The sequence below is a fragment of the Streptomyces sp. NPDC055189 genome (genome assembly GCF_053606765.1).
The window spans coordinates 283,959-336,914 of record NZ_JBSGSG010000002.1 but is presented as its reverse complement, the minus strand read 5'-3'; the positions used below and the strand labels follow the sequence as shown (position 1 = coordinate 336,914).

Annotated in this window: 47 protein-coding genes and 2 tRNA genes (1 of these 49 cut by a window edge); 14 read left to right on the top strand and 35 right to left on the bottom strand. The window is 70.6% G+C overall.

Going from position 1 to position 52,956, the window contains the following annotated elements; genetic code table 11:
• Positions 1-25 precede the first annotated feature (25 nt).
• The 4 genes from ACWFR3_RS03260 to ACWFR3_RS03245 all read right to left on the bottom strand — a co-directional run bounded on the left by ACWFR3_RS03260 (position 26) and on the right by ACWFR3_RS03245 (position 6,627).
• Positions 26-1,414, bottom strand: a complete 1,389-nt coding sequence (locus ACWFR3_RS03260) for an OFA family MFS transporter (RefSeq protein ID WP_453732788.1) — start codon at positions 1,412-1,414, stop codon at positions 26-28.
• Positions 1,415-1,539: 125 nt separating this feature from the next.
• On the bottom strand, positions 1,540-3,684 hold the full coding sequence (locus ACWFR3_RS03255) for an acetate--CoA ligase family protein (protein ID WP_453732787.1): 2,145 nt from the start codon (positions 3,682-3,684) through the stop codon (positions 1,540-1,542).
• 3 nt (positions 3,685-3,687) lie between these two features.
• On the bottom strand, positions 3,688-4,920 hold the full coding sequence (gene frc / locus ACWFR3_RS03250; RefSeq protein WP_453732786.1) for a formyl-CoA transferase: 1,233 nt from the start codon (positions 4,918-4,920) through the stop codon (positions 3,688-3,690).
• Positions 4,921-4,932: 12 nt separating this feature from the next.
• Complete coding sequence (locus ACWFR3_RS03245; RefSeq protein ID WP_453732785.1) at positions 4,933-6,627, bottom strand: thiamine pyrophosphate-binding protein; 1,695 nt, start codon at positions 6,625-6,627, stop codon at positions 4,933-4,935.
• Positions 6,628-6,793: 166 nt separating this feature from the next.
• Here ACWFR3_RS03245 and sucC point away from each other — a divergent pair, with 166 nt between their 5' ends.
• The 7 genes from sucC to ACWFR3_RS03210 all read left to right on the top strand — a co-directional run bounded on the left by sucC (position 6,794) and on the right by ACWFR3_RS03210 (position 13,276).
• Positions 6,794-7,933, top strand: coding sequence for an ADP-forming succinate--CoA ligase subunit beta (gene sucC / locus ACWFR3_RS03240; RefSeq protein WP_453732784.1), 1,140 nt, complete (start codon positions 6,794-6,796; stop codon positions 7,931-7,933).
• A gap of 11 nt (positions 7,934-7,944) precedes the next feature.
• A complete protein-coding gene (sucD, locus tag ACWFR3_RS03235) occupies positions 7,945-8,823 on the top strand; it encodes a succinate--CoA ligase subunit alpha (RefSeq protein WP_453732783.1) in 879 nt (292 codons plus the stop codon).
• 134 nt (positions 8,824-8,957) lie between these two features.
• Complete coding sequence (locus tag ACWFR3_RS03230) at positions 8,958-10,526, top strand: aldehyde dehydrogenase family protein (RefSeq protein ID WP_453732782.1); 1,569 nt, start codon at positions 8,958-8,960, stop codon at positions 10,524-10,526.
• A 206-nt stretch (positions 10,527-10,732) separates the two neighbouring features.
• A tRNA-Leu gene (locus ACWFR3_RS03225) sits at positions 10,733-10,820 on the top strand.
• A gap of 195 nt (positions 10,821-11,015) precedes the next feature.
• Positions 11,016-11,106: transfer RNA gene (locus ACWFR3_RS03220), tRNA-Gly, on the top strand.
• A gap of 42 nt (positions 11,107-11,148) precedes the next feature.
• A complete protein-coding gene (locus ACWFR3_RS03215) occupies positions 11,149-12,096 on the top strand; it encodes a diacylglycerol/lipid kinase family protein (protein WP_453732781.1) in 948 nt (315 codons plus the stop codon).
• A gap of 43 nt (positions 12,097-12,139) precedes the next feature.
• Complete coding sequence (locus ACWFR3_RS03210) at positions 12,140-13,276, top strand: ferritin-like domain-containing protein (RefSeq protein WP_453732780.1); 1,137 nt, start codon at positions 12,140-12,142, stop codon at positions 13,274-13,276.
• Positions 13,277-13,363: 87 nt separating this feature from the next.
• On the opposite strand, the gene ACWFR3_RS03205 is transcribed toward ACWFR3_RS03210, so the two are convergent.
• The 11 genes from ACWFR3_RS03205 to ACWFR3_RS03155 all read right to left on the bottom strand — a co-directional run bounded on the left by ACWFR3_RS03205 (position 13,364) and on the right by ACWFR3_RS03155 (position 23,695).
• Positions 13,364-14,602, bottom strand: a complete 1,239-nt coding sequence (locus ACWFR3_RS03205; RefSeq protein ID WP_453732779.1) for a beta-ketoacyl-[acyl-carrier-protein] synthase family protein — start codon at positions 14,600-14,602, stop codon at positions 13,364-13,366.
• A complete protein-coding gene (locus ACWFR3_RS03200; RefSeq protein WP_453732778.1) occupies positions 14,599-14,838 on the bottom strand; it encodes a phosphopantetheine-binding protein in 240 nt (79 codons plus the stop codon). Before ACWFR3_RS03200 ends, ACWFR3_RS03205 begins: the two co-directional genes overlap by 4 nt.
• 64 nt (positions 14,839-14,902) lie before the next feature.
• Positions 14,903-15,904 (bottom strand): beta-ketoacyl-ACP synthase III, encoded by a 1,002-nt coding sequence (locus tag ACWFR3_RS03195; RefSeq protein WP_453732777.1) that lies wholly within the window; start codon positions 15,902-15,904, stop codon positions 14,903-14,905.
• Positions 15,901-16,932: a fatty acid desaturase family protein gene (locus ACWFR3_RS03190; RefSeq protein ID WP_453732776.1), complete on the bottom strand. Its 1,032-nt coding sequence runs from the start codon at positions 16,930-16,932 to the stop codon at positions 15,901-15,903. The genes ACWFR3_RS03195 and ACWFR3_RS03190 overlap by 4 nt, the downstream gene beginning before the upstream one ends.
• Positions 16,929-17,906 carry a VlmB-like protein gene (locus tag ACWFR3_RS03185; protein ID WP_453732775.1) on the bottom strand — a complete coding sequence of 326 codons (978 nt, stop codon included), beginning with the start codon at positions 17,904-17,906 and terminating at the stop codon, positions 16,929-16,931. The genes ACWFR3_RS03190 and ACWFR3_RS03185 overlap by 4 nt, the downstream gene beginning before the upstream one ends.
• Positions 17,903-18,535 carry a flavin reductase family protein gene (locus tag ACWFR3_RS03180; protein WP_453732774.1) on the bottom strand — a complete coding sequence of 211 codons (633 nt, stop codon included), beginning with the start codon at positions 18,533-18,535 and terminating at the stop codon, positions 17,903-17,905. Before ACWFR3_RS03180 ends, ACWFR3_RS03185 begins: the two co-directional genes overlap by 4 nt.
• Positions 18,526-19,020, bottom strand: a complete 495-nt coding sequence (locus ACWFR3_RS03175; RefSeq protein WP_453732773.1) for a hypothetical protein — start codon at positions 19,018-19,020, stop codon at positions 18,526-18,528. The genes ACWFR3_RS03180 and ACWFR3_RS03175 overlap by 10 nt, the downstream gene beginning before the upstream one ends.
• Positions 19,020-19,538: a type II toxin-antitoxin system RatA family toxin gene (locus ACWFR3_RS03170; RefSeq protein WP_453732772.1), complete on the bottom strand. Its 519-nt coding sequence runs from the start codon at positions 19,536-19,538 to the stop codon at positions 19,020-19,022. Before ACWFR3_RS03170 ends, ACWFR3_RS03175 begins: the two co-directional genes overlap by 1 nt.
• Positions 19,525-20,838: an aspartate aminotransferase family protein gene (locus tag ACWFR3_RS03165; RefSeq protein ID WP_453732771.1), complete on the bottom strand. Its 1,314-nt coding sequence runs from the start codon at positions 20,836-20,838 to the stop codon at positions 19,525-19,527. Before ACWFR3_RS03165 ends, ACWFR3_RS03170 begins: the two co-directional genes overlap by 14 nt.
• A gap of 8 nt (positions 20,839-20,846) precedes the next feature.
• Positions 20,847-21,983: an acyl-CoA dehydrogenase gene (locus ACWFR3_RS03160; protein WP_453732770.1), complete on the bottom strand. Its 1,137-nt coding sequence runs from the start codon at positions 21,981-21,983 to the stop codon at positions 20,847-20,849.
• A complete protein-coding gene (locus ACWFR3_RS03155; protein WP_453732769.1) occupies positions 21,971-23,695 on the bottom strand; it encodes an aldehyde dehydrogenase family protein in 1,725 nt (574 codons plus the stop codon). The genes ACWFR3_RS03160 and ACWFR3_RS03155 overlap by 13 nt, the downstream gene beginning before the upstream one ends.
• Positions 23,696-23,877: 182 nt before the next feature.
• Here ACWFR3_RS03155 and ACWFR3_RS03150 point away from each other — a divergent pair, with 182 nt between their 5' ends.
• On the top strand, positions 23,878-24,924 hold the full coding sequence (locus ACWFR3_RS03150; protein WP_453732768.1) for a bifunctional lysylphosphatidylglycerol flippase/synthetase MprF: 1,047 nt from the start codon (positions 23,878-23,880) through the stop codon (positions 24,922-24,924).
• Here ACWFR3_RS03150 and ACWFR3_RS03145 read toward each other — a convergent pair.
• The 9 genes from ACWFR3_RS03145 to ACWFR3_RS03105 all read right to left on the bottom strand — a co-directional run bounded on the left by ACWFR3_RS03145 (position 24,880) and on the right by ACWFR3_RS03105 (position 35,509).
• Positions 24,880-25,734 carry an AfsR/SARP family transcriptional regulator gene (locus ACWFR3_RS03145; protein ID WP_453732767.1) on the bottom strand — a complete coding sequence of 285 codons (855 nt, stop codon included), beginning with the start codon at positions 25,732-25,734 and terminating at the stop codon, positions 24,880-24,882. The two genes, ACWFR3_RS03150 and ACWFR3_RS03145, sit on opposite strands and share 45 nt — an antisense overlap.
• A gap of 111 nt (positions 25,735-25,845) precedes the next feature.
• The gene (locus ACWFR3_RS03140) at positions 25,846-27,429 is read right to left on the bottom strand and encodes an acyl-CoA carboxylase subunit beta (protein ID WP_453732766.1); all 1,584 of its coding nucleotides are present in this window, start codon (positions 27,427-27,429) and stop codon (positions 25,846-25,848) included.
• A gap of 117 nt (positions 27,430-27,546) precedes the next feature.
• Positions 27,547-28,191: a GDSL-type esterase/lipase family protein gene (locus ACWFR3_RS03135; RefSeq protein WP_453732765.1), complete on the bottom strand. Its 645-nt coding sequence runs from the start codon at positions 28,189-28,191 to the stop codon at positions 27,547-27,549.
• A complete protein-coding gene (locus ACWFR3_RS03130; RefSeq protein WP_453732764.1) occupies positions 28,188-29,696 on the bottom strand; it encodes an MFS transporter in 1,509 nt (502 codons plus the stop codon). Before ACWFR3_RS03130 ends, ACWFR3_RS03135 begins: the two co-directional genes overlap by 4 nt.
• 88 nt (positions 29,697-29,784) lie before the next feature.
• Positions 29,785-30,576: an HAD family hydrolase gene (locus ACWFR3_RS03125; RefSeq protein ID WP_453732811.1), complete on the bottom strand. Its 792-nt coding sequence runs from the start codon at positions 30,574-30,576 to the stop codon at positions 29,785-29,787.
• Between the two features lie 9 nt (positions 30,577-30,585).
• Positions 30,586-31,785 (bottom strand): cytochrome P450, encoded by a 1,200-nt coding sequence (locus ACWFR3_RS03120; protein ID WP_453732763.1) that lies wholly within the window; start codon positions 31,783-31,785, stop codon positions 30,586-30,588.
• Positions 31,786-31,854: 69 nt separating this feature from the next.
• A complete protein-coding gene (locus ACWFR3_RS03115; protein ID WP_453732762.1) occupies positions 31,855-33,417 on the bottom strand; it encodes an MmgE/PrpD family protein in 1,563 nt (520 codons plus the stop codon).
• Positions 33,414-33,716 (bottom strand): hypothetical protein, encoded by a 303-nt coding sequence (locus ACWFR3_RS03110; protein ID WP_453732761.1) that lies wholly within the window; start codon positions 33,714-33,716, stop codon positions 33,414-33,416. Before ACWFR3_RS03110 ends, ACWFR3_RS03115 begins: the two co-directional genes overlap by 4 nt.
• An 11-nt stretch (positions 33,717-33,727) precedes the next feature.
• Positions 33,728-35,509: a carbamoyltransferase family protein gene (locus tag ACWFR3_RS03105; RefSeq protein WP_453732760.1), complete on the bottom strand. Its 1,782-nt coding sequence runs from the start codon at positions 35,507-35,509 to the stop codon at positions 33,728-33,730.
• 214 nt (positions 35,510-35,723) lie between these two features.
• Between ACWFR3_RS03105 and ACWFR3_RS03100 the strand changes: the two genes are divergently transcribed.
• Both ACWFR3_RS03100 and ACWFR3_RS03095 read left to right on the top strand, forming a co-directional pair.
• On the top strand, positions 35,724-36,452 hold the full coding sequence (locus tag ACWFR3_RS03100; protein ID WP_453732759.1) for an SGNH/GDSL hydrolase family protein: 729 nt from the start codon (positions 35,724-35,726) through the stop codon (positions 36,450-36,452).
• Positions 36,453-36,536: 84 nt separating this feature from the next.
• Positions 36,537-37,034, top strand: coding sequence for a MarR family winged helix-turn-helix transcriptional regulator (locus ACWFR3_RS03095; protein WP_453732758.1), 498 nt, complete (start codon positions 36,537-36,539; stop codon positions 37,032-37,034).
• Positions 37,035-37,061: 27 nt separating this feature from the next.
• Here the strand turns inward: ACWFR3_RS03095 and ACWFR3_RS03090 are convergent, their stop codons facing one another.
• Positions 37,062-37,928 carry a hypothetical protein gene (locus ACWFR3_RS03090; protein ID WP_453732757.1) on the bottom strand — a complete coding sequence of 289 codons (867 nt, stop codon included), beginning with the start codon at positions 37,926-37,928 and terminating at the stop codon, positions 37,062-37,064.
• Between the two features lie 127 nt (positions 37,929-38,055).
• Here ACWFR3_RS03090 and fes point away from each other — a divergent pair, with 127 nt between their 5' ends.
• Positions 38,056-39,345: an enterochelin esterase gene (gene fes / locus ACWFR3_RS03085; protein ID WP_453732756.1), complete on the top strand. Its 1,290-nt coding sequence runs from the start codon at positions 38,056-38,058 to the stop codon at positions 39,343-39,345.
• On the opposite strand, the gene ACWFR3_RS03080 is transcribed toward fes, so the two are convergent.
• The 9 genes from ACWFR3_RS03080 to ACWFR3_RS03040 all read right to left on the bottom strand — a co-directional run bounded on the left by ACWFR3_RS03080 (position 39,252) and on the right by ACWFR3_RS03040 (position 49,660).
• Positions 39,252-39,947: a 4'-phosphopantetheinyl transferase family protein gene (locus ACWFR3_RS03080; RefSeq protein WP_453732755.1), complete on the bottom strand. Its 696-nt coding sequence runs from the start codon at positions 39,945-39,947 to the stop codon at positions 39,252-39,254. The two genes, fes and ACWFR3_RS03080, sit on opposite strands and share 94 nt — an antisense overlap.
• Complete coding sequence (locus ACWFR3_RS03075; protein WP_453732754.1) at positions 39,944-40,141, bottom strand: MbtH family NRPS accessory protein; 198 nt, start codon at positions 40,139-40,141, stop codon at positions 39,944-39,946. Before ACWFR3_RS03075 ends, ACWFR3_RS03080 begins: the two co-directional genes overlap by 4 nt.
• Complete coding sequence (locus ACWFR3_RS03070) at positions 40,138-44,025, bottom strand: amino acid adenylation domain-containing protein (protein WP_453732753.1); 3,888 nt, start codon at positions 44,023-44,025, stop codon at positions 40,138-40,140. The genes ACWFR3_RS03075 and ACWFR3_RS03070 overlap by 4 nt, the downstream gene beginning before the upstream one ends.
• Complete coding sequence (locus ACWFR3_RS03065; protein ID WP_453732752.1) at positions 44,022-44,252, bottom strand: phosphopantetheine-binding protein; 231 nt, start codon at positions 44,250-44,252, stop codon at positions 44,022-44,024. The genes ACWFR3_RS03070 and ACWFR3_RS03065 overlap by 4 nt, the downstream gene beginning before the upstream one ends.
• Before the next feature lies 1 nt (position 44,253).
• Positions 44,254-44,886, bottom strand: coding sequence for an isochorismatase family protein (locus ACWFR3_RS03060; RefSeq protein ID WP_453732751.1), 633 nt, complete (start codon positions 44,884-44,886; stop codon positions 44,254-44,256).
• A gap of 96 nt (positions 44,887-44,982) precedes the next feature.
• The gene (locus ACWFR3_RS03055) at positions 44,983-46,641 is read right to left on the bottom strand and encodes a (2,3-dihydroxybenzoyl)adenylate synthase (RefSeq protein ID WP_453732750.1); all 1,659 of its coding nucleotides are present in this window, start codon (positions 46,639-46,641) and stop codon (positions 44,983-44,985) included.
• Entirely contained in the window at positions 46,638-47,858 is a 1,221-nt protein-coding gene (dhbC, locus tag ACWFR3_RS03050) for an isochorismate synthase DhbC (RefSeq protein WP_453732749.1), read from the bottom strand. Before dhbC ends, ACWFR3_RS03055 begins: the two co-directional genes overlap by 4 nt.
• Positions 47,859-47,897: 39 nt before the next feature.
• A complete protein-coding gene (locus tag ACWFR3_RS03045) occupies positions 47,898-48,683 on the bottom strand; it encodes a 2,3-dihydro-2,3-dihydroxybenzoate dehydrogenase (RefSeq protein ID WP_453732748.1) in 786 nt (261 codons plus the stop codon).
• The gene (locus ACWFR3_RS03040) at positions 48,680-49,660 is read right to left on the bottom strand and encodes an ABC transporter substrate-binding protein (RefSeq protein ID WP_453732747.1); all 981 of its coding nucleotides are present in this window, start codon (positions 49,658-49,660) and stop codon (positions 48,680-48,682) included. The genes ACWFR3_RS03045 and ACWFR3_RS03040 overlap by 4 nt, the downstream gene beginning before the upstream one ends.
• Before the next feature lie 157 nt (positions 49,661-49,817).
• On the opposite strand from ACWFR3_RS03040, the gene ACWFR3_RS03035 reads away from it, so the two are divergent.
• From ACWFR3_RS03035 to ACWFR3_RS03025, 3 genes are read left to right on the top strand one after another with little or no spacing between them, the layout of a single operon-like run.
• Positions 49,818-50,906, top strand: a complete 1,089-nt coding sequence (locus tag ACWFR3_RS03035) for a FecCD family ABC transporter permease (protein WP_453732746.1) — start codon at positions 49,818-49,820, stop codon at positions 50,904-50,906.
• Positions 50,903-52,039, top strand: coding sequence for a FecCD family ABC transporter permease (locus ACWFR3_RS03030; RefSeq protein WP_453732745.1), 1,137 nt, complete (start codon positions 50,903-50,905; stop codon positions 52,037-52,039). The genes ACWFR3_RS03035 and ACWFR3_RS03030 overlap by 4 nt, the downstream gene beginning before the upstream one ends.
• Before the next feature lie 4 nt (positions 52,040-52,043).
• A complete protein-coding gene (locus ACWFR3_RS03025; RefSeq protein ID WP_453732744.1) occupies positions 52,044-52,898 on the top strand; it encodes an ABC transporter ATP-binding protein in 855 nt (284 codons plus the stop codon).
• On the opposite strand, the gene ACWFR3_RS03020 is transcribed toward ACWFR3_RS03025, so the two are convergent.
• Positions 52,876-52,956 carry the 3' portion of a M20 family metallopeptidase gene (locus ACWFR3_RS03020; protein WP_453732743.1) on the bottom strand. 1,056 nt of this gene lie beyond the right edge of the window, so only the last 81 of its 1,137 coding nucleotides appear in the window; the start codon falls outside the window, past its right edge; its stop codon occupies positions 52,876-52,878. The two genes, ACWFR3_RS03025 and ACWFR3_RS03020, sit on opposite strands and share 23 nt — an antisense overlap.

The window sequence follows — 52,956 nt, the reverse complement described above, 5'->3', positions numbered from 1 at the left end:
GAGCTGATTGCGGCAGGAGCTGTGGTCAGGCCATCTCCTCGCCGAGGGGTTGTGGATTGGGTTTGATGCCTTTGTCCTTCGGCCTTCCGGGCGGTGAGAGGAAGAGCGCGACGAATCCGGCGAACAGGGAAATGGAACCGGCCAGTGTGAAGGCCCCGGTGTGGCCCCAGTTGCTCACCACGATGGCGCCCATGCCGGAGCCGAGAAGCCCGGAGACCAGCTTGGAGCTGTAGACCAGGCCGTAGTTGGAGGCGTTGTTGTTCTCGCCGAAGTAGTCCGCGGTCATCGCCGCGAACATCGGGAAGATGGCGCCGCCGCCGAATCCGGAGATGCTGGAGAAGATGAGGAAGAGCGGGAGGTTCTTGATGTCCGCGGACCACAGAATTCCGTACTGCGACAGTCCGAGGATGACGCAGACGAAGATCAGGCAGCGTTTGCGTCCGTAGAGGTCCGATAGCCAGCCGATGACACCTCGGCCCGTGCCGTTGACGATGGCCTTCAGGGACATGGCCGTGGCGACGATTCCGCCGGCGAATCCGGCTTCCTTTCCGATGTCCACCTGGAACGCGATGCCGAAGATGTTCACGCCCGACGTGCACAGTAGACAGAACCACATCAGTGCGACCCGGCCGGTCTGCCACGCCTCCTTGGGCGTGTACTGCCGCACGGCGGGCGGGTTCATCGCAAGCGCGCGCCTGGCCCGCGGGTCGTTCGGCGGCCGCAGCGGATCCACGTCGGCCGGCCACCAGTTCTTCGGCGGGTCCCGGAAGAAGTAGCCGGCCACGGCGACCATCGCCGCCAGGAAGAGGCCGACGGAAACGAGCACCCAGCGGAAGTTCGTCAGGTCCATGAAGCCGGTGAAGATGAACACGAACGGCACCGAGCCGTAGGCGAATCCGCCGTTGACGAATCCGGTCTTTCCTCCCTTTCGTTCGGGATACCACTTGCCGACCATGTTCACGCAGGTCGCGTACACCATTCCGGCGCCCATACCGCTGAACATGCCGAAGCCGATGAAGGCGACGACGACATGCGGCGCGAACGCCAGTGACAGATATCCGAGCAGTGTGCCGAGCGCGCCGCACATCATGGCCCAGCGCGCCGGAAGCTTGCCGCTCTCACGGAGCTTTCCCGCCGGAAAGGCCACCGCGGCCTGGAAGAAGACCCAGACCCCCAGCATCCAGAAGATGGCGGTGTCGCCCCAGGCATGCGCGTGGCGCAGGGTGTCCTCGGCCGACGCGAACGCGTACTCGGCCGAGCTGATGCCCATCATGCCGACCCACGGCAGGATGACCATCCATTTGCGCTTGCGGCCCATGATGTCCACGTCGGTCTCACCGACCCGGTACATCCGGCCGTTCGCGTCCGTCACCTCCCGGTAGGGAACGGGTGTGTGTATGTCGGTTGTCGTCATGTCGGTTCAGCACCCCTTGCGTCGAAAAGATCCTGGCCAGCGCCCCCTGTCCAATTCCTTTCGTGTGCGCACGGGTCCCGGGCCCGGCCGACGCGCACCGCCGGCCGGCCCCAACACCGGTCACCTCATCGACCGCCCCCCAACAGGCCGGCCGCCCGGGCCCACCGGTACTTCGCGCCGAGCGCGGCCACCGGCTTCTCCGTCGTGTACGGATACGCCACGACCCCGCGCTCGAAGAGGTACTGGCAGGCCTCCTCCACCTCGACGTCGCCCGCCAGGGATGCCACGACGGGCTTCTCGATGCCGCGCTCGCGGAACTCCGCGATCACGCGGGCCGTCAGTTCGGCGAAGACCATGGGAGGGGTGACGATGGTGTGCCAGTAGCCCAGGACGAGCGCGTGGATGCGCGGGTCCTCAAGGCCGAGCCGGATCGTCGCCTCGTACGTCGACGGGGGCTCGCCCCCGGTGATGTCGACGGGGTTTCCCGCCGCTCCGAAGGGCGGGATGAACGCCCGGAAGGACGCGTCGAGGTCGTCGGGGATCTCCATCAGGTGCAGCCCGTTGTCGGTCACCGCGTCGGAGAGCAGTACGCCGGAGCCGCCCGCCCCCGTGATGATCACGATGTTGTCGCCCTGCGGGGTCGGAAGCACCGGCAACGCGCGCGCGTACTCCAGCATCTCGTTGAGCCCCGGCGCCCTGATGACACCCGCCTGCCTGAGGATGTCGTCGTACACGGCGTCGTCGCCCGCGAGCGCGCCCGTGTGCGATCCGGCGGCCTTCGCCCCGGCGGCCGTACGTCCGGCCTTCAGGACCACGACGGGCTTCTTCGGGACGGTCGCCTTCGCCGCCTCCACGAAGGCCCGGCCGTCCTTGAGGTCCTCCAGGTGCATCGCGATGCATTTGGTGCGGGGATCCTCGCCGAACCACGTGAGGAGGTCGTCCTCGTCCAGGTCGGACTTGTTGCCGAGCCCGACGATCGCCGAAACGCCCGTCTTCGTGGTGCGCGCGAAACCCAGGATGGCCATCCCGATGCCACCGGACTGACTCGTCAGCGCGACCCCGCCCTTGACGTCGTACGGCGTGCAGAACGTGGCGCACAGGTCCTGCCACGTCGAGTAGTAGCCGTAGATGTTCGGGCCGAGCAGCCGCACTCCGTGCCGCTCGCCGATCTCCACGATCTCGTCCTGGAGGGCCTGTTCACCGGTTTCGGCGAACCCGGAGGGGATCAGGACGGCATTGGGGATGCCCTTGCGACCCACCTCCTCCAAGGCCGACGCCACGAACTTTGCGGGGATCGCGAAGACCGCCACATCCACCTCACCGGGAACGTCCGTGACACTCTTGTACGCCTTGCGGCCCAAGATGTCATCGGCCTTGGGGTTCACCGGATGGATCTCGCCGGAGAAGCCGCCGTCGATGAGGTTGCGCATCACCGAGTTGCCGATCTTGCCCTGTTCGTTGGATGCGCCGATCACGGCGACCGAGCGGGGCTCCATCAACCGCCGCATCGACGTGAGCATCTCCTCGCGCGTGTACGTACGGCGCTGCTTCACGGCTTCTTCGGAGAGGATGACGCGGATGTCCGCGGCGATGGCCCCCTCCGGAGTGGCGATCACCGGGTTGAGGTCCACCTCGGCGATCTCCGGGAAGTCGGTCACCAGTTGCGAGACCCGGCGGATCTGCTCGGCGACGGCCCACCGGTCCACCGCGGGCGCGCCCCGCACACCGCGCAGCACCTCGGCGGCGCGGATCGAGTCGAGCATCGAGGCGGCCTCGTCCGCGTCGACCGGCGCGAGGCGGAAGGTGACGTCCTTGAGGACTTCGACGAGTACGCCGCCGAGTCCGAAGGCGACGACCTTCCCGAACGTCGGGTCGGTCACCGCCCCGACGATGACTTCCTGGCCGGAGGGCAGCAGCTCCTGTATCTGTACGCCCTCGATGCGTGCCTGTGGCGCGTACGCGCGCGCGTTGGCGACGATTTCGCAGAAGGCGGTCCGTACGCCGGCGGCGCCCTCCACCCCGACCATGACGCCGCCCGCGTCGGTCTTGTGCAGGATGTCGGGGGAGACGATCTTCATGACGACGGGCCCTTCGAAGCGGGCCGCGTGCGCCACCGCCTCGTCCACGTCCGTCGCCAGCTCCTCGCCCGGTACGGCGATCCCGTACGCGTCCGCGAGGATCTTGCCCTCCGGAGCCGTCAGCGAGGTCCGTCCCCCGGCCCGCACGGTGTCGAGGAGCGTCCGTACCCTCAGTGCTCGGTCTTCGGCCATCAATCAGATCACTCCGTTCGACTTGAGCAGCCGCAGTTCCTCGTCGCCGAGGCCGAGCTCACCGACGAAGACCTCCGCGTTGTGCTCGCCGAGGAGCGGTGAACTGACCACGTTCACGGGGGAGTCCGACAGCTTCAGCGGGGAGCCCACCGTCGTGAAGGAGCCGCGCTGCGGGTGAGCGACCTCGACGACCATCTCGTTAGCGGCGAGCGAGGCGTCCTCGATGATCTCCTTGGTGGAGAGGATCGGGCCGCACGGGATGTTGTGGGCGTTGAGCCGCTCCAGGACCTCCCACTTGGGGAGCGTGGATGACCACTCCTCGATCAGCTGGAACATCTTGCCGAGCTTGGGAAGGCGCGCCTCCGGAGAGGCCCACTCGGGGTCGTCCGCCAGCTCGGGACGCCCGATGAGCTCGGTGAGCGGCTGCCAGCCGACGGGCTGCACGATGACGTACACGTAGTCGTTCGGGCCGCCGGGCGCGCACTTGACCGCCCAGCCCGGCTGTCCGCCGCCGCTCGCGTTGCCCGAGCGCGGCACCTCGTCCCCGAAGTCGTCGTTCGGGTACTCGGCGAGCGGCCCGTGCGCCAGGCGCTGCTGGTCGCGCAGCTTGACCCGGCACAGGTTGAGCACCGCGTGCTGCATGGCCACGTTCACGCGCTGTCCGCGCCCCGTGTTCTCCCGCTGGAAGAGGGCGGCGAGAATCCCGGCGACGGCGTGGATGCCGGTCCCGGAGTCGCCGATCTGGGCGCCCGTGGCGAGCGGCGGTCCGTCCTCGAAGCCGGTGGTCGACATGGAGCCGCCCATGGCCTGTGCCACCACTTCGTAGGCCTTGAAGTTGGTGTAGGGGCCGTCTCCGAAGCCCTTGATCGAGGCGTAGACGATGCGCGGGTTGATCTCCTGGATGCACTCCCAGGTGAAGCCCATCCGGTCCACGGCGCCGGGCCCGAAGTTCTCGACCATGACGTCGGAGCGCCGGATCAGCTCGGTCAGGAGCTCCTTGCCGCGTTCGGTCTTGGTGTTGAGGGTGATGCTCCGCTTGTTGCAGTTGAGCATCGTGAAGTAGAGGGAGTCGACGTCCGGGAGGTCACGCAGCTGCTTGCGCGTGATGTCTCCGGAGGGCGCCTCCAGCTTCACCACGTCCGCACCGAGCCAGGCGAGCAGCTGGGTGGCGGAGGGCCCGGACTGGACGTGTGTCATGTCGAGGACGCGTACGCCCTCAAGAGCCTTGGTCGTCATCGCGCGGGCTCCTCACTTGTACATGGTCTGGTTCATGGTTCCGGGGGCGTACGCGTCCGGGTCGACCCATACGTTGATCAGCGAGGGCTTGCCCGACTCGCGGGCCCGTTGCAGCGCGGGGCCGATGTCGGCGGGGTCGCGGACCTCTTCGCCGTAGCCGCCGAGCATCTGGGCGAACTTGTCGTAGTGGACGTCGCCGAGGGTGTTGCCGACGCGCTCGCGCTCCTCGCCGTACTTGGCCTTCTGGCCATAACGGATCTGGTTCATCGAGGAGTTGTTGCCGACGATCCCGACGAACGGCAGGTTGTAGCGCACGAGCGTCTCGAAGTCCCACCCCGTCAGCGAGAAGGCGCCGTCTCCGAAGAGAGCCACCACCTCCTTGTCGGGCCGCGCCTGCTTGGCGGCGAGCACGAAGGGGATGCCGACACCGAGCGTGCCGAGCGGTCCGGGGTCCATCCAGTGGCCCGGCGACTTGGGCTGCACGACCTGACCCGAGAAGGTGACGATGTCGCCGCCGTCGCCGATGTAGATCGAGTCTTCGGTAAGGAAGTCGTTGATTTCGCTGACGAGGCGGTAGGGGTGGATGGGCGAGGCATCGGACTTCAGGTTCGGAAGCCGCTTCTCGATCGCCGTCTGTTCGGCGGCACGCAGCTCGTCGAGCCACTCCTTGCGCTTGGAGGCGCCTCCGTTGAGCCGGCCGGACGCGGCCTCGGTGACGGACTTCAGGATCAGCCCCGCGTCACCGACGATGCCCAGGTCGATGTCCCTGTTCTTGCCGACGGTGCGGTAGTCGAGGTCGATCTGTACGACCGTGGCATCGGGGGAGAGCCGCTTCCCGTAGCCCATACGGAAGTCGAAGGGCGTCCCCACGATGACGATCAGGTCGGCGTTGGAGAAGGCGTACCGCCGCGAGAGCTGGAAGTGGTGCGGGTCGCCGGGCGGCAGGGTGCCGCGGCCCGCGCCGTTCATGTAGGCGGGCACGTTCAGGGTCCGCACGAGCTCGATGGCGGACGCGGTGCCCCGCGTCGTCCACACCTGGCTGCCGAGCAGGATCGCGGGCTTCTCGGCGTGCACGAGCAGGTCGGCGAGTTTCTCGACGGCCTCGGGGTCGCCCGTCGAGCGGGTGGAGGCGCGGTACTGCCCGGCCTGCGGCACCCTGGCCTTGTCCACCGGCACCTTGGCGTCGAGCACATCGCGCGGGATCTCCAGGAAGGACGGCCCGGGAGCGCCGTGGAAGCACTCACGGAAGGCCATCGACACCATGTCAGCGGCGCGCGCCGTGTCCGGCACGGTCGCGGCGAACTTGGTGATGGGCGTCATCATGTCGACGTGCGGAAGGTCCTGCAGCGACCCCATCTTGTGCTGGGTGTGCGCTCCCTGGCCGCCGATGAGCAGCATGGGGGACTCCGCGCGGAAGGCGTTGGCGACGCCCGTGACGGCGTCCGTGGTTCCCGGTCCCGCCGTCACCACGGCACATCCCGGTTTGCCGGTGAGGCGCGCGTAGCCGTCGGCCGCGTGGGCGGCGACCTGCTCGTGGCGTACGTCGACGACATCGATCCCCTCGTCGACGCAGCCGTCGTAGATGTCGATGATGTGGCCGCCGCACAAGGTGTAGATGACCTCCACACCCTCTGCCTTGAGTGCCTTGGCGACCAGATGCCCACCGGAGATGTGGGTTTGGTTCGTGTCGCTGCTGCCGTCGGGCATGGCGAAGTCCTGTCCCTTCGTAGGGGAGTTGGAGCGCTCACACGCTGCTCGTAGGTGCTCTCGCGGTAGATTGCATACAGTCGACGAATACTGTATGAAGCTTGTTATCCCGCATCCGGTGGGTGGTGTCCAGGGGGCGTGCGTCACTTTTAGGTGAGGAGCCGGAATGGACCTGTTCGAGCACCAGGCAAGGGAACTCTTCGAGGAATACGGCATCTTGGTGCCGCAGGCGGAGGTCGCCGACACGGCGAAGGAGGCACGCGCGGGTGCCGAGCGCCTGGGCGGCCGCGTCGTAGTCAAGGCGCAAGTGAAGACCGGTGGACGTGGCAAGGCGGGCGGTGTGAAGGTCGCAGCGGACCCGGCAGCGGCAGAGATCACGGCACGCCAGATCCTCGGCATGGACATCAAGGGCCACACCGTGCACAAGGTGATGCTGGCCCAACCCGTGGCGATCGACAGCGAGTTCTACGTCTCGTACGTACTGGACCGCGCGGCGGGACGCTTCCTCGCGATCGCGTCGGCGGAAGGCGGCATGGAGATCGAGGAGGTGGCGGCGAGCCGCCCGGAGGCCGTCGCGCGCGTGGAGATCGATCCGGCGGCAGGAGTGGACGAAGCGAAGGCGGCGGAGATTGCCGCCGCGGCGGGACTACCCGAAGCCACCGCCGACGTACTGGTCAAGCTGTGGCAGGTACTGATCCGCGAGGACGCGCTCCTCGTGGAGGTGAACCCCCTCGTCCGCACCGCCGGGGGAGAGATCCTCGCCCTCGACGGCAAGGTCACCCTGGACGACAACGCCCGCTTTCGCCAGGCACGCTGGGGCGCGGACGACACCGAGCACGCCGACCCACTGGAGTCGGCAGCCGCCTCCAAGGGTCTGAACTACGTGAAGCTCGACGGCGAGGTCGGTGTCATCGGCAACGGCGCGGGCCTCGTCATGTCCACCCTCGACGTGGTCGCGGGCTGCGGGGCGCGCCCCGCGAACTTCCTCGACATCGGAGGCGGCGCCTCGGCCCTGGTCATGTCCGACGGCCTCTCCGTCATCCTCTCCGACCCCGCCGTCAAATCCGTCTTCGTCAACGTCTTCGGCGGCATCACCGCGTGCGACGCCGTCGCCGACGGCATCGTCCAGGCCCTGGAATCGGTCCAGTTGACCAAACCGGTCGTCGTCCGCCTCGACGGCAACAACGCCGTCCGGGGCCGCGCCATCCTCGACGCGCGCGCCCATCCGCTCGTCCAGCAGGCCACCACCATGGACGGCGCCGCACGCCGCGCTGCCGAACTCGCCGGACACACCAACGCAGCCTAAGGAGCCGGGACATGGCGATCTACCTCACCAAGGAGAGCAAGGTCCTCGTCCAGGGCATGACCGGCGCCGAGGGCATGAAACACACCCGCCGCATGCTCGCCGCGGGCACGAACGTCGTCGGCGGAGTCAACCCCCGCAAGGCCGGACGCACCGTCGACTTCGACGACCGCGCCGTGCCCGTCTTCGGCTCCGTCCGCGACGGCATCGAGGCGACGGGCGCCGACGTCACCGTGGTCTTCGTGCCGCCCGCCTTCTCCAAGGCGGCGGTCACCGAGGCCGCCGACGCCGGGATCGGCCTCGCCGTGGTCATCACGGAGGGCATCCCCGTGCACGACGCCGTCGCCTTCCGCGCGTACGCCAAGGAGCGCGGCACCCGTGTCATCGGACCCAACTGCCCGGGACTGATCACGCCGGGGCAGGCCAACGCGGGCATCATCCCCGCCGACATCACCAAACCCGGCCGCGTCGGCCTGGTGTCGAAGTCCGGCACACTCACCTACCAACTCATGTACGAGCTGCGCGACATCGGCTTCTCCACCTGCGTCGGCATCGGCGGCGACCCCGTCATCGGCACCACGCACATCGACTGCCTCGCCGCCTTCGAGGACGACCCCGACACCGAACTGATCGTCCTCATCGGCGAGATCGGCGGCGACGCGGAGGAACGCGCCGCCGCCTACATCCAACGGGCGGTCACCAAACCGGTCGTCGCCTACATCGCCGGCTTCACCGCACCCGAGGGCAAGACCATGGGCCACGCGGGAGCCATCGTCTCCGGCTCCTCCGGCACCGCGCGCGCCAAACAGGAGGCGCTGGAAGCCGCCGGGGTACGGGTCGGCGCCACGCCGACGGAAACGGCACAACTCGTTCTCAACCAGCTAGGGGCGTGATGTCACTCATAGGTGACAGGCCCTGACTGCACTAGCGTCCCCCAGCACACACGCCGGGACCGCGAACCGAGCGGCACCCGCGCGAGCCATGCACCTCCCGCCCCGACTTGTGCACCGTGAGCGGAGAACCCCGAATGGCACCCACCCTCACCAATTCCACCCTCACCACCCCCCGCGTCCTCAAAGCCGGCACGGCCTGGGCCGACGCCTGGCGCCGCTGCCTCGCCGTCGCGCCAGAGGCCTTCCGCGAAGACCGCGTCCTGAACCTCTGGAACGGCACCTGGCAGGCGGACGGCAGGGCCCTGCCCGCCACGTCCCCCGTCGACGGCAGCCCCATCGCGGGCCCGCCCCGCCTGGACGCCGCCACCGCCCACCAGGCCGTACGCGCCTCGCTCGACCAGCACCGCGCCTGGCGCCACGTCCCGCTCGACGAACGGCGTGCCCGCGTAGCCGCCACCCTCGACGCCCTCACCGAACACCGCGAACTGCTCGCCCTTCTCCTCGTCTGGGAGATCGGTAAACCCTGGCGGCTGGCGCAGGCCGACGTCGACCGGGCCATCGACGGAGTGCGCTGGTACGTCGACGGCATCGAGCCGATGATCGAGGGCCGCACCCCGCTGGACGGCCCGGTGTCCAACATCGCGAGCTGGAACTACCCGATGAGCGTGCTCGTTCACGCAGTGTTGGTACAGGCACTCGCGGGCAACGCAGTCATCGCCAAGACCCCGACCGACGGCGGCGTCGCCTGTCTGACCCTCGCGTGCGCCCTGGCCGCGCGCGAAGGAATTCCCGTCACCCTCGTCAGCGGCAGCGGGGGCGAACTGTCCGAAGCGCTGGTCCGCGCCCCCGAGATCGGCTGCGTCTCCTTCGTAGGCGGACGTGACACGGGCGCCGCCGTCGCCACGGCCGTCGCCGACCTCGGCAAGCGGCACATCCTGGAACAGGAAGGACTCAACACCTGGGGCATCTGGAACTACAGCGACTGGGACGCGCTCAGCGCCGTCGTCCCCAAGCTCTTCGACTACGGCAAGCAGCGCTGCACCGCGTATCCGCGGTTCGTCGTCCAGCGCGGACTCTTCGACGAGTTCCTCGCCGCCTACCTCCCGGCCGTGCGCACCCTCCGCGTCGGCCACCCCCTGGCGGTCGAGCACGCCGAAGACCCGTTCCCGCAGCTGGACTTCGGCCCGCTGATCAACGCGGCCAAGGCCAAGGAGCTCGGCGACCAGGTGACGGAGGCGATCGACCGCGGCGCCGTGCCGCTGTACCGCGGCGCCCCGGCCGCGGACCGCTTCCTGCCGGGTCAGGACACGGACGCGTACGTCCACCCCGTCACGCTCCTCAATCCGCCCCCGTCCTCGCCGCTGCACCACGCGGAGCCGTTCGGCCCGGTCGACACCATCGTCCTGGTCGACACGGAGGCGGAGCTGCTCGCTGCCATGAACGCGTCGAACGGAGCGCTGGTCGCCACGCTGTCGACCGACGACACCGCGACGTACGAACGTCTCGCGCCGCAGATCCGTGCCTTCAAGACGGGGCACGGGAAGCCCCGCTCGCGCGGTGACAGGGAGGAGCTGTTCGGCGGGTTCGGCGCGTCCTGGCGCGGCGCGTTCGTCGGAGGCGAGCTGCTGGTACGGGCGGTCACACACGGCCCGGCGCCGGAACGGCCGCCGGGCAACTTCCCGAGTTACCACCTGATGGCGTGACCCTGCGTGCGGTGCGGGTGCTCCCGGCATCCGCATCGCACGCTCGGTAGTCGTCCGCTCGCTCGTTGTCAGACTCCGGATGTCTCGGCGAGGGTCGCCGGGCATCGGCCCGGCGGCGTGCGGATATGCAGGTGAAAGGCACTCCGAAAGCTTGGTATTGTTGTCCATGTCGCCGCGGGGAACACCCCGCGAACGGCAAACACCTAGTCCGGGTGGCGGAATGGCAGACGCGCTAGCTTGAGGTGCTAGTGCCCTTTATCGGGCGTGGGGGTTCAAGTCCCCCCTCGGACACCAGTTGGTCAGCTGAAACCCCTGTTCATCAGGGGTTTTTTGCATTTCCGGGCGCATCGGTCCCCGGGCGGCAGTGGCGTCACGGGCGGCCGTCGGACTGAGACGGTCGTTTCAGCGGTTTTTAAGCCGAGGGTGCCATCGTCTTTACGTCGGTCGTCGACCGCGGACCCGCGAACCGCGGGCCGTGACGGCCGGCGAGGGGAGATACCCATAGCGGCCCAATGGGGGCCGGTGCCCGTTTCCGGTCAGGGGTGCACGCCCCGCGCAGGTTCAAATCCTGCTCTCTCCGCCCGCCACGGCAGCAGCACACTCCCAGCGAAGGGAGCACCGCATGAGCCCCTGGGCACGCACCGCAGTGATCGTGGCGAACGGTCGGGCAGGGGGTGCGGCTTCGATTCCGGTCGCGGACGTCGCCGAGGCGGCCCGGGCGCTCGTCGGAGGGGTGAGCGTGGTCCGCACCGCCTACCCGGGGCACGCCCGGACGCTCGCCGTGAAAGCCACGCGGGACGGCGCGGACGCCGTGCTCGCGCTCGGCGGAGACGGCACCGCGAGCGAGGTGGCGGGCGGCATCGTGGCGGCCGTGGAGGCCGACCCGCGACTCGTCGGCCCGGCCCTGCTCTGCGTTCCCGCGGGCACGGGCAACTCCTTCTACAAGGAGATCTGGCAGGACCGCCCCTGGCGCGAGTCGCTCGCCACCGCCCTCGGCGGGGCGCGGCCGCGCATCCGGATGCTGGATCTGGCGCGCGTGGAGGAGACGCGGGACACGGTTCTGCTGGGCGCCTGCTCCGGCCTCGTCGCCGAGGCGCTGGACACGGCAGCGGGGCTCACGCGGCTCACGGGCCGTGCCCGCTACCAGGAGGCCGTCGCCGCCACCCTGCGCGACTTCGCACCGCACCCGGCCAAGGTCGTCGTCGAGGGCGAGGTGATCCACGACGGCAGCGTGATCCTCGCCAACGTCGGCGGGGGCCGCTACCGGGGCGGCGGGTTCCTCCTGCTGCCCCGCTCGGTCCTGGACGACGGTCTGCTCGACGTCTGCGTGGTCACCGGCGGCCTCGATCCCCGGGAGCTTCCCGGTCTTACCCGCGACGGCCGGCATCTCGAACGGCCCGAGGTGCTCTACCGGCGCGGTCGCCGCATCGAGATCGAGCGCACCGACGGCGCCGCCCTGGCCTTCGAGTGGGACGGCGAGGTCCAGCGCGGGCGCACCCGCTATGCGCTGGACGTCCTCCCGGCAGTGCTGCCGGTGCTGTCCCCGACCGGCCCGACCGGACCTCCGTGACCGTACGCAGGATCACCATTCGTCCCACGTAAGGGGAGTGCTCATGAGCGGAACCGCCGGCGACCGGCAGAACGACCGGCAGACGGACACCAGCGCCTCCTGGTCGTTCCCGATGCGGGGGCGGAACACGTTCACCTGGCAGTACGACACGGATCGGGAGCGCTTGCTGAGCCTCTACCAAAAGGGCAAGGACAAGCAGTGGGACAGTACGAAGCGGATCGACTGGTCCCTGGAAGTGGATCCGTACGACGTCCTCGGCACGCCGGAGAAAGCCCTCGCCCTGTACGGGTCCCGGCAGTACTCCCTGCTGAACCAGCGGGAGAAGCGGGAGTTGCGACGGCACATGGCCGCCTGGGAGTTCAGCCAGTTCCTGCACGGCGAGCAGGGCGCGATGATCTGCTCCGCCCGGATCGTCGAATCGGTGCCGGACATCGACTCCAAGTTCTACGCGGCGACCCAGGTCATGGACGAGGCGCGGCACGCGGAGCTGTTCACGCGCTTCGTGCACGACAAGATCGGCATGAGCTATCCGATCAGCCCGCATCTGAAATCACTGCTCGGGGACGCACTGAACGACTCCCGCTGGGACATGCCGTACCTCGGGATGCAGGTGCTGATCGAGGGCCTCGCACTCGCGGCGTTCGGCATTCTGCGCGACAGGACGGACAAGCCGCTGCCCAAGCAGATCCTCTCCTACATCATGCAGGACGAGGCACGGCACGTGGCCTTCGGGCGCCTGGCGCTGCGGGACTACTACAAGGAGTTGACCCGTCAGGAGATCGCGGAGCGGGAGGACTTCATCGTCGAGGGCTGCTACCTGATGCGTGACCGGCTGGGCATGCAGGAAGTGTGGGAGACGCTCGGCTTCGACATGAAGGAGTGCATGGAGTACATGAACCGGGGCTCTCGTATGCGGGCCTTCCGGTCACGGCTCTTCACCCGGATCGTGCCCTGTGTGAAGGACATAGGGCTGTGGGGGCCAAGGGTCCGGCAGGCATACGCCGACATGGGCGTCCTTGAGATGGCGGACCGTGACCTGCTCAAGCTCATGGAAGCGGACGAGGCGCAGGCGGAGGCGCTGGACGCCGAGCGCCGCGAACTCCGGGAGCGGCAGGATGAAGTCCATCTAGCAATCACCGAGGGGCAGTTCGCCGACACCGACGTCGACACCGGCGGATAGCTCGGATCAAGACGCGGACCGCGACGGACTGTGCCGGACCCGCTCATCGGGACCGGCACAGTCCGCTGCTCGTACGGCTCGGGCGGCTCAGGGGCGGGTCAGCACCAGCACGGCGTTCTGGCCGCCGAATCCGAAGGAGTGGCTGACGGCGACCTCCACGTCGGCGGAGCGTGCCTCCTTGGCGACGACATCCAGGTCGATCTCCGGGTCCTGGCTTTCCAGGTTCGCGGTGGGCGGGATGAGCCCCTGCTGCACCGTGAGGGCCGCGACGGCCGCCTCGATGGCACCCGAGGCGCCCAGCGAGTGGCCCGTGACGCCCTTCACCGAGGTCACGGCCGGCCGGTCGCCGAGCACCCGGCGGATCAGGCGGGCCTCCATCAGGTCGTTGAGGGGGGTCGATGTGCCGTGCGCGTTGACATGGTCCACCGATCGCGGATCGACCCCGGCGTCCTTGAGCGCCGCCCGCAGTGCCAACTCAGCCCCGGCGCCTGATGGTTCGGGCGCGGTGGCGTTGTGGGCGTCGGCCGAAGCCCCGTATCCGCTGATGTGGGCCCGTACGCGCGCTCCGCGGGCGCGTGCGCTCTCCGGGCGTTCCAGAATCAGGACGGCGGCGCCCTCGGCGGGCACGAAGCCGTCGCGGTCGGCGTCGAACGGGCGTGAGGCCGCCGTGGGCTCGTCGCGGCGCCCGGAGAGCGCGCCCATCTGCTGGAAGCCGGAGATGATCGAGGGGATGAGGCAGGCCTCGGTGCCGCCCGTGATGACCACGTCGCAGTGCCCGCCCCGCAGCAGTTCACGCGCCGCGCCCACGGCCGTCGTGCCCGACGCGCAGGCCGTGGCCGTCACGAAGTTGGGTCCGCGGGCACCGAACTCCATGGCGACATAGCCCGCCGACATGTTGACCGCGAGCATCGGGATCAGCAGTGCGGACACCTTCCGCGACCCCTGTTCGAGCAGGACGTTGTGCTGCTTCTCCCAGGTCGAAGCCCCGCCGATGCCGCTGCCGAGCACCACTCCCACCCGTGCGCCGTCCAGGGCCGCCGGGTCGAGGCCCGCGTCCGCGAGCGCTTCGGCCGCCGCCGCGACGGCGAACTGGCTGCTGCGGTCCATGCGCCAGGCCTTGCGCTTGCCGACCGCGGCGGCCGGGTCGAAGTCGGGTACCCGGCAGCCGATGTCGGCGGGGATACCGGAGAGCGCGGGCACCCGCCCCGCGGCCGTGCCGTCCGCGGACTTGATGCGGTCCCAGGACGCGGCGGTGCCCGGGCCCGCGGGGGTCACCATGCCGATGCCCGTGACCGCCGCGTCGTACCGGCCATCGGCCGCTGTCATCGGACGGCGGCCTTGGCTTCGAGTACCCCGGTCGCCTCGGTCATGGTGTTCTTGGCGTTGAGGTCGTCGTCGGTCAGGGTGATGCCGAACTCCTCCTGCGCCGCCAGGGTCAGCTCCACGAGCGCCAGCGAGTCCAGTTCCAGGTCCTCGAAGGTGTTCTCCGGTGCGACTTCGTCGGCCTCGACGCCGAATCCCTTGGTCAGCAGGCCTACGAGACGGTCGTATGTGCTGGTCATGTCGTGCTCCTCGATGGTGGTGAGTACGGGTGGGCAAATGAGCATGGGGGAGCGGTAGTCGGGCTCACATGGGAGTGAGTGCGGGCCAGCGGAGGGTGCAGGCGCCCCAGGTGAGGCCACCGCCGAATGCCGTGAGCAGGGTGCGGTGTCCCGGAGACAGGCGGCCCGTCGCTGCGGCGTGCGAGAGGGCCAGCGGGATGGAGGCGGCCGCGGTGTTGCCGACCTGGTCGAGGTGGACCGGGCACCGATTGAGCGGCAGCCGCATCCGGTCCGCGACCGCTTGCAGGATGCGCAGGTTGGCCTGGTGCGCGACGAGCCGGTCGATGTCGTCCACCTCCCAGCCGGTCCGCCGCGCCGCGGTCAGCGAGGCATCGGCCATGCGCTCGACGGCGTTGCGGAAGACGGCCCTGCCCGCCATCCGGAAGTACGGGTCAGCGTGAGGAGCGATCGAGTGCAGTGGTTCGCGTGAGCCGCCCGAGCGGACGGTGATGAGATCGCTGCCGGTGCCGTCGCTGCCGAGCACCGGCGGGCCGAGCGCGCCGGGTTCGTCGGCGCCGCCGGATCGCAGCACCACCGCACCGGCGCCGTCCCCGAAGATGGCACGGGTCGAGCGGTCGGCCGGGTCCAGGATCCGCGAGTACATGTCCGCGCCGATGACGAGTACGCGGCCCGCCGTGCCCGTGGCGATCAGTCCGGCGCCGGTGGCCAGGGCGTAGAGGAACCCGGTGCAGACCGCGCCCACGTCGAAGGCGGGCACGGTTCCGAGGCCGAGCTGGGCGGCCACCAGGGGCGCGGTGGCCGGGCAGGGGTGGTCCGGCGTGGTGGTGGCCAGCACGACGGCGTCCACGGAATCGGTCTCCGCGGACTTCAGCGCACGCCGGCCCGCCTCCACCGCGAGGTCCGATGTGGCCGTGGACGGGGCGGCGATGTAGCGCGTCCCGATGCCCGTACGGCTGCGGATCCACTCGTCGGATGTGTCCAGTTCTCGTGCCAGGTCGTCATTGGTGACGGCGTGCGGCGGCAGCCATGTGCCGAGGCCGCACAGCACCGCGGCGGCGCCGCTCACCGGGTTCCCCGGACCGCCGCGCCGCGCTCAAGCACGGCCACCTCCCGGCTGACCTCGCCGAGATGGTCGGCCACGCTGAGGTAGGACCGCAGCAGCCGCTCCTCGGCGTACGGGAGCCCGCCCCGCACGAGGTAGTCCTTGACCAGCGGCTGGGCGCGGCGCAGATTCCTGCGGGGCATGGACGGGAACAGGTGGTGCTCGATCTGGTAGTTGAGCCCGCCGAAGAAGAAGTCCGTGAGCCGGCCAGGCGCCAGGTTGCGCGAGGTGATCACCTGCCGCGTGAGCCAGTCCAGCGGTTCGTCGTCGCCGTCGCGCACGGGAAGCCCCTTGTGGTTGGGCGCGAACATCACGCCCATGTAGAAGCCGAAGAGGGCCTGGTGGACGACGAGGAAGGCGACGGCTGTACCCGGCGAGAGAACCGTGAACACCGCGGTCAGGTATGCCGCCAGATGCAGTGTCAGCAGGCCGAGGTCGAGAGCCACGTAGCGCTTGAGCACTCCCTTGCGCGCCGCCACGTAGCCGGACAGGTGCAGGCGCAGGCCTTCCATCAGGATCAGCACGTAGAACATCCATGCCTGGTGCCGCACGATGTACCGGCCGACGGGCCCGGTGCGTTTCGTCCGGTCCTTGGCGTCGAAGATCACCTGGCGGCGGAGGATGTCCGGGTCGAGCGAGAGGTGGTTGGGGTAGTTGTGGTGCTTGGTGTGGTGACCGACCCACCAGCCGAAGCTCACGCCCGTGAGCAGATTGCCGTGCGTGTATCCGATCAGGTCGCCGGGCCGTCGCGTACGGAAGATCTGCCGGTGCCCCGCGTCGTGTCCGATGAGGTCGGTCTGGCCGAAGCAGATCGCGAGGAACGCCGCCACGGCCAGCTGCCACCAGGTGTCACCGAGCAGCGCGAACAGGGTCCAGCCCGCGGCGAGGAGCAGCAGATTCGTCGCGATCTTGAACGTGTAGTAAACCGGCTGGGAGTCCAGGAGGCCCTCGCGGCGCACCAGTTGGGTGAGCTCCTGCAGATTGGCGGTCATATCGCTTCCTCCAGGCCCATGTGGGCGAGTCGGGTCCGCTGCAGGCGCGCGGCCCAGTCCTGTCCGGTTTCGAGGCGCTCCCGCGCGGTGGTGTCCGAGAGGCGGCGGCCGGGCCAGATCTCGTAGTCGCCCAGGAGGTCTCCGTGCCGCTCGATGCCTTGCTGGAAGAGCTCTTCGCGGCGGGTCAGCTGCTCCGTGGTCGGCAGCTCGGCCCACAGGGCGTAGCCCTCCCGGATCAGGTCCAGGAGGCGTTTCTTGTCGTGCGGGTTCGCGCGCAGGTGATCGCGGACGATGGCGCTGCCGACCGTCAGATGCCGGATCTCGTCGATCGCGGCGCCCCGCTCGATGTCGGCGGCCGCCGGGTCGAAGACCCGCCACTTGCGCTCACTGAGCTCGGCGGCGGGCGCCAGCACGCCTTCGACGAGGACCGTGAGGACCAGTACGCCGCCGATGAAGTCGCGCTCGTCGCGCAGCACCCGCAGCCCCAGGTTCTCCAGGGGGACGAGGATCTGCTCCCTGTCGGTGGCCGCGAGGCGGGCCACCGTGTCGGATAACTCCTGCTGGGATACGCCCAGTTCGAGCAAGTGGCTGCGGAACACCATCGCGTGCCGGGCCTCGTCGATCAGCTGGGTGGCGTAGAACTCCATGCTGTCGTTGTCGGGCGCGAGAGCCGTCATGTAGCCGATGGCCCGGGTGGCCTTCTCCTCGGCGATCGAGCGGTAGGCGAGCTCCTGCGTGAGCGCGCTGTTGAGCGGACCGGGCTCCCTGACCACGTCCAGGGGGCGCACGTTCGCCGCGTGACCGAGGATGCCGTCGCGCAACGTGCCGTGCGGTACGGCACCCAGCCAGTACCGCAGATCGCAGATGGCCGGGGTGAGTTCGAGGCTCTCCGCGCCGTCCAGGAGCGAGGGGGCCTTGTCGGGGTCCGCCTCGGCGGGGATGCTCGCGGGCGCGGTCGTGGCTGGTGTCGTCATGAGGAATCCCTTTCCGTGGAGGTGCCGGAAGCCCGGGTGCCGGAAGCCGAGGCGCCGGAAGCCCGGGTGCCGGAAGCCGCGGTGCCGGAAGCCGAGCTCTCGGAAGCCGCGGGCCCGGACCGCAGGTCGTAGGCGAACGCGACCAGCGGGGTGCCGCCCGTGTGGAACGCCGAGACGACCTCCGCGACGACCAGCTCGTGATCGCTGAGCGGGACGGTGAGTTCCGGCCTGCACTCCAGCCACGCCACCGCGCCGCTGAGCCGCGGGACACCCTCGCCCGGATCGCCAAGCCACGCCTCCGGCGGCAACTGCGCAAGCCCGCAGGGCCGGCTCCGCCGGGCGAAGTGCCGGGCCAGCGGTGCCTGCGCCGCCGCGAGACCGTTGGCGACGAAGACCGGGCAGTTCGCCAGGGCACGCAGCCCGCGGCTGCCGCGGCGCAGCGCCACGCAGGCCATCGGGGGATCGCCCGGCACGGTGCTGAACGTGCTGACCGTCACGCCCTGGGCCGCGTCGCCCACCCCGCAGGTGAGCACCGTCACCCCGGCGACGAAGTGGCGCATGGCGGTGACCACCGCCGTGTCGCCCGGTGCCCCGCCCGGCGGGCGTGTGCGTCGGGTGGCTAGGGCCATGGCAGCCGGCCCGGGTTCGCGGGGTCGCGTCCGGCGGACGCCGTGCTCGCCGCCTCGTATTCGCTGCGGAAGCGGCGGTACGCCCGGTGCGTTTCGGGCTCGAAGTGCAGACCGAACGGCTTCAGATAGTTGCCGAAGAGCGCCCTGTCGCCGAAGAGATGGACGGGCAGGGCCAGCAACGCCCATTCGAAGCCCCACAGCCAGATCCAGCCGATGGTCAGCAGGCCCTGGGTGACCAGGGAGTGCATGACGTTGTAGGCGACGTAATAGCCCTTGTGGAGCTGTCCCTTGTGGCGCCGGTACTGAACGGCACCCGGCAGGTAGCCGATCAGGTCGATGTAGACGAACAGAGCCAGGGCGGTCGGCCAGTGCACCTGTCCGAGGTGCGTGAAGAAGAGGACGAGGGCGACGACGAGTCCGAGCCCGTACTCGGCCCGGACGAGCCGCGCGGTCACCGGTGTCATGAAGAGGTTCTTGGCGTCCATCAGGCGACCCGCGCGGGGGAGACGGGCGCCGTCGGACCGGCGGATACGTCGGCGACAGCGTGGGCGAGGGCTTCGTCACCCACCACCCGGCCCGAGGCGAACAGGCCGAGCACCACGCGGGCGATCGTCTCCTTGATGACACGCTCGGCGACCGGTTCCAGGATTCCCGCGAGGCTGGGGATGCCGAAGTCGAACTCCGCGCGGAAGACGACCCGTACCTCGTTCTCCGTGTCGATGATGTGCCACGTGCCCTTGAACACCTCGAAGTCGCCGTCGAGTTGGACGAAGGCGATGGTGAGCGCGGTCCTGTCGAAGCGGTCGGCCTCGGTCCAGCGCAGGATGCCGTTGCGGAAGTACACCTCCCAGGAGCTCGTCTCCTGAGCCTCGCTGATGTCGTGCACGGTGACCGAGCGGACCACCTCTGCGAGTTCGGGGTAGCGGGCGAATTCCTTCACCCGGTCGTACACCGCTTCCGCGGCGATGCCGGGTACACCGATGGTCACGTCAACGCTGCGCATGGGCGGCGCCACCTTCATGGGTCGGGACATGGCGGGCCGCCTGCACGCGGCAGGCCCGTTCGAACGCCGCAAGGAGGAATCGCACCTCCGAGGGGCTGAGAATCGCGGGCGGGGTGAAGCGCAGGACCAGGTGGGAGTTGAGCGAGTGGTTCGCCACCACGCCCTCCCTGATCAGTTCGACCAGGAGGTCACCGGCGACTCCCGCCTCGGCGAACTCGACGCCCAGGAGCAGCCCCCGGCCCCGCACCTCCCGTACGAGACCGCCGAGTTGCTCCGTGGCGATCCGGCGGATGCCGTCGAGCAGTTCGGCGCCCAGCTCGCGGGCGCGGGTCACCAGGTTCTCCTCCTCGATGGCTTCGAGCGCGCCGCGCACGGCGGCCATCGCCAGGGGCATGCCGGAGAAGGTCGAGGTGTGCAGATACGGGTCCCTGTCGAGGGCGCCGAAAACTTCCGGGGTGGCGATGACCGCCGAGACGGGCATGATGCCGCCGCCCAGGCCCTTGCCGGTGAGGAGCATGTCCGGGCTCAGCCGTTCCTCGTCCGCGCCCCACCAGGAGCCGAGGCGGCCGAGGCCGGTCTGGATCTCGTCCAGGACGAAGAGCGCGTCGTGGGCGCGGCAGAGCGTCTGGACCGTCCGCAGGTAGCCGTCCGGCGGGACGATCACGCCCGCCTCGCCCTGGACCGGCTCGATCACCACGCAGGCGCGGCCCGCTGCCGCCTTGAGCCGCTCGGCCAGCGCCTTGGCGTCGCCGTAGGGCACATGGGCCGTGTCGGGGAGCAGCGGACGGAAGGGCTCTTGGAACAGGTCCTTGCCGGTGAGACTGAGCGCGCCCATGGTCTTGCCGTGGTAGCCGCCGCGGGTCGCGATCAGCTTGTCCTTGCCCCGGGTGCGCGCGATCTTGATGGCGGTCTCCACGGCTTCCGCGCCCGAGCAGGCGAAGTGCACCCGGTCGAGTCCCGCGGGGGCCTTGGCCACCAGGGCGTCGGCGGCCAGGGCCGTGCGGGGTTCGAGCAGGACGCGGGTGGCCACCGGGTTGCGGTGCAGCTGTTCCTCTACGTGGCGTACGACGGTGGGGTGCCGCGCGCCCATGAGGAGGACGCCGTAGCCGCTGCAGTTGAGCAGCCGTCGGCCGGTCGCGGTGGTCACCCAGGCGCCTTGTGACTCCGTCTCGATCTCGCCGCCGAGCAGCTCGCCGAGGGTGGCGCGGCCCCTGCTCAGGCGGGTGCGGTAGAGCCGGCCGATGTGTTCACGGCCGATGTCGTCCCGGCCGGGGGTGCGGGCAGTCGTGCCAGTGCTCATGACGCTCCTCAAGCCAGCCGCAGCGGTTGGCCGTCGACGTGATCGAGGAAGGGTTCGGCGAAGCTGGAGCGCGAGGGCGGGTGGAAGGACAGGGCGTGCGAGGCGGCGGCGAGATAGGCGATGTCGCCCGAGCCGATGAAGGCCATCCCGCCGAGCAGCTCCACGGCGCGTGCCACGGCTTCGCGGATCGCGTCCTGCGCCCCGTACCGGGCGACCAGGGCCCGGCCGAGTCCCTCGTTGCCCACCGCCCCGTCCATGATCATGCGAGCCGTGCCCTCGGTGAGGAGCGTCGCCGTCTCGTAGCGGGCGAGCAGTTCGGCCCGTTCGGTGTGCGTGCCGCGCCCGGCGTCGAGGACGCGCTCGACCAGTGCGCCCGCCACTCCGACGTACGAGGCGGTGATGAGGAGTTCGAACCAGATGAGGCCGACCGTCTGAAGCTCGTCCAGTTCGCCCGCGTCGCCGAGCTCCGTGCGCATCACCTGCTGTTCATCGACGAAGACGTCCTTGAGCCGCACCTCGTCGCTCTCGGCCCCGGCCAGCGCCCAGCTCGACCAGAACGGCTCCACGGTCAGTCCTTCCGCCTGCCGCGGCACGAGAAGCACCGCCATGTCGCTCGTGCCGTCCGTATTCGGCAGGGCGGCGCTGGCGGTGAGCAGGTCCATGGAGTGCGAGAGGCTGCAGGGCTTCTTCGAGCCGCTGACGTGGTAGCCCTTCTCCGTCGGCCTGGCCTCGACCGTGGGGCTGAGTATGCCGCGGCCGGGACGCCCTTCGGCGAATCCGGAGGCGACCAGGAGCCGCTGCTCGACGATCCCTTCGAGCAGCGCCCACTCCACTCCGCCGCTCTGCAGGCTGTCGGCGAGCGAGAACAGCGTGGCCACGGAGAAGTGGTGCATGGTGGTGGCCACCGCGAGGGACGGGGCCGCCGCGGCCAGGGCGCGGGTGACGGCCACGGCCTCCAGGGGTGTGGCGCCGCTGCCCGAGTAGGTTTCGGGGATGACGAGGCCGGGGCCCGCGTGTGCGCGGAAGAGTTCGATGGCCGGGCTGCCCGGCTGCTCCAGTTCGGCCAGCGGGACCTTTTCGAGCTCGCCCAGCAATCCGGGCAGGAACTCCTCGCAGACGCGTCGGGCGGTGTTCATCGAGCGCATGAGGTCGTCTCCTTGTGCGCGTTCAGGTCCTTGTGCGCGTTCAGGTTCTGCCAGGCGCCGAAGACCGCGTCCCTGGGCCGGGATCCCGGGCTGATGCTCACTCCCTGGAGGTGCGAGGTCCGCAGGATGGGGTAGTTGGCCTCGCCGAAGACGCCGCCGGTGAGCCCGGTCCCGCCGTGCGTGGGCAGATAGGGCAGGAAGCCGATGTGCGAGTCGTTCACCTTGAACAGGCCGCCGGTGCGGACGCGCGCGACGAACTCGTCGATGACCCCGGGGTCCCTGGCCCACAGTGAGTTGCGCAGTCCGTAGTGGTTGGAGTTCACGAATCCGATGAACTCCTCCGTCAACGCGGCGTCCGTACCCGGCTCGGCGACGATCAGCGGCAGCAGCGGGAAGAACGTCTCGTGCCGTACGGCTTCCAGTTCGCGCGCTCCCTCGACGCCGCGCACCTTGATCACGGTCGGTTCGAGGAAGATGCCGCTCGGGTCGCGGGTCTCGTCGAGTTGCATGGCGTGACCGCCGCAGACCACGTCGGCGCCCTTGGCGCGGGCGTCCTGAAGGCAGCTGAAGAACTTCTCGTTGCGCAGTACGGGGGTCAGCAGCACGTCGGGTTCCCACGGGTGGCCCGGACGGATGTGGCCGATCTGCTGGACCAGGGACTCCACGAGCGCGTCCGCCACGGCGGGGTGCACGAGCACCTGGTTGGGGATCATGCACAGCTGCCCGGAGCCGTAGAAGCTCTCCGTCAGTGCCTCGGCCGCCAGCGCGATGTCGGCGTCCTTCCACACGACGACGACGTCGTTCCCGGCCAGTTCCAGGATCGGCTTCTTGCCCGCGGCGATGCAGCGCGCCTCGAACTTCCGGCCGTTGTCGCTGCTGCCGAAGTAGATGATGTCGTCGACCGCGGGATGCTCGAGCCAGCAGTTCAGCATCGGCGCCGGATCGCCGCAGACGACGTTCAGGGTGCCGGGCGGGGCGCCGACCTGCGTCAGGACGGGTGCCACGATCTCCTGCATGACGTACATGACGCCGAGCGGCGCGCTGCGCGGGGCCCGCACCACCAGCGCGTTGCCGCCCATGAGGGCCGTCACGCCGAGGAGGGCGCTGGACAGGGGCGCGTTCTGCGGGGGGTTGAGGCAGACCACGCCGTCGGGCTGCCGACGCACCTGGAGGCGGCGCTCGTCGCGGTGGAACTCCTGGAGCATCTGGGAGCGGTAGAAGCTGATCGACTCCGGGCCGAAGCACTCCAGCATGCCGGACACCTGCCACCGGGCCAGCGCCAGCGGGTGCCCCTCCTCGACCAGGATCGCGGCTATGTCCTCGGCGTGTTCGGCGAGGCGCGCGTGCAGGAGCCGCCCCACGGTTTCGATACGGACGCGCGGGTGGACGGCGCCCCATGCGGGGGCCGCGCCGGCCGCGGCCTCGACGGCCCGCTCCACGGTGGCGCGGTCGGCCTTGACGACCCGGCCGACGACGGTCGCCGGCAGATCGTCCGGAGCGATGCGTCCCTGTTCCAGTTTCCGCTTGAGGGTGAGGCTCGCGAATACGTCGTCCAGGAGGGAATCCGCGTCGAGTACGTAGACCCAGTCGTCGCCGGGTATCTGTTGTCCGTTGACGTAGGACTGATAGGAACGCGGGCGCGGGGGAACCTGACGCGCGCCGTCCTGGAACCGGCGTCGTGAATTCGCTCGGGTCACATGCGTACTTCCCACGCTCACTCCTTCGGGGCGAACCGGATTCGGACGGCCGGTGCGGGTCACGTCGGCGATCATTACAGCGCCGGCTGAAAGCCTGCTGAAAATCCACTGACATGTTGTCTTCAGGTGAATTCGGCGAGCTCAGGGCACATTGCACGATGCTTTGGTCAGTCGATGGGGAAGCGAGCGTGCGAAACATGAGCCGGGTGTCGGACACGTCGCGGAAGAGCACGGAAACCGCACTGAGGGAAGCCGCGCTGAAGGAAACCGAACTGAGGGAAGCCGCACTGAATGCCGTGCAGAAGTACGCGGACAATCCCAGTGCTTTTCTGGCCCTCAACACGGGCAACGAACTGTTCATCGGCGACGGCGGTGAACTCGTCGCCTACCGGGAAGCGGGTCGCTTCTTCATCCAGTTCGGCGGCGTCTTCGGGCCCGAGGGCCGCCGGGCGGCGGTCCTGCGTGAATTCAAGAAGTACGCGCGCGGCCGAAAGCGCACGATCGCCGGGATCCAGTTGCAGCGTGCCGACGCCGAGTTGTACGAGGCGGCGGGGTTTGTGCTCAACCAGGTGGGCTCCTCCTACTCGGTCCATCTCCCCGAGTTCACGCTGCGCGGCTCACGGTTCATGAAGCTGCGCAACAAGATCTCCCGGGCCACGCGCAGCGGTCTGGACGTCCAGGAGGTCTCGTTCGCCGATCACCGGGGCAGCGTCGCGGGGATCGACGCGGCCTGGCTGCGCGCGAAGGGCAGGCACGTCAAGGAGATCGAATTCCTGGTCGGAGAGATCGGCGGTCCCGCCCAGCGGCACCGGCGACTGTTCCTGGGAACCCTCGACGGCCGGCCGGTGGCCTACATCTCCTACTCTCCCGCGCACGGATCGCGCCCCGGCTGGCTGCACGATCTCAGCCGGCGCCTGCCGGACGCCGGTCCCGGCGTGATGGAGGCCATCAACGCGACCGCCGTACAGGCCTTTTCGCGGGAAGGGGCCGAGTGGCTGCATTTCGGCTTCACCCCCTTCACCGGCCTGGACGCCACACACGAGTTGGCGTCGAGCAGCGCCCTGACGGGAAAGCTCCTGCGGTTCCTCGCGGAAAAGGGAGAGTCCGTCTACCCGGCGGGCAGTCAGCTCGCGTACAAAGAGAAATGGGGTCCGCAGCTGGTGCTGCCCGAATACCTCGCCTTCGAAGGGTCAGCCAGTTTACGCGCTGTGTGGCACATCCTGCGGGTAACCAAATCCATTTAGGGAAGCGGTGGTCGCGAGCCCGGTGGCGGCCTCGTCTCCTGAGGGCCCGCGCAGTAAATTCTCCTCCTGCTGGAGCACCTCCCGGAACTTCCGCTGCATTCCGGGGCCCGGATCGATCCCCAGCTCCGTGGAGAGGTTGTGCTGAACCCTGCGGTAGGCGCTGATGGCGTCAGCCTGCCGTCCGGAGCGATACAGCGCGGTCATCAATTGCTCGCAGAAACGCTCGCGCAAGGGGTGCTGCGTGAGAAGTTGTTCGAGTTCGGGGATGACCTGCTGATGCCTGCCCAGTCGCAGGTGCGCCTCGATGAACAACTCCCGGCCGATGAGCCTGGTTTCCTCCAGACGGGCATAGGCGATACGACAGATCATGCCGTCCCCCGCATCAAGGAGGGCGGGGCCGCGCCAGACGGCGAACGCGTCGGTGAGCAGCTTGATGGCCAGCTCGTGATTGCCGCCCATGTGCCGGCTCGCCATGTCCACGGCTCGCGTGAACCAGAGGGCGTCGACGTCCGCGGGGTCGACGTTCAGGAGGTATCCGGAGTGCGAAGTGCGTACGAGACCGCGGGTGCTCGGTTTTCCGGTCTGCTGGGCGAGAATGCGGCGCAGCCGGGCGACATGCGACTGCAGGGAGTTCCCCGCGGTCTTCGGGAGCTTGTCCCCCCAGAGCTCGTCGAGGAGGTCGACGGCCAGTACCGGGGTGCCGGGCGTGAGAGCAAGGGCCGCCATGATTGTTCTGAGTTTCTCTCCCGGCAGCACGATGGGAACGTTCTCCTCGATCAGCTGAATCGGCCCGAGCAGCCTGATCTGCATGCGAGTCCCCCGTCTCTCCGACGTGTCGGAAGCTGACGTGACGTTTTCCGCCTGTTCTTCGTAAGCCGGACGCATCCGGATTGGTCCGTGCGCGTCCCGCTCATGTCCCGCTCACGTCGGGGGGTTCCCGTGCTTGCGCGAAGGCAGCGAAGCGTTCTTGGTGCGCAGCATCTCCAGGGCGCTGATCAGCGCCGATCGCGTGTTCGCCGGGTCGATCACCTCGTCGACAAGGCCCCGCTCGGCGGCGTAGTAAGGGTGCATCAGTTCACCCTCGTACTCCTTGATCTTCTGGGCCCGGAAGGCTTCGGGGTCCTCGGCGGCGGCTATCTCGCGGCGGTAGATCACGTTCGCGGCGCCCTCGGCACCCATGACCGCGATTTCATTGGTGGGCCAGGCCAGTGAGATGTCGGCGCCGATCGAGCGGGAGTCCATCACGATGTACGCGCCGCCGTAGGCCTTGCGCAGGATCAACTGGACGCGGGGGACCGTGGCGTTGCAGTAGGCGTACAACAGTTTCGCGCCGTGCCGGATGATGCCCTGGTGTTCCTGGTCGACGCCCGGCAGAAAGCCCGGCACATCGACCAGGGTGACCAGAGGGATGTTGAAGGCGTCGCAGAACTGAACGAACCGCCCCGCCTTTTCGCTCGCGTGAATGTCCAGCACCCCCGCCATGACCGCGGGCTGATTGCCGACGACGCCGACGACATGGCCGTCGAGACGGCCGAGCGCACAGATGACATTGGCGGCCCAGGCGGGCTGGACCTCGAAGTACTCCCCGTCGTCGACGATCTCCGCGAGCACCGCGCGCATGTCGTACGAGCGGCTTGGAGCGGCCGGAACCACCTCCATGAGCCGGGGCGTCCCGCGGTCGGCGCGGTCGGTCGGCGGCTCCCACGGGGGCGGCTCCTGGTTGTTCGAGGGGAGCAGCGTCAGCAGGAAGCGCAGGTCCTCCAGGCAGGTCTCCTCGTCGTCGTATGCGAGAGAAGCGACACCGGAGGCCGTCGCGTGCACATCGGCGCCCCCGAGCGCGTCGTGCGTGACCTCCGCTCCCGTGACGGCCCGGACGACATCAGGACCGGTGATGAACATCTGTGACGTGCCGCGCACCATCAGGACGAAATCGGTCAGCGCGGGAGAGTACGCGGCACCCCCGGCGCAGGGACCCAGCATCACGCTGATCTGGGGGATCACACCGGAGTTGCGGGTGTTGCGCCGGAAGATGCCGCCGTAACCGGCCAGCGCCGACACGCCCTCCTGGATCCGCGCACCGGCCCCGTCGTTGAGACTCACCAGCGGGGCTCCGGTGGCCGCGGCCAGGTCCATCAGTTTGTGGATCTTCTCGGCATGCGCCTCGCCGAGAGCCCCGCCGAACATGCGGAAGTCATGGGCGTACACGAAGACTTTCCGGCCGTACACCTTTCCCCAGCCGGTGACCACCCCGTCCGTGTGCGGCCGTTTGTCCTCCATTCCGAAACCCGTCGCGCGATGCCGCCGCAGTGCCTCGATCTCGGTGAATGTCCCGGGGTCGAGAAACGCGTCGATGCGCTCGCGCACCGTGAGTTTCCCTTTGGCGTGCTGCGCCAGGGTCGCCCGCTCGTCGGATCCCGCCTTCAACTGCCGCAGTAAGATACGGAGTTCGGACGTTTTCGCGTGGACATTGTTGCCGTCCACGACTTCCCCGTCTGGAATTGCCATGTGAATCCGTCCGACCGTCGGCAGTAATTGCCCGCAACCTTGCACGGCACACTGGTGACCCGCTGAAACGCACGCTTCAGCGGGCGGACACGGCCGGACACGGCGGGACACGGTCGGCTACGCGGCGGAGTCCGTCGCGTCGAGGTGGTCCGCGAGACGGCGGATGACGGCGGCGGCGACGGTTCGCGCGTTCACGTCGACGTACAGCGCGCCGTGCCGCAGGGCCAGTTCACGGGTTCGCTCCGAGAGGAGCCGAAGCCGCTGCCGCGGCCCGCTCCTGTGCTCCTCGGCCACCGGCGCCAGCAGGCCGGGGCCGTATGGGCCCAGGGTGAGCACGTCCGCGCCGGAATCCCGCAGCGGTCCCACGATGCGGCTCAGCTCCGCCTCGGTCGCATCGACGTCGAAAGGATCGCGCAGTGCTTCCCGGCCTCCGGCGACGACCGCGGCCAGATCACCCCGGAAGGCCAGCGCCTTGGCCAGCTGCCTGGCCCTGACCTGGGCGGCCGAGTGATCACGACGGCCCAGGTTGAGATAGGCCAGCTCGGGTCGGACCGTCCGAAGCGCCTCGGCCACGTGGTCCGCCCAGAGCCGGCAGCCTGGACTGCCGTCGGTCTGCGGGCACTTGGCTCCGCCGTCGCCCAGGACGATGAACCGCCGCCACGGTACGCGGACGAGGACGGGGGCGGGGGCGGGGGAGTCCTCGCTCCCGGCGGGGTGCTGTTCCTGCTGTTCGTATCGTTCGTGCGGGCGGGTGCCGCTCACGGTGGTCTCCTGAAAAGGGGCGGCTTGCGTGAGGCGAGCGGTTCGGGGCGGGCCGGGCCCTGACCCCGTCCCTGTACCTGACCCCGCACCTGCCTCCGTACCTGTACCTGCCCCCGGCCCGGGGACCGGCGTCGCCGCTGGGAGAAGCCGAGCCCGAGCAGCCCGGCGACGGCCGCCGCGGCGCAGCTGAAGAACACCACGTGGCTGTAGGGGGCGGGCTCGGACGAAGTCTGCGCGGGCAGGATCGCGGCCAGCGTCGCGACACCGAGGGCGCCGCCGATCTGCCGTACCGCCATGTTGAGCCCCGTGGCACCGGCGAAGTCCGCCGGTGCCACGGACAGGGCCGCCGCGCTGTTCACCCCGGTGCTGATGGCCCCGATCCCGGCACCGCCGAGCAGCCCCACCGGGATCCACATGCTCCACAGCGCGGCCTGCGACGAGAGCGTCAGGCCCAGCCAGAGTTCGGCCGCCACCAGGGCCGCCGCGCCGCAGAACACCGCCAGATGCGGGCTGCGCCTGCCCAGCGACCGTCCGACCAGTGCCGCGACCGACGCGGAAAGGAGAGCCGAGGGGATCATCGACACCCCGGCCGCCATCCGCGAGTACTGCCAGACCTCCACCAGGAAGAGCGCCCCGACCAGGAGCCAGGCGTACAGCGCGGCGCCGAAGAAGAACGAGACGAGGTTGGCCAGGGCGAAGTCCCTGCTGCGCCACAGCCCGGTCTGTACCGCGGGACGCGGGTGCCGTCCCGCCCGTACCAATGCCGTCGCCAGCAGGGCGAGGCCTCCGACGAGACACCCCGGGACGCGCGGGCCGCCCCAGCCCCATTCCTGCCCCCGGGTGATGCCGAGCACGACCAGCCCGGTGCCCGCCGCGAGGAGCACCGTGCCGAGCACGTCGGGAAGGCCCTGCCTGCCGGGGACCGATCCGCTTACCGCCCTGATGCCGAGGAGCAGTGCGATGCCGAGAGGGAGGTTGATGAAGAACACGGCACGCCAGCCGACCGCGTCGATGAGGATCCCGCCGAGGCTCGGCCCTACCGCCGCCGCGGCGGACGCGGCGGCGCTCCAGAGCCCGATCGCCGCCCCTCTGCGTTCCGGGGCCACATCGACGAGGAGCACGGCGAGCGACGCCGGAATCATGGCCGCCGCCCCCAGCCCCTGTAGACCGCGGGCGACTAGGAGTGCGGGGAGGCCGGGGGCCACGGCACACAGCAGCGAGGCGGCGGTGAACAGGCCCATGCCGACGGTGTAGAGACGGCGACGCCCCAGCACGTCCGCGAGGCGTCCCGCGGGTGCGAGGAACGAGGCGAACACGATGGCGTACAGCGAGATGACCCAGGTCAGATCGGTCACCGAGGCGCCGGGGAAGCTGTCGTGCATGTCCGTCACCGCGAGGTTCGCCACGGTGGCGTCGAGGATCGAGAGGAAGATGGCACCCGCGGCGAGCGCCACCACCACCGGGTAGCTCGGCCGCACGGCAACAACCGCCGGATTTCGGATCATTGGCCCACCGATCCTTCGCCGCAGGGAGGGACGGCCGTGGTAGGGAGCGGCCGTAGGGAGGGACGGCCGTTTCGGGGACGGACGCCCTTCACTCTCGCGAGGCCCGGAGCCGTCCGCTGGCAGGAATGCGACGAGGCCGCGGAGTCACGGCTTCGGCGCCCGGCAGCCGTCGCCAGCCGCCGGCCTCGGCATGGCGGAGCAGCACGGGGTCCGCGCCCACCACCACGGGGTGGCCCACGGCCCGCAGCATCGCCAGGTCGGACGCGTGGTCGCCGTACGCATGACAGCGGTCTCCGGAGATTCCGCGCTCCCGGAGCAGCGCGCGCACCGCGACGGCCTTCTCCTCGCCGGTCATCGTGACGTCGACCCTGCCGGTCAGGACCCCGTCGACCGTCTCGGGCCGTGCGCAGAGCACCGCGTCGGCGTCGATGCCGAGCCGTCGCGCGACGGGATCCAGGCAGGGCGCGAAGGACCCCGAGACGAGAACGACCGCCTCCGCTCTGCGCCGGTGCTCCCGCAGCGCCGCCACACTGTCCGCCAGGAACAGGCCCCCGGCCCGCAGTTCGGCGGCGAACCAGGCCCGGCCCCGGGCGGCGAGCTCCCGTGCGTCGCAGCCCGCGTAGAGGCGGTAGTAGGCGTGAGCCACCTCGGTCCGGGACGCACCGCCTTCGCTGAGTGCCCGCAGTCGGCGCACCGCGTCGTCGAAGTCGGCGCGCGGCCGGCCGCGGGCCCGCATGTGGTGGTGCAGGAACCGGGCCATGCTGTTGACCGAGATCAGCGTCTCGTCGACGTCGAAGAACGCGATCGCGGGCGGGGGCATGGGAGCGGCCGAGGACAGCACCGAGGACAGCACCGAGGACAGCGCCGAGGACGGGAGCATCACGCACGATCACCCCCACGCGACGGGCAGTTCTTCCCAGCCCCCGAGAGCCGCGAAGTCCTTCCAGCGCAACTGCTGCGCCGGCACCGCGAGCCGCAGCCGGGAGAACCGGTCGAACAGGGCGCGCAGCCCGATGGCCAGTTCCGCCCGCGCGAGATTCGCGCCGATGCAGAAGTGCGGGCCCTGCCCGAAGGCGACCTGGGTGCGGTTCTCGCGCCGGATCAGGAAGCGGTCGGGATCGGGGTAGACCTCGGGGTCACGGCTCGCGGTGCCCACCGAGGCGAGCACCGCCGAGCCCTCGGGGATGACCGTGCCGCCCAGTTCGACGTCGCTCGTCGTGATCCGGATGGAGGTGCCGCCGCCGGGGCCGTTGAGACGCACCACCTCCTCGACGGCGTCGGGGTAGAGCCCGGGGTCTTCCCGGAGCAGTGCGAGCTGGTCGGGGTGGCCGAGCAGGGCCACCGTCCCGCCGCAGAGCACCGTCACCGTGGTGTCGTGCCCCGCGAGCAGCAACAGCGCGCCCAGGCCCACGATCTCCGGCTCGGACGGCTCGCCCTCCGCGTCGTGGATCCGTACGAGAGCGCTCATCAGATCGTCGCCGGGTTCCTCGCGGCGCAGGCCGATCAGGCGGGCGAAGTAGGCCCGCATGTCCTCGTTGGCCCGGTTGATCTCCTCGGGCGGATACTTGGTGAGCGACATGAACCGGTCCGTCCAGGCACCGAACTTGTCGTAGTCCTCGAACGGCACCCCGAGCGCGCGGCAGATGATGCGCAGCGCGAACGGGCGCGCGTACCTCTCGGCGAGGTCACCCTCGGGCGGGCCGGCCTCCATGGCGTCGAGCAACTCCGCGGCGACCTTCTCGATGTACGGCCGCAGCCGCTCCACGCGCTGCGGTCCGAAGGCCCGGTTGGCGAGTTTGCGCAGCCGGGTGTGGTGCGGGGGGTCCATGGTGAGCATGCTGTTCGGGTCGGGCTCGACCACCTGGGCGCGGGCGGCACCGGGGCGGAACAGCGCCTCCCTGCTGAAGCGCCGGTCGGACAGCGCGGTCCGTACGTCGTCGTGGCGGGCGACGAACCAGGCGGGGTCGCCGGTGGCGAGGGTGATCGGGCACACCGGCTCCTCGCGCAGCGCCCGCGCGTACTCGTCGGGCGGCACCAGCGGGTCCGTCCGCTTGGTCGGATAGGTGAACCTGGGCGCGTGATCGGACATGGTGAGGTGTCCCCTTCCTCCGACTGCCGTGTCCTGCGCGGGAGCCGGATCGGGTGTCGTCCGGGCCGGTCAGGAACTTCGCGGCAGACCGGACTCGAGCAGGGGACCGAAACCGGGCGGCGGTTCGGTCGCGGGCAGCGGCTCGGACAGCGCCCTGGTCACCAGGGCGTCGACCTGCCGTGCGTCCAGCGAGGCGAGACGGTCCAGGCCGTCGATCACCTCGGCAGATGTCCCGGACGACGCAAGCTTGTCCCGGACGAGTTCGCGGTGCGTGCGCCGGGTCTCGGGCCCGGCCGCCCCCAACGGCCGCCCGCACGAGGCGGTGACCACCCGGCCGTCGCGCAGAGTGACCCGCAGCCGGGCCCCCACCGCCTTGTCGGCCTCACGGAACGTGGTGCTCGGCGGCCCGGTGACCCCGGCGGCGGCCGTGCTCTCCCCCGTGAAGTCCGCGAGCCACCGACGGCCGCTCGCCCCGGCCTGCCGCAGGGCCTCGCCCAACGGCGCGGTGGCGCGCAGGACGTCGCGGCTCAGACCGGCGTCGTACTCGAGGCGTACCCGGTCCGCGAGGGACCAGCGCCAGGGGTCCGCGGTGGCCGGTTCGGCGAGGTCGGCGGGGGTGACGGAGCCGGTGGCCAGGGCGGTGGCCACGTTGTAGGCGACGTTGACGTTGAGCGCCATGATCGCCGAGTGCTCGCGGTCGACGTACGGGGCACCCTCCTGGTCCATGGCGATGGTCAGCCGGGGCGCCGAGACGACGATCTCCTCGATGCCGCGGATGTCCTCGGGGGAGAGCCGGGCGTGCAGTTGTGCGGCGCAGTCGACGGCGCCGTCCACATACGCGCCGGCCGGACGCATCTTGAAGGTCAGTGTCTCGGTGTGCCAGCGGGTGCCGAGCCCGGCCGTGACCGCCTCCGGCGACGGCACGTGGGAGAACTTGGCGAGCAGCCCGCCCGGATGCTCCAGGATGTCCTCGGCCCCCCGCAGCCCCGCCGCCGCGGCGTCACAGGCGTCCAGGGCGGTCCGCACCGGGACCGCCGCCGAGAGAACCTTGGCCTCGCTGCCCAGAAGCGCCCGCCGCAGCGGCCACGGAGGCATGGCGAGGGCAAGGCCCCAGGCGTCGGTCCACAGCCCGGCCGGGGACCCGGCACCGTGCAGGCGGGCCGCGACGGCACCCACGAGCTGGGTGTACGAGGTGCCCTGCCCGCGCAGCGGACCCAGCGCGCCCGCGGCGGTGACCCGGGCGGCGCACTCGTTCGCGGCGACCACAGCGGTCAACAGGGCCCGCCCGTCGAGGCGTTGGTAGCGGCGGAAGGTCAGCGGGACCCCGGCGGAGGCGTGCGTGACATGGCCCGCGTACATGCTGTCCTCGTAGTAGAGGCACGAGGACAGCGCGGCCATCACCTGGGCCGCCCGGCACGGGTCGTGCGAGAGGGGGCTGCCGAACGCCCGGACCAGCTTGCGCCCCAGGGGGTGCCCCAGGCTCGCCCGCACCACCGCGAGATGCGACATGACCTCGCTGGTCGCGTACGCCTCGATCCGTTCGGGCAGGTCCGGGTGGCGCAGGCCGGCGGCCCACTCGGCGAGCCGCCGCGTGAGGGACGCGCCGGAGTCCCGGCGGTGGTCCGCGCTCACGCCCGGCGCCCGGGGAGGCCGCGCCGCCTGTCCTCGATGGACCGGACCGCGCAGGTGGCGGCGACGACCGAGGCGCGGGCGGCGGCCAGCGCCTCGCGCGCCCCCCGGCTCAGTGCCTCGTCGTCCGGCACCCGCCCGGCGTGCCCGGTGATCGCCGCGAGCTGCAGCGCGCACTCGACGGAGGCGATGCAGGCTTCGGCCAGCGGCGCCTCGCGGCCGGGCGTGCGGGTCAGTCCGGACAGCGCCGCTTCGAGCAGCGTGCCCACCGACTGGCGGCCCGGCTGTTCCTGCTGTGCCATGTCGACGTCCGTCATTTCTTGACGACCAGGAACCGTCCGAGGACCAGGGCGTCGATCTCGGTGTGCAGGAAGCAGGCAAGCGCGTCGGCGGGCGAGCAGACGATGGGCTCACCGGCGATGTTGAACGAGGTGTTCACCAGGCACGGCACCCCGGTCAACTCGGTGAACCGGTCGAGCAGTTCGGCCAGTTTCGGATTCGAATCGGCGGTGACGGTCTGCGCCCTGGACGTACCGTCGACGTGCATGGCGCCGGGGATGACGTCGTGGAACTGGGGCCGCACCGGGAAGACGAACGTCATGTACGGGGACGACGCCTTCTTGCCCATGTCGAAGATCCGCCGCGCATCGGACTCCAGGACGACCGGCGCGAAGGGGCGGAACGGCTCGCGGTGCTTGACCCGGGTGTTGATGATGTCCTTGATGTCGGCGAACCCCGGGTTCGCCAGGATGCTGCGGTTGCCCAGGGCGCGCGGGCCGTACTCGGCGCGGCCCTGGAACCAGCCGACGACCGTCTTCTCGGCGAGCAGCTTTGCGGTCTGCCCCGCCACCGCGTCCTCGTCGAGCTCGGTCCACTCCACCCGGTCGCTGTGCTCGTGCAGCGCGCGGAGCATCTGTTCGTCGTCGTACGAAGGGCCCAGATAGGGGGTCGCGGGCACCCGGCGGGGCCGCGGCCGGAGTCCGGCCGCGTAGACGGCGGCGCCGATGGCCACGCCCGGGTCGCTCGCGCCGAAACTGACGTGGATGTCGGTGAAGCGGGAGTTCTGAAGGAGCTTGGAGTTGTTCACGCAGTTGAGGGCGAGGCCGCCCTCGTAGACGAGGCGGGTCAGGTCGGTGCCGGCCTCCAGGGCGCTCAGTTGGTGCGCGGTGACCACCTCGATCATCTGTTGTGCGGCGGCGGCCACCGTCGCACGGAACTCCGTCGTCCCGCGCAGCCGTTCGTCGCCGCCGAAGAGCCGGTCCAGGAGGGGGTAGTAACCGCGGGTGCCGCTGGGGTCGTTGGCGATGGCCAGGGTGTAGCGGCCCTCGTCGCGCAGGTCGACCACGTGCCGCAGGAGGGGATTGTCCTCGGGAGGCGGGGCGAAGGCCGCGAGGCCCATCACCTTGTACTCGTCGTTGTTGGGCATGAAGCCGAGGTAGCGGGTGATCTCCCCGAAGAGCAGGGCGAGGGAGTTGTCGACGCCGATCGCCGACCTCTCGAAGAGCCGCACCTGGCCGTCGCACACCTCGCCCACGACGGAGGAGAGCCGTTCGGCGCGGCCGTCGCTCACCATGAACGCCGTGTCCCGCTCGCCGGAGAGGTGGTAGCCGCACATCAGATGGGCCATGTGGTGCGGCACGGGGACGAGCTTCTCCGCGGGCAGGTCGTATCCCGTCCGCTGCCTGAAGTCCGCGTGGATGGCCTCCTTGCCGACGAGCCCTCCGTAGAGCTCGCCGAACCGCCTGAGCCGGTCGAACTTCTCCTCGACGGACAGGTCGCTGCGGCCGACGTCCTGGATCATCGTGTGCACGAGGTCGGGGGAGAACGCCCAGGGGAACGCGACGACGTCGACCTGGTCCAGGCGTACGCCTGCGGTGTCCAGGCACCACCGCAGGGAGTTGGCGGGGAAGGCCGAGGTCTTCTTCTCCCGGTTCAGCCGCTCCTCCTCGACGGCGGCGACCAACTCCCCGTCGACCAGGAGTGCGACGGCCGCGTCATGGCCCAGGATGCTGTGCCGGTCGATCCCGGTCGCTCCGTAGAGCCGCCCGAACATGTCGGCGCCGTGGGTGAAGCCGTTGTAGCCGAGGACGATCACACCGGGCTCCTTCGATGGAGGGAGGACTGACTCGCGCTCATCGTTCAAGTCGCGGCTGGCACAGCACTGAGACGCGGCTGAGACGGGTGGCCCCGGCAGACGCGCGGCGGCGCGGGAGGGGCGCCGCGGTGATGTCGCTTTTCCGCCAGCGCGACGCGGCCCGCGGGTGCCAGTGTCGGTCGGCATGACACGCGGCTCACGAGAGGACCCGGACATGGAGACGGCCGACGTGGCGGAGTACAAGGACCCGTACACGGAGCAGAACGACCCCTACGTGGTGTTACCGGTCGAGGGAGCGGAGCTGCTCCGGGGCGCCCCTTGGTCCCGCCTGGCGATCGTCGGGGACAGCGTCGCCCGGGGCATCAGCGAGCCGCGCAGCGGCTACCGCGACGCGCCCTGGTGGAGCCTGGTCGTCGACGCCCTCCGGGAGGTGCGGCCGGACCTGGTGCACCTCAACCTGGGGCGGCGCGACCTGATGACCGCGGAGGTACGCGAGAGCCAGCTCGAGGCCGCGCTGGATTTCCGGCCCGACCTGGTGATCGCGCTGTGCGGGGCCAACGACGGCCTGCGCAAGGCCTTCGACCCGGATGCCGCGCAGCGCGAATTCGAAGCACTCTTCACGCCGTTGAGCGAGGTCGGCACCCTGGTGACCTCCGGCTTCTTCGACGTCATCGGCAATCCGCATTTCGATCCGCGCTACCGGGACGTGGCCAGGGAGCGCTTGGCCGTCCTGGGCGGGCGCATGCGAACGGTGGCCCGGCGGCTGGACGCGGTCCACGTCGTCATGCAGAGCCACCCGACGGGCCGCGAGGAGTCGATCTGGAGCACCGACGGCATGCACCTCAACGCCCGCGGCCAGGCGGTCCTCGGCACCGAGATCATCCGTGCCCTGGGTGCGCGCCTGGTCCGGGACAGTGCCTCGCTCGACCTCATCGAGGAGTGAGCGGGGCAGTCACCGCTGCCGCTGGAGCGCGACATGCGCCATGCACATAAAGTGCATTATGCATATACCGCGTAGAATGGCTCCATGGACAAGCCCGCTCGTCGCAAGGACAAGCCCGCCGGCCGCACGGAGAAGCCCGTCGGTCAGGTCGAATTCGAGACGATGCTGCTCGGACGGCACTCGCATCTCTTCAACCCCCGCACACGCTCCTCGGGCGGGCGCCTCGACCGCAGCGCGTACATCCTGCTCAGCCGCATCCAGATGGACGGCCCGATGTCCATCGGCCAGCTCACCGAAGCCTTCGGCCTGGACGCCTCCACGCTCAACCGGCAGACCGCGGCGATGATGCGCTCCGGACTCGTCGAGCGCATCCCCGACCCCGACGGCGGCATGGCCCGCAAGTTCCGCATCTCCGCCGAGGGCGCGCGGCTGCTCGACGCCGACCGCTCCGAGTACGTCCAGGGCCTGGAGAAGGTCATGGACAGTTGGTCGGCACAGGACGTGGCGACGTTCGCCGGCTTCCTCCAGCGCTTCAACAGCGACATCGAGACCCTGGAGGGTCACCCCTGGCCGCGTCCCTGAACCGCCCGGAGCCGCCCCGGCCCGGGCTCAGCCCTTCTTGAGCCCGTCCATCTCCGCACGCACGTCGGTCTTGAGCATCTCCTCGACCTCCGCCGCGGTCGGCGGCTCGACCTTGTCGTCCGGGCCGCCCCCGTAGAAGCTCCAGCGCATCTCGACGGTGAACCAGCCCTCGCGCACGGCGAGGGTCATGCCGTTGAGGGACTTCTTGTCCGTGCCGCTCGTGTCGGTCACCAGGTACGCCTCGTCACCGATGCCGCTGACGGCCTTGGTCTTGTAGGAGTACGACTTCTGGGACTGGTCCTCGTAGGCCTTCTGCTCCGAGGCGAACTCGCCCGCGGGGTCGGTCGCCTTGTGCCACCGGGCCGTCGACGAGACGTAGATGCTCGTGTAGGTGTCGGCGTCCGCCTTGGGGTCCTTGAGGTTGCGGCTGCAGTAGGCCTGGTCGAACCCCTTCTGCCGCGAGCCGTAGTGCGTGGTCGACGTGGAGTCCGTGTCGATCTCGTAGTGCTTCTTGAAACCGTCGAGCGGGGAGGCGTCGCAGAGGTTCTTCTTGTACTGGTATCCGGCGAGATCCGCCTTCGCGTCGTCGGCGCTGTCGCCGCCGAGGTTCCCGGTGGCGAAGAGCCCGCCCGCCCACAGGGCCGAGGCGACGACGACACCGCCGATTCCCCACACCCAGCCCGGCGTGGGCTTGCGCGGTCCCGCCGGGGGCGCGGGCGGGGCGGGCGGCTGGCCGTAGGGGCCGGGCTGCTGTCCGTACGGGCCCGGCGGCTGGCCGTAGGGCTGCGGGGCCACCGCGCCCGGAGGCTGCTGGTAGGGATTGGGGGTCTGCTGGTAAGGGTTGGGCGCACCGGGCTGGTTGGGCTGGCCGGGCTGGGGATTCGGTATCGACATAGGCGGCAATGTACCGGGGGCGCCCGCGCATGAGGAGGTGGCCCGACCCTGGTCACCCCACGGATGACCGGCTCAAGTAAGGTCACCCTTAGCTATGCGTACGCAGTGAACCCCCGGAGGCTCCCCGATGCCGCACACCGCTCCTCCCCACGGGGCGACCCGCAGGCCGCCCCGCATCCCGCGTCCGCGGCCCGTCGAGCGCGCGGACAGTGCGTGGGTGGCGCGGGCCGTGGAGAGCGGAAAGTTCTGGGAGGCCGTACGGGATGCGGGCGGGGCGCCGGTCGTCGAGCCCGATCCGCAGGGCGACGACGGGCAGCGGGTGGTCACCTTCCTGTGGCGCGGCACGGATGCGACCCGCGCCGTCCTGGTGCTGCCCAACAAGATCGTCGACCCGCGTGACATGGCCCGCAACCTCATGGAGCGGGTGCCGGACACGGACATCTGGCACTGGTCGGTGCGGATGCGCGCGGACTGGCGCGCGAGCTACGGCCTGTGCGTGGACGAGGGGGACGGACCGCCGGCGCAGGACGCCGCGTACTGGCCCTGGCTGCGGCAGCAGCAGCGGGCCGATCCGCTCAACTCGCGCACCCTCGCCCGGCGTTGGGGCGGCGACCCGGTCTCGTACGTCGAGCTGCCGCAGGCACCGACCGGCGACGACTGGCGCCGCCGAGACGGCGTCGCGCGCGGCACGGTCAGCACCCACACCGTCCGCAGCGAACTGCTCGGCAACGAACGGCGGGTGCACCTGTACGAGCCGCCGGGCGGCGGGCGTGACCTGCCCGTCCTGGTGCTCATGGACGGCGAGATGTGGCAGCCGGGCCTGGATGTCGCGAACCTCCTCGACAACCTCATCGCGGACGGCCGAATCCCGCCCCTCGCCGCCCTGCTGCCCGAATCCCTCGGCGCCGACCAGCGCTGGGAGGAACTCGCCTGCAACGAGCGCTTCGTCGGGTTCCTGGAGACCGAGCTGCTGCCCTGGGCGGGCGAGCGGCTCTCCCTGACCGGCGATCCGGCGCGGACCGTCGTCGCGGGCCAGAGCCTCGGCGGCCTCACCGCCGCATACGCCGGGGTGATCGCGCCGGGGCGGTTCGGCCGCGTCCTCGCGCAGTCGGGTTCCTTCTGGTGGCCCGACGGGCCCGACCTCGAACGCTCCGAGTGGCTGACCGGGCGCATCGCCGCGAGCGAGCGGCTGCCCGTGCGGTTCTGGCTCTCGGCCGGCGAGCAGGAGTGGGTGGCGCTGCCCGCCATGCGCAGGCTGCGCGCCACGCTGCGGGAGAAGGGGTACGACGACGCCGTGTACCGCGAGTTCAACGGCGGGCACGACTACCTGTGCTGGCGCACCGAGCTCGCGGACGGTCTCGTCGGGCTGCTCGGTGACCGGTCCGCTCGGTCCGCGGTGGCGACCGCCGCCGCGTAACCCTCGGGAACAACCACGTCCCGCACCGTCCAGCCAGGGACGCCGAGGGGTGCGGGCCCCGTGCCCACGAGCAGCGACGCCATCCCGCCACCGGCGAGGCCCTCGCCCGTGCCCTTCAGTACCGCCTCCTTGCGGGTCCAGCAGCGGGCGAAGGCCAAAGGGCGTTCCGCGGCGGGGAGTTCGGCCAGCTCCTCCTGCTCCCGGGGGTGCAGGGAAGTCGCCACGTCGGCCAGCACGTCCGCGGACGGCAGCTTCTCCACGTCGGCGCCGACCGGCCGGTCATCGGCGAAGGCGAGCAGGGCCAGGCCGTCCGTGTGCGAAAGCGAGAAGTGCGGGCCCGCGCCTCCGGCCACGGCGGGGCGGCCGTGCGGGTCGCCGCACAGCGGGCACGGCAGTCGCACCAGCTCCACCGCGGCCGGATCCACGGACAGGCAGTCGCCGAGGTGCCGGCGCAGCGCCGAGTGCGCCGCCGCGTACAGCTCCTGGTCCGCGGGGCGCCGCAGTGCCGCCGCCCGGCGCCGCTCCTGCGCGTCGAGGAGCGACACGTCGAGCGGGGCCGGGCGGACGAGCTTGATCTCTGTCGCGCGGACGGATTCCGTCATGCGGGCGGATCCTGGAGGCGGGCCACGCAGCGACCGTACGTCTGAGGGCCGTGCACCGTGTTCCAGCCCTCGGGGACGCGGCGGAAGAGCGGCCACAGGGAGTACTCGCCGAGCGCGTTCTCCAGGACCAGATGGGTCGGCTCGGCGTCGGTGCCGGTGTCGGCCGGATCGAAGGGGCCGGGCGTGGTGGTCATGCGTGATCCAGCTCCTTGAGGCGGGCGGCGAGGACGGCACAGACCTCGTCGAGTCGGCGCGGCTGGGTCAGCTCCGGGTGCAGGCAGTCCACGTCGTGGTTGCTGATCGAACCGCTGACGTACGGTGCCCAGGCCTCCCTCGTCAGCCAGTCCTCGGCACGCGGCGCGGCGGCCGTGAAGAACAGGGCGTCGCCGTCGAAGGCGCGGTGCTCGTGCTCGCGCATCAGCCGTGCGTTGTTGACCACGATGTCGAGCACCGCCGTCAGTGTCCGGTCGGGCAGCCCCGCCAGGGCGCTGCCCTCACGCTGGAGCGTGGCGAGGACGTCCTCGCGGGTCAGCTCGTCCGTGCGGTCGTAGCCGGCCATCCGCAGGAGCGCCCCCAGGGCGTCCGCCTCTTCCGGGACCGCGGCGTCGCGCCACTGGTCGGACGGATAGGCGTCGAGCAGGGCGAGCAACTCGACCTCCTCGCCCGCCTCTTGGAGCAGTACGGCGACCGTGTGGGCAAGGACGCCGCCCACCGACCAGCCGATGAGCCGGTAAGGGCCGTGCGGCCGCACGGTGCGCAGGGCTTCGACGTACTCGGCCGCCATCTCCTCCATGGTGGCGGGGAGATCGCCCTCGCCGTGCAGGCCGCGCGCCTGGAGTCCGTACACCGGCTGACCGGGGTCGAGCCGCGAGAGCAGCCCCGAGTAGCACCAGCTGATGCCGCCCGCCGGATGGAAGGCGAACAGCGGGGTGCGGTCGCCGCCCGCGCGCAGCGCGAGCAGCACGTCCAGGGAGCGGTCGGCCTCGCTGTGGTCAGCGTCCAGGTGAGCGGCGAGTGCCGCCGGGGTCTGCGCCTGGAAGAGCGTGCCGATGGTGAGCTCGGCGCCCAGCGTGTCACGGACCCGGGAGACGAGGCGGGCGGCCAGGAGCGAGGTGCCGCCGAGGTCGAAGAACGCGTCGTCGACGCCGAGCTGTGGCACTCCGAGGATCTCGGCGAAGAGCCGGGTGAGCGTCTCCTCGCGGTGGCCGCTCGGCACCCGGCCACCGTCGGCGGAACCCTCGAAGGAGGGGGCGGGCAGGGCGCGCCGGTCCAGCTTGCCGTTCGGGCTGAGCGGGAAGTCGTCCAGGACGAGGATCGCGCCCGGCACCATGTAGTCGGGCAGTGTCCCGGCGAGGCTGATGCGCAGCTCCTCGGGGTCGGGGACGGCCCCGGTGTCGGAGGGCGTCACGTACCCGACGAGCCGCTGGTCGCCCGGCCGGTCCTCGCGGACCAGGACGCTGGCCGCGCCCACCGCCGGGTCGGCGGCCAACTCGGCTTCGATCTCGCCCAGTTCGATGCGCAGGCCGCGCAGCTTCACCTGGTGGTCGGTGCGGCCCAGGTACTCGATCTCGCCGTGCTCGGTCCAGCGCGCCAGGTCACCCGTACGGTACATGCGGGTGCCGGGCGGGCCGTAGGGATCGGCGACGAAACGGGCCGCCGTCAGCTCGGGCCTGCCCAGGTACTCGGCCGCCAGCTGGGTGCCCGCCAGGTACAGCTCGCCCTGTACACCGGGCGGGCAGGGCTGGAGCGCCGCGTCCAGGACGTACAGGCGGGTGTTCCAGACCGGCTTGCCGATCGGCACGGGCCCCGTCGCTTCGGTGTCGCACGGGTGGTACGTCACGTCGACGGCAGCCTCGGTCGGCCCGTACAGATTGTGCAGCGGCACGCCGTCGAGCACGCGCCCGAACTCCCGCACCGTCTCGCGCGGCAGGGCCTCGCCGCTGCAGAAGACGTGCCGCAGACCCTTGCAGTCGGCGGCAGCCGGTTCGGACAGGAACACCTGGAGCATCGACGGCACGAAGTGGCAGACGGTGACGTCCTGTTCGCGGATGACGCGCGCCAGGTAGGCCGGGTCCTTGTGGCCGCCCGGCTCGGCGACGACCAGTGTCGCGCCCACCCGAAGGGCCCAGAAGAACTCCCACACCGAGACGTCGAACCCGGAGGGCGTCTTCTGCAACACCCGGTCGCCGGGGCCGAGTTCGTACTGGTCCTGCATCCAGCGCAGCCGGTTGTCGATCGCCGCGTGCGGCACGACGACGCCCTTGGGGCGGCCGGTGGAACCGGACGTGTAGATGACATACGCGGGGTGGTGCGGGGTGAGCGCGCGCGGCGGGTCGTACGAGCCGTACGGCGTCGTGTCCAGGCCGTCCAGGGCGACGAGCGGGACACCCGAAGCGGGCACCCGGTCGGCGCGGTCGGCGATCACGCAGGCAGGACCGGCGTCCTGAAGCATGTAGGCGAGGCGGTCCGCCGGATAGTCCGGGTCCAGGGGCAGATAGGCGCCGCCCGCCTTCAGTACGGCGAGGAGCGTGATCACCAGGTCCAGGGAGCGGGGCACGGCGACCGCCGCGAGCGCGCCCGGACGTACGCCTGCCTCGATCAGACGGTGGGCGAGCCGGTTGGCGCGGGCGTTCAGCTCGGCGTACGTCAGCTCCTGGCCGCCGAAGGCCAGGGCGACAGCGTCCGGGGTGCGGACCGCCTGGCCCTCGATCGGGCCGATCAGCGTGGTGGGCGGTACCGGCTGCGCGGTGGCGTTGAACTCCTCGACCACCAGGGCCAGTTCGGCACGGCGGGCGATGGTGTGCTCCGCGAGCGGCGTGTGGGGTCCCGCGTCGGCGAGACGCTCCAGGAGTTCCATGAACCGCGCCTGGTGGGCGCCGAGTTCGTCAGGCTCGTACAGGGCGGGGTTGCCGTCGTAGTCGATGCGCAGACCGCTGCCGTCGGCACGGTCATAGACATTGACCGTGAGATCGTCGACCGGGCCCGCCGACAGGTTGCGGGCGTCGGTGCGGGCGCCCGCGAAGGTCAGGCCGTAGTCGAACGGCATGACGTTGACCAGCGGCCCGACCAGTGACCGGCCCTCGCCCAGGAGGCCCAGGTCGCGGCGGATGTCCTCGTAGCGGTAGCGCTGGTGGCGGCGGGCGGCCCGGATGCCGAGCACCACCTGCCTCGTCAGCTCGGCGAAGGTCGCCTGCGGGGTCACGGTGAGCCGCAGCGGAAGCACGTTCATCACCATGCCGGGCACGCGCAGCGCCACCGAACCCATGCGGCCCATCATCGGCAGGCCGAGCACCACCTCGGCACAGCCGGTGGCCCGCGAGACGTACAGCGCCTGCGCGGCGACGAGCACCTCGGGCCAGGTCGCCCGCATCGAGGACGCCGACTCGCGCAGCCGCGCCGTCGCCTCGGGGGAGAGGCGGGCGCTGCGGCGGTGGAAGGTGCGCGACGGCAGCGCGGTGCGCCCGGCGAGGTTCGGGGCGTCGGGGCGGTCGGCGAAGGCGCCGTCCCAGTGGCGGCGGTCCGTCTCGAACGTCTCCGAGGCGCGGTACGCGGTGTCTTCTGCGACCAGGTCTTCGAGCCGACCGAAGGGACTCTCGCCCGGCGTCTCGCCCGCGGCGAGCGCGGTGTAGACCTCGGCGGTGCGGCGGGCGAGCAGCGAGTAGCCGAAGCCGTCCATCACGATGTGATGCACCCGCTGGTACCAAAGCCAGCGCTCGTCGCCGACCCGGAACAGCGCGTGCGCGAACAGCGGCCCGGCCGCCAGGTCGAACGGCGTGGCCAGATCCTCGCGCATCCACGCCTGCGCATCGGCGTCCGGATCGGCCGCGGCCCGCAGATCGCGCACCTTCAGCGGAAGCGTCGGCTCGACGACCTCCAACTGCTGCGGTCCGTCCGCCCCTTCGATGATCCGGACGCGCAGGGCATCGGCCTCGGACACCACCTGACGCAGCGTCCGCGCGAACAGGGACGGGTCGACGGGACCGTGGATCTCCAGGCACTCGGCCGTGTTCTGGGCCGGGCTGCCGGGGTCGAGCGCCTGCGCGAACCACATGCCCGACTGGGCAGCGGTGAGCCTCATGCCGAGGCTCCAAGGATCTTCACCCAGGCCTCGATGGCGGGCTGCTCGGCCAGGTCCACGAAGGTCGCGGTGATGTCGTGCTCACGGCGCCAGCGCTCGATGAGCGACATGATGCGCACCGAGTCGAGTCCGTAGTCGACCAGGTTCTCGTCGAGCGGGATGTCGGCGGGCTCCTCGCCCAGGACATCGGCGACGTCGGCCCGTATCAGTTCCACGCTGAGCGCCATGTCAGATCCCCTTCAGAACCGTGTCGGTGGTGGTGACGACCGCGCACCGGCCCGCCGCGTAGCGCAGCGCCATGTCGTGGTCCTCGCGGGAGAAGTCAGCCACGGCGTCCGCGACGACGAACGCCTGCACGTCCCGCATCCACGCGTCGCAGGCCGTCATCAGGACGCCGATGTGCGCGTACACGCCGACGATGACGATCTGGTCCCGGCCCGCCTCGCGCATGCGCTCTTCGAGGTCGGTACGGACGTACGCGCTGTACTTCCACTTCGTGAGCACGGTGTCGCCGGGTTCCGGCGCGACCGGGCCCGCGATCGCCTTGGCGTGCTCGTCGTCGGGGAGGCCGGGTCCCCAGAAGTCCTGCTGGAGGCCGCGTTCGGCCGGCGACTGGCCGCCCGGCTGTGCGGAGTACAGGACGGGGATACCGGCCGCGCGGGCCGACTTCGCCAACTCGCCGACATTGGCGAGCAGTTCTGTGGTCGGCGAGGTGTCGGGGGTGTACGCGGTCAGGAAGTGGTTCTGCAGGTCGTGGACGAGCAGCACCGCCCGCCGCGGGTCGACGGTCCATGAGACCCGGTTGGCGGGCAGCTCCTCGGAGGAGGGCATCGGGTACGGCGTGACGGCGGGGAGCGCCATGGTGGGGGCCTTTCGGGAAACTCAGGAATGCGGGGTGGACCGGGGGCGCCGCCCGCCGGGCAGGGGTCAGCCGCGCCGGGAGCGGTTGCGCGGAGATCAGCTGCCGGGAGTGGCGGCGGTCGCAGGAGTGGCGGCGGTCGACCGCTGGTCCTTCTTGCTGATCTTGCCGATGCCGGTCTGCGGGAAGGCGGTCACGAACTCGACGCGGTCGGGGACCTTGTACGCGGCGAGGCCGCGCTCCCGTACGAACTTCTTGATCACGACGGGCTTCAGCGGTTCGGCGTCCGCGCGCAGGATCACGTACGCGAGGGTCCGCTCGCCGAGGTACTCGTCGGGCACGGCGACGACCGACACGTCATGGACATGGGGGTGGCCGAGGATGATGTTCTCGACCTCCTCCGGCGCGATCTTCTCGCCGCCGCGGTTGATCTGGTCCTTCGCCCGGCCCTCGACGATCAGATGCCCGGTGGGGGTGCGGCTGACGATGTCGCCGGTGCGGTAGAAGCCGTCGGCGGTGAACGAGCGGGCGTTGTGCTCGGGGGCGCGCCAGTAGCCGCGGATGGTGTACGGGCCGCGGGTCAGCAGGTGACCCGCCTCGCCCTCCGGAACCTCCTCGTCGAGGTCGTCGACGATGCGGACCTCGTCGTCCGGGGAGATGGGACGGCCCTGCGTGGTGACGATGGTCTCCGCCGGGTCGTCGAGGCGGGTGTAGTTGACCAGGCCCTCGGCCATCCCGAAGACCTGCTGCAGGGTGCAGCCGAGCGCCGGGGCGACCCGCCGGGCCGCCGACTCGCTGAACTTCGCGCCGCCCACCAGGAGCACCTCCAGACTGGAGATGTCGTACGGGGTGCTGCGCCCCGCGTCGGTCCACACCAGGGCGAGCGGCGGGACGAGACCGGTGATCGTCACGCGCTCCCGCTCGATGAGGGGGAACGCGGTGTCCGGGTCGGGCTGCGGGCACATCACGACCCGGCCGCCCGCGTAGAGCAGGCCGAGCGAACCGGGCGAGGAGAGCGGGAAGTTGTGCGCCGCGGGCAGCGCGACGAGGAAGACCGAGTCCTCCGTGACGCCGCAGATCTCGTTCGAGCCCCACAGCGAGTACATGTAGTCGTCGTGGGTGCGGGGGATCAGCTTGGGCACGCCGGTGCTGCCGCCCGACAGCTGGAGGAACGCCAGGTCGGACGGTTCGGGTCCGTCGATCGGCGTCGGCTCGCAGGGCACGTCGGCCAGTGCCGTGTGCTCGCCCGGGTCGCCCACCACGAACACCTCGCGCAGGGTGGGTACTTCGGCGCGGACCTTCGAGGCGAGGTCACGGTGGTCGAAGCCGCCGACGCGGTCCGGGATGACGTAGGCGACGGCCTCGGTGAACTCGCAGAAGTAGTGGATCTCCGTCTCGCGGTGCGCGGGCAGCGCGAAGACCGGCAGCGCGCCGATCCGGAAGAGCGCGAAGATCACCTCGAAGAACTCGGCGACGTTCGGCAGCTGGACGACGACCCGGTCACCCTTGCCGATGCCGCGGGCGGCGAACCCGGCGGCCAACTGATCGGCGCGCACGTCGAGTTCGCCGTACGTCCAGTTCCGGTCCCCGTCCGTGATCGCGACCCGGGCGGGGTGGGCGTCGGCGCGCTCGCGGAGCATGCCGCCGAACGTCTCGCCGCGCCAGTACCCGGCCGCGCGGTACCGCTCGGCGAAGACCTCGGGTATCGGCGGCGCGTCCGTACGGCTGTCCGCCCTATGGCTGTCCGTCGTCGTCATCGGTCGACCCCCACCGCATCCAGGAACGTACGGAACTTGGCGCCCGTCTCGGCGCGTTCGGCCTCCGGCGATGAGTCGGCGACGACTCCCGCGCCCGCGAAGAGCCGCAGGCGGCCACTGCCGTTCTCCGCCTCATCGGCCTCCGCGCAGCGGATCGTGACGACCCACTCGCCGTCGCCGCGCGCGTCGCTCCATCCCACCATGCCGGTGTAGTGACCGCGGCCGAAGGGCTCCAACTCGCCGATGACGTCACGGGCGTGCCCGGTAGGGGTACCGCAGACAGCGGGAGTGGGGTGCAGAGCGGTGGCAAGGTCAAGGGCCGAGGTGGTCGGCTCGGCGAGCTCGCCGGTGACGGTCGTCGACAGGTGCCACATGGTGGCGGTGCGGACCAGGGTGGGCCGGTCCGGCACGTCGAGGTCGCCGCAGAACGGGGCGAGGGCCTTGTGCACGGCGTCCACCACGACGGCGTGCTCATGCAGGTCCTTCGCCGATTCGAGCAGCGCGGCGGCCCGGCGCACGTCCTCGGCGAGGTCCGCCGAGCGGGGCGTCGAACCGGCCAGGGGATTGGCGGTCAGGCGGTTGCCGTGCCGGGAGACGAGCAGCTCCGGGCTGGCTCCCAGGAGGGTGCGGCCCGCGCCCGTGGGCACGGCGAAGGAGTAGCCGCGCGGATCTCGGCGGGCCAGCCGCTGCAGCATGGCGGGCAGATCGAGCGGCCCTTGTGTGGACAGCTCCAGGGTGCGGGCGAGGACGACCTTGTCGAACTCCCCGCTCTTCATGCGCGCCACGGCGGACTCGACCGAAGCGGCGTACTCCGCGCCCGAGGGCACCTCGCGCACCTGCCAGCCGCCTGCCGTGGCGGGAGCCGGCGTGGGCAGCGCGACGAGCGGGTCGGTGCGCAGGGCGGGCGCCCAGCGTGCCGCTTCGGGCACGGCGAGCACGGCGGGCGCGGTGGGGTCGAAGGGGATGGAGCCGACCACGATCGGGGCCTGGTTGCCCGCGCGTCGCTGCGCGTCGAGGGTGGCGGCGACCCGCTCCGTCAACGGCCGCTCGTCGTGCGGTACTTCGGCGGCCGTGCCGTGGGCGAGGAGGGTACGGGTGGGCGACGCGAAGAACCGGGTGTCGCCGGGTCGGTAGGCGTCGAGCAGCGCGGTCGCCGCGCCGACGGCCCCGGGGGTGGTGGGGGCGTCGAGTGCGACCACGTCGTTGGGGGGTGTCACGGGTGACTCCTCGTCAAGTAGGGGAGGGCGGCGCGGCGTTCAGGCGCGCAGGGTGGCGCCGCCGTCCACGTACAGGTCGTGCATGGTGATGTGCCGGGCCCGGTCACCGACCAGGAAGGCGACCGCTTCGGCGATGTCGGAGGGATCGGCGATCCTGCCGAGCGGAATGCCGACCCGGTACGAGGCGGAGTCGCCGCCGATGACACGGGCCTCGGCCTGCTCGTGGTCGTCCGTCCACAGCTGCCGCTGCATGTCGGTGTGGGTGGAGCCGGGCGACACGACGTTGCAGCGCACGCCGTCGCGGGCCACTTCGAGGCCGAGACATTTGGTGAACATCGTGGCCGCTGCTTTGGACGCGGCGTACGCGGCCATCTGGGTGCGGGGCACGCCCGCGGCGTTCGAACCGACCGTGACGATGGACCCTTTGCCCCGCGCGGTCATCCGGCGGGCCGCGGCGCGCGAGGTGTGGAAGACGCCGTTCGTGTTGACGGCGAAGGTCTCCGCCCAGTCGGTGTCGGTGAGTTCGACGACCGGGGCGGGCCTGAGGATGCCCGCCACGTTGACGAGGATGTCCAACGGCCCCACGGTGCGCTCGACTTCCTCGAACGCCGCGTCCACGGCTGCCGCGTCGGTGACGTCGAGGACCATGCCGGTGACGGGACCGCCCCGCGTCTGGTTCTTGACGTCGGGCGACCGGTCGGCGGCCACGACCCGCGCGCCGCGCTCGGCGAGCGCGCGGGCCACTGCCTGTCCGATGCCCCGGCCCGCGCCGGTGACCAGGGCCACCCGGCCTTCGAGCTCCAGGTCGGCTATGCCGGAAGTCACTTGCCCATCGCCTTCTCGACGTCGTCGAGAACGGAGACGGCGGCCTGCGCGCCGCCCAGGCTGGTCCACTTCGAGCCGTCGATCTCGGTGGTGTGGTCCTTCTTGACGGCGTCGAGCTGCTTGTAGGCGGCCTTGCCCTCCAGCTCCTTGAAGAGGTCGGCGTCCGGGCCCTTGGAGCCGAGCGTGCCGATGAACAGCCAGTCGGCGTCGATCTGCTTCAGGTCCTCGTCGCTGAGCGGCGTCGAGTGGCCCTCGCCCTTCTTGTTCTGGATGCCGGGCCGCTTGAAGCCGAGGTCCTTCAGGACGTCGGAGATGAACACGCCCTGCTGCATGACGGCGGTGCCCTTGGCGGAGTAGCGCGCCACGGAGACGCTCGCGCCGGCGTTGTCACCGAGGTTCTTCTTCACCTCGGCGGCCTTGGTGTCGTAGTCCTTCAGGAACGCGCCCGCCTCGTCGGCCTTGCCGAGCACCTTGCCGGTGATTTCCAGGGACTTCTTCCAGTCCTTGGTCCTGTCGATCGTGACGACCGTCGGGGCTATCGCCTGGAGCTGCTTGAGCACCTGCTGGTCGGCGAGCTGGCCCGCGAGGATGACGTCCGGCTTGGCCTGCAGGACCTTCTCGACGTCGGGCCCGGTGACCGCGCCCACGACCGGGATGTCCTTGGCCTGGTCGGCCAGGTACTCGGGGGCGCCCTTCTGGCCTCTGCCCGCGGAGAGTCCGACGGGCTTGACCTTCAGGGCGAGGGCGGAGTCCAGGTCCATCTCGCTGAGCGCGACGACCTTCTCGGGGTTGGCCGGAACCTTTACCTCCGCACCGGAGGCGTCGGTGACGGTGACCTTCGTGGCGTTTTTCGCCCTGCTGCTGGAGCCGGAGTCGTCGGACGAGTCGGAACCGCAGGCGGAGAGGGCGAGCGCGGAGGCCAGAGTAAGGGCCGCAACCGCGGTCAGCCGGGTACGCGGGGTGTGGTTCGAGGACATGTCCGTGATCTCCATGCTTCTGTAGTCCGGGGGTCAGACCGGACATAAGGGTTATCCCTGGCCGTGTCGGGGCATGACGAAATCCCCCTGAGGAAACAGGGAGTTCGCCCGCACCCCGACTCGGGGCTCCAGGTCAAGGTTAGGTTAGGCTAACTTCATGTTGGTTGCGCAAGGGGGGCCGGGCCCAACGTCCGGATCCAGACCTCCGATACCGGACTTGGCGAAGATGCATCGCCCCACGCTGTGGGCGGCCGCCGGCCTCGTCGTCCTGCTCCTGCTGCTCGGCCTCCTTTCGCTCCTGGTCGGGTCCGGGTCGACGCCGATGGGCCGCGCCTGGGACTTCCTCACCGGAGAGCACTCCGCACGGGCCGACGCCCAGATCCGCCTCGCCGTCATGGACGTACGCCTCCCGCGTACGCTCGCCGGCGTCCTGGTCGGCGTCGCCCTCGGTGCGGCCGGGTGCCTCCTGCAAGCCGTCACGCGCAACCCGCTCGCCGAGACGGGCCTCCTCGGAGTCAACTCGGGTGCGGCGCTCGGTGTCGTGATCGGCCTCACCTACTTCGAAGTGACTTCGGCCTACGGCGTGTTGGTGTGGGCCCTGGTCGGCGGGATGGCCGCGAGCGCGGTGGTTTTGCTGCTCGCCGCGTCCGGGCGGGCCGCGGGCTCACCGCTGCGGCTCGTCCTCGCCGGATCGGCGCTCGGCGCCACCTTCCACGGCATGACGTCGTACGTCCTCCTCGGCGAACAGGCCACCTTCGACACCTACCGCTACTGGACCATCGGTTCACTGGCCGGCATCAAGACGTCGGAGACCTACCCCCTGATCCCGCTGATCGCGGTCGGCCTCCTGATCGCCTTCTGCTGCGTACGCCCGCTGTCCGCCCTCGCGCTCGGCGACGACAGCGCACGCTCCCTCGGGCACCGTCCGGGGCGCATCCGCCTGATCGTCGCCGGAGCGGTGACCCTCCTCGCCGGCTCGGCGGTCGCCCTCGCGGGACCCATCGCCTTTCTCGGCCTCCTCGCCCCGTACGCCGCCCGCGCGGTCACCGGACCCCGGATGGCGGGCCAGTTGGTGCTCTCCGCGCTGGTCGCCGCGAACGTGATGATCGCCGCGGACCTGCTTGCCAGGATCGTGATCCGCCCCTGGGAGACTCCGGTGAGCGTGCTTCTCGCCTTCATCGGCGGGCCGTTGCTGATCTGGATCGCACGGTCGCAGCGGATGTCGACGGCGGGGGTCGCCGCGTGAGTGCCCCAGAGATGCCGGAGGCCGGAACTCCGGAGGCTTTGAAATCGGCGGGGCCTGCGGAGGCTTTGAAAGCGGCGCAGACCGACATCACCCCGCCCGACTCCACCGCCGTCCGCGTCGGCACCTTCTCCTGGCTCTTCCCCTGCCGCAGCGCCCTCGCCGCCGTCGGGCTCACGCTGGTGATCGGGGTGGTCGTCGCGCTCGCCACCTTCGCGAGCTCCACCGGAATGAGCTTCTCCGACAGCCTCTCCGGACTGCTCGGAACCGGCGACTCCGCCACCGTCATGCTGGTGCAGGACTTCCGGCTGCCGCGGATCGCCGTGGGGCTCATGGTCGGCGCGGCGCTCGGCATCGCCGGGTGCCTGACCCAGACGCTCGCGGGCAACCGCCTGGCCACCCCCGACATCATCGGCGTCAACGAAGGCGCCACCGCGGCCGTCGTCGCCTCCGTCGTCGGTTCGTCCACCGGCATGATCGGCGACTGGTGGCTCGGGCCGCTCGGCGCCGCAGCCGCGGCCATGGTCGTCGTCGCCTGCGCGGGCGGCGCGGGCAGCGGGGGATACCGCATCCTCGTCGTCGGCATCGGCGTCTCCACCGTCATCGGCGCCGTCACCGACCTCGTCATGTCACGCGAGAACGACAACACCGCGGGCGGCGTCTTCCTCTGGACCGTCGGCTCGCTCAGCGGCCGTGACTGGAGCGTCGGCACACCCCTGTCCTTCGTCCTGCTCGTCCTCGTCCCGCTCTCCCTCGTCGCGGGCAGCCGCCTGCAACTCCTGCGGTTCGACGACGACATGGCGGCCACCCTCGGCGTCAACGTACGGCGCGTGCGCGCCGTGACCCTCGCACTCGCCGTCGCCCTGTCCGGCGTGGCCGTCGGCATCGGAGGGCCGATCGCGTTCGTCGCGCTCGCCGCACCCGTCGTGGCCTCCCGGCTCAGCGGCCCGACCCGCGTCCCGGTCATCGGTTCGGCCCTGGTCGGCGCGGCCCTCGTGGGCGCCGCCGACGCACTGGGCCGCGTCGTCGCCCCCGTGGAGATCCCGGTCGGCGTCATCACCAGCGTCCTCGGCGGACCCTTCCTCCTCTGGGTCCTCTTCGGCAAGAATTCCGAGCAGCAGACCGGAAAGGCCTGACCCCGTGCAACTGACCGTCGAGGCGCTCACCTCCGGCTACCCCGGCCACCCGGCCGCCGTGGACGGCGTCGACCTGACCATCCCCAGCGGACAGGTCGCCGCCATCGTCGGCCCCAACGGCTGCGGGAAGTCGACGCTGCTCCGCTCCATATCCCGTCTCCACAAGCCGAGTTCGGGCACGGTACGCGCCGGTGACGAGGACGTGTGGCAGCTCACCCAGCGCCGCGCCGCCCACCGCATCGCGCTGCTCGCCCAGTCACCGCAGGCCCCCGAGGCGGTCACCGTCGCCGGACTCGTCCGCTACGGCCGCCACCCGCACCAGGGCCTGTTCCGTCAGTGGTCGCGCGAGGACGAGGCGGCCGTGCGCGAGGCCCTCGAAGCCACCGGCACCACGGACCTCGCCGCGCGCCGCCTGGACCACCTCTCCGGCGGCCAGCGGCAGCGCTGCTGGCTCGCCATGGTCCTCGCACAGCAGACGCCGATCGTGCTCCTCGACGAGCCGACCAGCGCCCTGGACCTCGGCCACGCGGTCGAAGTCCTGTCCCTGGTACGGGAGGTGGCCGCGGCGGGCCGCACCGTCGTCATGGTCCTGCACGACCTCGCGAGCGCGGCCCGTTACGCCGACACCGTCATCGCCATGAACGCGGGCAAGGTCGTCGCGAACGGCCCCGCCCGCGAGGTGGTGACCGCCGAACTGGTCAAGGAGCTGTACGGGATCGACGCGGACATCCTCCAGGCACCGGGCGACGGCTCCCCGGTGGTCGTACCTAGGATGAAGGCGAAGGCGGATACGAGGGCGGATACGAAAGCGCCTACGGAAGTGCCTACGGAAGCGTCTAAGAAAGCACCGACCGGCTGACCGCGAAGTCCGCCGCTGTCCACGCGAGCCCCACCGCCCCGTCGATCATGGCCTGTTC

Coding starts and splice junctions, on each gene's coding strand:
- ACWFR3_RS03200 (WP_453732778.1), bottom strand. CDS start 14,838: ATGACCAGCACATACGACCGTCTCGTAGGCCTGCTGACCAAGGGATTC.
- ACWFR3_RS03245 (WP_453732785.1), bottom strand. CDS start 6,627: ATGCCCGACGGCAGCAGCGACACGAACCAAACCCACATCTCCGGTGGG.
- ACWFR3_RS03170 (WP_453732772.1), bottom strand. CDS start 19,538: ATGCGCAGCGTTGACGTGACCATCGGTGTACCCGGCATCGCCGCGGAA.
- ACWFR3_RS03230 (WP_453732782.1), top strand. CDS start 8,958: ATGGCACCCACCCTCACCAATTCCACCCTCACCACCCCCCGCGTCCTC.
- ACWFR3_RS03065 (WP_453732752.1), bottom strand. CDS start 44,252: ATGGCGCTCAGCGTGGAACTGATACGGGCCGACGTCGCCGATGTCCTG.
- ACWFR3_RS03100 (WP_453732759.1), top strand. CDS start 35,724: ATGGAGACGGCCGACGTGGCGGAGTACAAGGACCCGTACACGGAGCAG.
- ACWFR3_RS03070 (WP_453732753.1), bottom strand. CDS start 44,025: ATGAGGCTCACCGCTGCCCAGTCGGGCATGTGGTTCGCGCAGGCGCTC.
- ACWFR3_RS03215 (WP_453732781.1), top strand. CDS start 11,149: ATGAGCCCCTGGGCACGCACCGCAGTGATCGTGGCGAACGGTCGGGCA.
- ACWFR3_RS03080 (WP_453732755.1), bottom strand. CDS start 39,947: ATGACGGAATCCGTCCGCGCGACAGAGATCAAGCTCGTCCGCCCGGCC.
- ACWFR3_RS03130 (WP_453732764.1), bottom strand. CDS start 29,696: ATGATCCGAAATCCGGCGGTTGTTGCCGTGCGGCCGAGCTACCCGGTG.
- sucD (WP_453732783.1), top strand. CDS start 7,945: ATGGCGATCTACCTCACCAAGGAGAGCAAGGTCCTCGTCCAGGGCATG.
- ACWFR3_RS03035 (WP_453732746.1), top strand. CDS start 49,818: ATGTTGGTTGCGCAAGGGGGGCCGGGCCCAACGTCCGGATCCAGACCT.
- ACWFR3_RS03160 (WP_453732770.1), bottom strand. CDS start 21,983: ATGCGCTCGATGAACACCGCCCGACGCGTCTGCGAGGAGTTCCTGCCC.
- ACWFR3_RS03145 (WP_453732767.1), bottom strand. CDS start 25,734: ATGCAGATCAGGCTGCTCGGGCCGATTCAGCTGATCGAGGAGAACGTT.
- ACWFR3_RS03040 (WP_453732747.1), bottom strand. CDS start 49,660: ATGTCCTCGAACCACACCCCGCGTACCCGGCTGACCGCGGTTGCGGCC.
- ACWFR3_RS03150 (WP_453732768.1), top strand. CDS start 23,878: ATGAGCCGGGTGTCGGACACGTCGCGGAAGAGCACGGAAACCGCACTG.
- ACWFR3_RS03165 (WP_453732771.1), bottom strand. CDS start 20,838: ATGAGCACTGGCACGACTGCCCGCACCCCCGGCCGGGACGACATCGGC.
- ACWFR3_RS03180 (WP_453732774.1), bottom strand. CDS start 18,535: ATGGCCCTAGCCACCCGACGCACACGCCCGCCGGGCGGGGCACCGGGC.
- frc (WP_453732786.1), bottom strand. CDS start 4,920: ATGACGACCAAGGCTCTTGAGGGCGTACGCGTCCTCGACATGACACAC.
- ACWFR3_RS03190 (WP_453732776.1), bottom strand. CDS start 16,932: ATGACCGCCAATCTGCAGGAGCTCACCCAACTGGTGCGCCGCGAGGGC.
- ACWFR3_RS03260 (WP_453732788.1), bottom strand. CDS start 1,414: ATGACGACAACCGACATACACACACCCGTTCCCTACCGGGAGGTGACG.
- ACWFR3_RS03120 (WP_453732763.1), bottom strand. CDS start 31,785: ATGTCCGATCACGCGCCCAGGTTCACCTATCCGACCAAGCGGACGGAC.
- ACWFR3_RS03110 (WP_453732761.1), bottom strand. CDS start 33,716: ATGGCACAGCAGGAACAGCCGGGCCGCCAGTCGGTGGGCACGCTGCTC.
- ACWFR3_RS03095 (WP_453732758.1), top strand. CDS start 36,537: ATGGACAAGCCCGCTCGTCGCAAGGACAAGCCCGCCGGCCGCACGGAG.
- ACWFR3_RS03090 (WP_453732757.1), bottom strand. CDS start 37,928: ATGTCGATACCGAATCCCCAGCCCGGCCAGCCCAACCAGCCCGGTGCG.
- ACWFR3_RS03055 (WP_453732750.1), bottom strand. CDS start 46,641: ATGACGACGACGGACAGCCATAGGGCGGACAGCCGTACGGACGCGCCG.
- ACWFR3_RS03175 (WP_453732773.1), bottom strand. CDS start 19,020: ATGGACGCCAAGAACCTCTTCATGACACCGGTGACCGCGCGGCTCGTC.
- ACWFR3_RS03185 (WP_453732775.1), bottom strand. CDS start 17,906: ATGACGACACCAGCCACGACCGCGCCCGCGAGCATCCCCGCCGAGGCG.
- ACWFR3_RS03255 (WP_453732787.1), bottom strand. CDS start 3,684: ATGGCCGAAGACCGAGCACTGAGGGTACGGACGCTCCTCGACACCGTG.
- ACWFR3_RS03125 (WP_453732811.1), bottom strand. CDS start 30,576: ATGCTCCCGTCCTCGGCGCTGTCCTCGGTGCTGTCCTCGGTGCTGTCC.
- ACWFR3_RS03140 (WP_453732766.1), bottom strand. CDS start 27,429: ATGGCAATTCCAGACGGGGAAGTCGTGGACGGCAACAATGTCCACGCG.
- ACWFR3_RS03205 (WP_453732779.1), bottom strand. CDS start 14,602: ATGACAGCGGCCGATGGCCGGTACGACGCGGCGGTCACGGGCATCGGC.
- ACWFR3_RS03075 (WP_453732754.1), bottom strand. CDS start 40,141: ATGACCACCACGCCCGGCCCCTTCGATCCGGCCGACACCGGCACCGAC.
- ACWFR3_RS03210 (WP_453732780.1), top strand. CDS start 12,140: ATGAGCGGAACCGCCGGCGACCGGCAGAACGACCGGCAGACGGACACC.
- sucC (WP_453732784.1), top strand. CDS start 6,794: ATGGACCTGTTCGAGCACCAGGCAAGGGAACTCTTCGAGGAATACGGC.
- fes (WP_453732756.1), top strand. CDS start 38,056: ATGCCGCACACCGCTCCTCCCCACGGGGCGACCCGCAGGCCGCCCCGC.
- ACWFR3_RS03060 (WP_453732751.1), bottom strand. CDS start 44,886: ATGGCGCTCCCCGCCGTCACGCCGTACCCGATGCCCTCCTCCGAGGAG.